This is a genomic window from Streptococcus rifensis, assembly GCF_053203525.1.
Genome location: NZ_JBRUCW010000005.1, coordinates 57672 through 115342, shown reverse-complemented (window position 1 = coordinate 115342; position 57671 = coordinate 57672). Strand labels below are relative to the sequence as shown.

At 41.3% G+C, this 57671-nt stretch carries 54 protein-coding genes and 1 pseudogene (2 of these 55 cut by a window edge); 5 read left to right on the top strand and 50 right to left on the bottom strand.

The features are described from left to right. From ACVRYP_RS04685 to ACVRYP_RS04535, 31 genes and pseudogenes are all read right to left on the bottom strand, one after another. On the bottom strand, positions 1-230 hold the 5' end (the start) of the coding sequence (locus tag ACVRYP_RS04685; protein WP_447467596.1) for an ABC-F family ATP-binding cassette domain-containing protein. It extends 1690 nt beyond the left edge of the window; 230 of the gene's 1920 nt are visible here — the first part of the coding sequence; it begins with the start codon at positions 228-230; its stop codon lies off the left edge, out of view. Between the two features lie 363 nt (positions 231-593). Beyond that, on the bottom strand, positions 594-944 hold the full coding sequence (locus ACVRYP_RS04680) for a hypothetical protein (RefSeq protein ID WP_447467595.1): 351 nt from the start codon (positions 942-944) through the stop codon (positions 594-596). A gap of 12 nt (positions 945-956) precedes the next feature. Further along, complete coding sequence (locus ACVRYP_RS04675) at positions 957-1664, bottom strand: M57 family metalloprotease (RefSeq protein WP_447467594.1); 708 nt, start codon at positions 1662-1664, stop codon at positions 957-959. A 128-nt stretch (positions 1665-1792) separates the two neighbouring features. Further along, entirely contained in the window at positions 1793-2566 is a 774-nt protein-coding gene (locus ACVRYP_RS04670; protein WP_447467593.1) for an alpha/beta hydrolase, read from the bottom strand. Positions 2567-2631: 65 nt separating this feature from the next. Continuing rightward, positions 2632-4293 (bottom strand): ribonuclease J, encoded by a 1662-nt coding sequence (locus ACVRYP_RS04665; RefSeq protein ID WP_447467592.1) that lies wholly within the window; start codon positions 4291-4293, stop codon positions 2632-2634. A 266-nt stretch (positions 4294-4559) separates the two neighbouring features. Beyond that, positions 4560-5906: a PTS cellobiose transporter subunit IIC gene (gene celB, locus ACVRYP_RS04660; RefSeq protein ID WP_447467591.1), complete on the bottom strand. Its 1347-nt coding sequence runs from the start codon at positions 5904-5906 to the stop codon at positions 4560-4562. Positions 5907-5936: 30 nt separating this feature from the next. Further along, positions 5937-6443: a hypothetical protein gene (locus tag ACVRYP_RS04655; RefSeq protein WP_447467590.1), complete on the bottom strand. Its 507-nt coding sequence runs from the start codon at positions 6441-6443 to the stop codon at positions 5937-5939. Positions 6444-6468: 25 nt separating this feature from the next. After that, positions 6469-6783 carry a PTS cellobiose transporter subunit IIA gene (locus tag ACVRYP_RS04650; RefSeq protein ID WP_447467589.1) on the bottom strand — a complete coding sequence of 105 codons (315 nt, stop codon included), beginning with the start codon at positions 6781-6783 and terminating at the stop codon, positions 6469-6471. Then, complete coding sequence (locus ACVRYP_RS04645; protein WP_447467588.1) at positions 6780-8792, bottom strand: BglG family transcription antiterminator; 2013 nt, start codon at positions 8790-8792, stop codon at positions 6780-6782. Before ACVRYP_RS04645 ends, ACVRYP_RS04650 begins: the two co-directional genes overlap by 4 nt. 55 nt (positions 8793-8847) lie before the next feature. Beyond that, positions 8848-9162 (bottom strand): PTS cellobiose transporter subunit IIB, encoded by a 315-nt coding sequence (locus tag ACVRYP_RS04640; protein ID WP_447467587.1) that lies wholly within the window; start codon positions 9160-9162, stop codon positions 8848-8850. 96 nt (positions 9163-9258) lie between these two features. Next, positions 9259-9597, bottom strand: a complete 339-nt coding sequence (locus ACVRYP_RS04635; RefSeq protein WP_447467586.1) for a PTS cellobiose transporter subunit IIB — start codon at positions 9595-9597, stop codon at positions 9259-9261. A gap of 46 nt (positions 9598-9643) precedes the next feature. Further along, entirely contained in the window at positions 9644-11074 is a 1431-nt protein-coding gene (locus ACVRYP_RS04630; protein WP_447467585.1) for a 6-phospho-beta-glucosidase, read from the bottom strand. A gap of 185 nt (positions 11075-11259) precedes the next feature. Beyond that, on the bottom strand, positions 11260-12018 hold the full coding sequence (locus ACVRYP_RS04625; protein WP_447467584.1) for an ABC transporter ATP-binding protein: 759 nt from the start codon (positions 12016-12018) through the stop codon (positions 11260-11262). Next, positions 12015-12878, bottom strand: coding sequence for an ABC transporter permease (locus ACVRYP_RS04620; RefSeq protein WP_447467583.1), 864 nt, complete (start codon positions 12876-12878; stop codon positions 12015-12017). Before ACVRYP_RS04620 ends, ACVRYP_RS04625 begins: the two co-directional genes overlap by 4 nt. A 36-nt stretch (positions 12879-12914) precedes the next feature. After that, positions 12915-13925 carry a tryptophan ABC transporter substrate-binding protein gene (gene trpX, locus ACVRYP_RS04615; protein WP_447467582.1) on the bottom strand — a complete coding sequence of 337 codons (1011 nt, stop codon included), beginning with the start codon at positions 13923-13925 and terminating at the stop codon, positions 12915-12917. A 374-nt stretch (positions 13926-14299) separates the two neighbouring features. Continuing rightward, positions 14300-16276, bottom strand: coding sequence for a DUF2207 family protein (locus tag ACVRYP_RS04610; RefSeq protein ID WP_447467581.1), 1977 nt, complete (start codon positions 16274-16276; stop codon positions 14300-14302). Positions 16277-16641: 365 nt separating this feature from the next. Beyond that, entirely contained in the window at positions 16642-17058 is a 417-nt protein-coding gene (locus ACVRYP_RS04605; protein ID WP_447467580.1) for a F0F1 ATP synthase subunit epsilon, read from the bottom strand. Positions 17059-17068: 10 nt separating this feature from the next. After that, on the bottom strand, positions 17069-18475 hold the full coding sequence (gene atpD / locus ACVRYP_RS04600; RefSeq protein WP_447467579.1) for a F0F1 ATP synthase subunit beta: 1407 nt from the start codon (positions 18473-18475) through the stop codon (positions 17069-17071). 19 nt (positions 18476-18494) lie between these two features. Beyond that, positions 18495-19370, bottom strand: coding sequence for a F0F1 ATP synthase subunit gamma (locus ACVRYP_RS04595; protein ID WP_447467578.1), 876 nt, complete (start codon positions 19368-19370; stop codon positions 18495-18497). 24 nt (positions 19371-19394) lie between these two features. Further along, entirely contained in the window at positions 19395-20900 is a 1506-nt protein-coding gene (gene atpA, locus ACVRYP_RS04590; protein WP_447467577.1) for a F0F1 ATP synthase subunit alpha, read from the bottom strand. A gap of 14 nt (positions 20901-20914) precedes the next feature. Then, positions 20915-21451 carry a F0F1 ATP synthase subunit delta gene (locus ACVRYP_RS04585; protein WP_447467576.1) on the bottom strand — a complete coding sequence of 179 codons (537 nt, stop codon included), beginning with the start codon at positions 21449-21451 and terminating at the stop codon, positions 20915-20917. A 1-nt stretch (position 21452) separates the two neighbouring features. Continuing rightward, on the bottom strand, positions 21453-21953 hold the full coding sequence (atpF, locus tag ACVRYP_RS04580; RefSeq protein WP_447467575.1) for a F0F1 ATP synthase subunit B: 501 nt from the start codon (positions 21951-21953) through the stop codon (positions 21453-21455). 24 nt (positions 21954-21977) lie between these two features. Next, entirely contained in the window at positions 21978-22691 is a 714-nt protein-coding gene (gene atpB, locus ACVRYP_RS04575; protein WP_447467574.1) for a F0F1 ATP synthase subunit A, read from the bottom strand. Between the two features lie 38 nt (positions 22692-22729). Then, positions 22730-22930, bottom strand: a complete 201-nt coding sequence (gene atpE / locus ACVRYP_RS04570; protein ID WP_307121120.1) for an ATP synthase F0 subunit C — start codon at positions 22928-22930, stop codon at positions 22730-22732. A 302-nt stretch (positions 22931-23232) separates the two neighbouring features. Further along, entirely contained in the window at positions 23233-23925 is a 693-nt protein-coding gene (serB, locus tag ACVRYP_RS04565) for a phosphoserine phosphatase SerB (RefSeq protein WP_447467608.1), read from the bottom strand. A 75-nt stretch (positions 23926-24000) separates the two neighbouring features. After that, positions 24001-24819: pseudogene (locus ACVRYP_RS04560) on the bottom strand (YihY/virulence factor BrkB family protein); the annotation flags it as partial. A 9-nt stretch (positions 24820-24828) separates the two neighbouring features. After that, complete coding sequence (locus ACVRYP_RS04555; RefSeq protein WP_447467573.1) at positions 24829-25689, bottom strand: methionyl aminopeptidase; 861 nt, start codon at positions 25687-25689, stop codon at positions 24829-24831. Next, positions 25676-26251: a GNAT family N-acetyltransferase gene (locus ACVRYP_RS04550; protein ID WP_447467572.1), complete on the bottom strand. Its 576-nt coding sequence runs from the start codon at positions 26249-26251 to the stop codon at positions 25676-25678. The genes ACVRYP_RS04555 and ACVRYP_RS04550 overlap by 14 nt, the downstream gene beginning before the upstream one ends. A 115-nt stretch (positions 26252-26366) precedes the next feature. Then, entirely contained in the window at positions 26367-27629 is a 1263-nt protein-coding gene (gene murA / locus ACVRYP_RS04545) for a UDP-N-acetylglucosamine 1-carboxyvinyltransferase (RefSeq protein WP_447467571.1), read from the bottom strand. A 119-nt stretch (positions 27630-27748) separates the two neighbouring features. Next, positions 27749-28195: a SprT family protein gene (locus ACVRYP_RS04540; protein WP_447467570.1), complete on the bottom strand. Its 447-nt coding sequence runs from the start codon at positions 28193-28195 to the stop codon at positions 27749-27751. Then, on the bottom strand, positions 28182-30341 hold the full coding sequence (locus ACVRYP_RS04535) for a Tex family protein (RefSeq protein WP_447467569.1): 2160 nt from the start codon (positions 30339-30341) through the stop codon (positions 28182-28184). Before ACVRYP_RS04535 ends, ACVRYP_RS04540 begins: the two co-directional genes overlap by 14 nt. A 147-nt stretch (positions 30342-30488) precedes the next feature. Between ACVRYP_RS04535 and ACVRYP_RS04530 the strand changes: the two genes are divergently transcribed. Genes ACVRYP_RS04530 through ACVRYP_RS04520 form a run of 3 tightly spaced genes read left to right on the top strand, consistent with a single transcriptional unit; the run spans position 30489 to position 32337 of the window. Next, entirely contained in the window at positions 30489-30623 is a 135-nt protein-coding gene (locus ACVRYP_RS04530) for an SPJ_0845 family protein (RefSeq protein WP_447467568.1), read from the top strand. Between the two features lie 2 nt (positions 30624-30625). Continuing rightward, a complete protein-coding gene (locus tag ACVRYP_RS04525) occupies positions 30626-31522 on the top strand; it encodes a permease (protein ID WP_447467567.1) in 897 nt (298 codons plus the stop codon). Next, positions 31522-32337 (top strand): TIGR03943 family putative permease subunit, encoded by an 816-nt coding sequence (locus ACVRYP_RS04520; protein WP_447467566.1) that lies wholly within the window; start codon positions 31522-31524, stop codon positions 32335-32337. The genes ACVRYP_RS04525 and ACVRYP_RS04520 overlap by 1 nt, the downstream gene beginning before the upstream one ends. A 52-nt stretch (positions 32338-32389) precedes the next feature. On the opposite strand, the gene ACVRYP_RS04515 is transcribed toward ACVRYP_RS04520, so the two are convergent. The 5 genes from ACVRYP_RS04515 to ACVRYP_RS04495 all read right to left on the bottom strand — a co-directional run bounded on the left by ACVRYP_RS04515 (position 32390) and on the right by ACVRYP_RS04495 (position 37843). After that, a complete protein-coding gene (locus tag ACVRYP_RS04515; RefSeq protein ID WP_447467565.1) occupies positions 32390-32713 on the bottom strand; it encodes a DUF2500 domain-containing protein in 324 nt (107 codons plus the stop codon). A 94-nt stretch (positions 32714-32807) separates the two neighbouring features. Continuing rightward, positions 32808-34754 (bottom strand): threonine--tRNA ligase, encoded by a 1947-nt coding sequence (gene thrS, locus ACVRYP_RS04510; protein ID WP_447467564.1) that lies wholly within the window; start codon positions 34752-34754, stop codon positions 32808-32810. A 371-nt stretch (positions 34755-35125) separates the two neighbouring features. Then, a complete protein-coding gene (locus tag ACVRYP_RS04505; protein WP_447467563.1) occupies positions 35126-35500 on the bottom strand; it encodes a hypothetical protein in 375 nt (124 codons plus the stop codon). Positions 35501-35515: 15 nt separating this feature from the next. Further along, positions 35516-36844, bottom strand: a complete 1329-nt coding sequence (locus tag ACVRYP_RS04500; protein WP_447467562.1) for a glycosyltransferase family 4 protein — start codon at positions 36842-36844, stop codon at positions 35516-35518. A gap of 3 nt (positions 36845-36847) precedes the next feature. Continuing rightward, positions 36848-37843 (bottom strand): LTA glycolipid anchor biosynthesis glycosyltransferase, IagA/BgsA family, encoded by a 996-nt coding sequence (locus ACVRYP_RS04495; RefSeq protein WP_447467607.1) that lies wholly within the window; start codon positions 37841-37843, stop codon positions 36848-36850. Positions 37844-38039: 196 nt separating this feature from the next. On the opposite strand from ACVRYP_RS04495, the gene ACVRYP_RS04490 reads away from it, so the two are divergent. After that, positions 38040-39911 (top strand): family 20 glycosylhydrolase, encoded by a 1872-nt coding sequence (locus ACVRYP_RS04490; RefSeq protein WP_447467561.1) that lies wholly within the window; start codon positions 38040-38042, stop codon positions 39909-39911. Between the two features lie 350 nt (positions 39912-40261). Here the strand turns inward: ACVRYP_RS04490 and ccpA are convergent, their stop codons facing one another. Further along, a complete protein-coding gene (ccpA, locus tag ACVRYP_RS04485) occupies positions 40262-41266 on the bottom strand; it encodes a catabolite control protein A (protein ID WP_447467560.1) in 1005 nt (334 codons plus the stop codon). Positions 41267-41435: 169 nt separating this feature from the next. On the opposite strand from ccpA, the gene ACVRYP_RS04480 reads away from it, so the two are divergent. After that, positions 41436-42515: a M24 family metallopeptidase gene (locus ACVRYP_RS04480; protein ID WP_447467559.1), complete on the top strand. Its 1080-nt coding sequence runs from the start codon at positions 41436-41438 to the stop codon at positions 42513-42515. Positions 42516-42630: 115 nt separating this feature from the next. Here ACVRYP_RS04480 and glpK read toward each other — a convergent pair whose 3' ends face one another. The 13 genes from glpK to ACVRYP_RS04415 all read right to left on the bottom strand — a co-directional run. Further along, positions 42631-44139 (bottom strand): glycerol kinase GlpK, encoded by a 1509-nt coding sequence (gene glpK, locus ACVRYP_RS04475; RefSeq protein WP_447467558.1) that lies wholly within the window; start codon positions 44137-44139, stop codon positions 42631-42633. A 384-nt stretch (positions 44140-44523) separates the two neighbouring features. Further along, positions 44524-45873 (bottom strand): ISLre2 family transposase, encoded by a 1350-nt coding sequence (locus ACVRYP_RS04470; protein ID WP_447467557.1) that lies wholly within the window; start codon positions 45871-45873, stop codon positions 44524-44526. Positions 45874-46047: 174 nt separating this feature from the next. Beyond that, positions 46048-46263 (bottom strand): ribbon-helix-helix domain-containing protein, encoded by a 216-nt coding sequence (locus ACVRYP_RS04465; RefSeq protein WP_447467556.1) that lies wholly within the window; start codon positions 46261-46263, stop codon positions 46048-46050. A 58-nt stretch (positions 46264-46321) separates the two neighbouring features. After that, complete coding sequence (locus tag ACVRYP_RS04460; protein ID WP_447467555.1) at positions 46322-47119, bottom strand: ParA family protein; 798 nt, start codon at positions 47117-47119, stop codon at positions 46322-46324. An 86-nt stretch (positions 47120-47205) separates the two neighbouring features. Further along, positions 47206-47790 carry a recombinase family protein gene (locus ACVRYP_RS04455; RefSeq protein ID WP_447467554.1) on the bottom strand — a complete coding sequence of 195 codons (585 nt, stop codon included), beginning with the start codon at positions 47788-47790 and terminating at the stop codon, positions 47206-47208. A 158-nt stretch (positions 47791-47948) separates the two neighbouring features. Further along, positions 47949-48269, bottom strand: a complete 321-nt coding sequence (locus ACVRYP_RS04450; protein ID WP_447467553.1) for a hypothetical protein — start codon at positions 48267-48269, stop codon at positions 47949-47951. A 70-nt stretch (positions 48270-48339) separates the two neighbouring features. Further along, a complete protein-coding gene (locus ACVRYP_RS04445; RefSeq protein ID WP_447467552.1) occupies positions 48340-49983 on the bottom strand; it encodes a helical hairpin domain-containing protein in 1644 nt (547 codons plus the stop codon). Positions 49984-49989: 6 nt separating this feature from the next. After that, a complete protein-coding gene (locus ACVRYP_RS04440) occupies positions 49990-50361 on the bottom strand; it encodes a plasmid mobilization protein (RefSeq protein WP_111679708.1) in 372 nt (123 codons plus the stop codon). Between the two features lie 203 nt (positions 50362-50564). Beyond that, entirely contained in the window at positions 50565-50825 is a 261-nt protein-coding gene (locus ACVRYP_RS04435; RefSeq protein ID WP_447467551.1) for a transcriptional regulator, read from the bottom strand. Between the two features lie 66 nt (positions 50826-50891). Beyond that, positions 50892-54134 (bottom strand): PBECR4 domain-containing protein, encoded by a 3243-nt coding sequence (locus ACVRYP_RS04430; RefSeq protein ID WP_447467550.1) that lies wholly within the window; start codon positions 54132-54134, stop codon positions 50892-50894. Further along, entirely contained in the window at positions 54135-55862 is a 1728-nt protein-coding gene (locus ACVRYP_RS04425; protein ID WP_447467549.1) for a DNA topoisomerase, read from the bottom strand. Between the two features lies 1 nt (position 55863). After that, positions 55864-56199 carry a hypothetical protein gene (locus ACVRYP_RS04420; protein WP_447467548.1) on the bottom strand — a complete coding sequence of 112 codons (336 nt, stop codon included), beginning with the start codon at positions 56197-56199 and terminating at the stop codon, positions 55864-55866. Between the two features lie 59 nt (positions 56200-56258). Then, on the bottom strand, positions 56259-57671 hold the 3' portion of the coding sequence (locus tag ACVRYP_RS04415; RefSeq protein ID WP_447467547.1) for a VirD4-like conjugal transfer protein, CD1115 family. 429 nt of this gene lie beyond the right edge of the window; only the last 1413 of its 1842 coding nucleotides appear in the window; its start codon lies beyond the right edge, outside the window — the gene reads right to left on this strand; its stop codon occupies positions 56259-56261.

The following is a 57671-nucleotide window of genomic DNA, read 5'->3' as shown; positions in this document are numbered from 1 at the left end:
AACCGGCTATCCTGAGCCAAGTAGGAGTGGGAAATGTCCCGTTTTTTATTGATCGTTCCTGTACTAGGCGCTTCTTCGCCCACTAATATTTTTAACAGGGTCGATTTGCCAGCGCCGTTGCGGCCAACTAGGGCAATTCGGTCCCGTTCATCAATCTGAAGATCAATGTTTTCAAAGAGGACGTCGCCCGCAAAGCTCCGTCCAATATTATTGGCATGTAAGATAATCATGTTCTTATTATAGCAGATTTTAGAAGGTTTATCCTAGAAATATTTGCTGGACTAAGAGAAAAACAGGCCAAAGCCTGATTGAGAGCGTAGACAAACCCTGTTTTCTGTGTTGATGATCTTCAAAAGTTTGCCTAATGCTTTAAAATAATGGATTTTTAGCGAGCGAGGCAAGCAAAAACGGAAACTTTCTGCCGTGATAAAAGAGCCTGAAACGCAGTAGTTTCAGGCTCTCGGAAGTTTTGAGACCTTAGGCTCAAAACTTAGGTTTGGAACCCCGAAGGGAGTCGCTACCGTCCGTTATCACCTGAGGAAAGTTTCAAAAGAGACTTAGTCTTCAATCTGAAACAGGCCAAGGCCTGTTTTTTATGCGATAATTTGCAGTTTCCAGATCAGCCATCCAGCAAGAACTAAAAGAGCCAACATCAAAATCGTCCGCAGGAGCTTGGACAACCAACGCCAGAGGATGAGTAGGATCAGACTGGCCACTAACCAGGCCCAAGAAGAATTTTGCAAAAAAGTTTGGAATCTGTCCAGACTGCCTGCGGTCATATTTTGCAGCCACAAGGGTGCATAGTTGTTATAAAAATCAGCCAAGCCCGTGGTTTGCGCGAGGTTAGCCATTTGCAATCGAAAGGTTAAAAACAGACCAGTATTAAGGAAAAAAAGCAGGGCCTGCTGAGGATAGACAAAGATTAATTGTTTAAGATATTTCACCGATTCTCCTTTTTATGGTGTGCTGTAAAGGGCCTGAACAGCTAGAATATCCGTTTCTTGAATGCCATTGAAAGAGCCTGCTGAAGCCATAACAGATGTCTTGCTGTCTTCGTGACCTAGACCAATCGCATGCCCTAGTTCATGCTCTGCTGTGTGGACAATCCGGTCCATTTCATACCCATATTGAGGATCTAGTAAATAGTGGCTATTAAGCTTGACCGTCGCAGTAACCAAGCGTTTGGTTACAGGATTTACCGTTGTTTCTGCTAGTCCCGCTGCTGGCGTTTCTGGATCAGCGTAGTCAGTTGCAATGATATCTGCTTCGTCACTGGAGTCCACTATAGTAAAGGTGAAACTTCCTGTTGCATTCCAGTTGGCGATGGCCTGTTGGTATGCTTCATGAAAGGTGGAATCTACCGAAGCGATATAAATAGTGGCTTGATTGCTTTCCCATCGTGCCCCTTCAGTTGTCTGAACCACATCTGTCGTTAAATGGGACAGATCCTGACTAATGCTTTGATCTTGAAAGGTTTGGACCACTTGAGCCAAACCTGCATTAATCGACTGAGTCAAGGCAGAGTCAGCAAAAGTATCGGTGTTTAACACATAGATAAGGCTCAAAAAGGCAAGACTTGCAACAACAATTGTCGTTATCAGAGTTACACAAAATCGTAAGATAAATCCAACCACACGAAAAGGAAACAGTAAGATACGTTTCATAAAAGCCTCCTTGGTATTCAGGTCAACTGTTATCAGGTCATTGCTCTCTAAAAGCTAATACTGTTTTAACGCTAACCTTATGGACTGACCAGTTTACCATGCCTTCCTAAAGAATTTCTTAAATCCATTTAAGATAAGCGTTCCTCTGGCTTATAGTCTACTGGTAGCCATTTAAGAACCGTTTCGATTTCTTTTTCCCAATAATACCAATCATGTGTTCCTGGACTAGTCGAATAGTCAATATCAAGCCCTTTTTGGGCCAATTTTTCAGTAGCAAGATTATTTTGATGGAAGAGATAATCTTGCTCGCCACACCATGCCAAGAACTTAGTTTTCTTGTCCGACAGCTCAGCTGAATCAAGGAGAGGTGTTGCTTGCTCTTGAAACTGATCAATGGGCCCGAAAATACCTTCCCAATAAGCGAGGTTATCTAAGGACTCAGTCAGCATACCATCAAAACTCAAGGCGCCTGAAAGGCTTGCTGCATGGCTAAAGCGATTGGTTTCAAGCGCTATTTTAAAGGCACCGTATCCTCCCATGGATAGCCCTGCAATAAAGGTTTTCTCACGCTTTTTAGTCATATTCGGGAAAAAGCGCTGGAGAACTTTTGGCAATTCTTCTGTCAGCGCATCAAAGTAACGGTAACCGTACTGAGTATTGGTGTACCATGCATTATTGACATTTGGAAGCACAATAATCAGATTAGTTGAGCGAACTAAGCGTTCTAATCGTGTCCGTTTAAGCCAGGAATTATGATTCCCTCCCATGCCGTGCAGCAAATATAAGACCGGTATATCTGTGTCATCAGGATGATCAACTCGAGACAAGTCGGGATAGATCACATTGACAGGGTACTCTAAATCTAAAACTTCAGAGCGGTATTCGATTTGAAAAACAGCCATTCTCGTCTCCTTTTTTAAAAGAGAGGCTTGGGTCGCCCCAGCCTCAAAAAATTACACTATTAAGTCTAACGGACTTCCATCAAAACGGGTAATACTGTTGGACGGCGTTTTGTTTGGTCAAAGAGGTATTTCCCAAGGGCATCACGAACAACGTTTTTCAAGTCCGCCCAGTCAAAATTATCTTGAGCCAGATAGGTTTCAACAGCTGTGTTGACAATGTCTGATGCCTCGCTCAGGATATCCTTGCTCTTTTTAACATAGACAAAACCACGTGTATGAACCTTTGCCTTAGCCACAATTTTTTTCTGTTTACGGTTAATGGTCATAGCGACGATAAAGATCCCTTCCTCTGACAGCAATTTACGGTCTCGAAGAACAACATTACCAACATCACCAATGGCTTGTCCATCCAAAAGAACATCTCCAGAAGCCACGGTGTCTGAATGGAGGAAATTATCTCCTTCATAGACCATGACATTACCTCGTTTCATGATGTGAATGTTTTCTGGTAAAACACCAACCTCTTGAGCTGCCTCAGCATGCGCTGCCAACTGACGGTATTCCCCCTGAATAGGAAAGAGGAATTGAGGGTTGAGTATATTAATCATCAGCTGTAAGTCACGGGAATTCCCATGTCCTGAAACTCTAAGGTTGTTGGTAATGGATTTCACTTCACCACCAGCTCGGTAGATCAAGTTTTCGACACGTGCTACTACAGCTTCTTTAGAAACTGTTGGCGTTGTCGCTACAAAGACTGTGTCACCCTCTTTAATTTGGACATAACGGTGACGACCAATTGCCATCTTTCGAAGTCCTTCAAGCGGTTCTCCGATACGACCTGTTTCTAAAATCACTAGTTCATGATCTTCAAAGCGTGGCAAATCTTTGGGTTTGATAATCAAGCGTTCATTGGAAACCTTGAGTTTCTTGAGTTTCATAGCGGTACGAACAATGTTTTCCACATCATAACCAGTCAACAGTATACGCCGACCAGTAACATCTGCTGCTTCAAAAATTTGCTGAATCCGAGCAAGATTACTTGCTACAGCCGCCACAATGACACGGCCTTCACAATCGGCCATTACATTAGTGACTTCTGAGGCAGCCTCTCGCTCACTAGCAATTTGGATATTACTATCTGCATTAGCAGAAGCACTCAATAACGCTAAGACGCCCTCTCGACCAATTTCTGCAAGACGGGCAAAGTCCGTTTGATAACCAGTTTCTGCAGCCTGATCAAACTTGAAGTCCCCAGTGTATACAATATTGCCCGTCTCAGTTTTCAACACAATACCTAAACTCTCAGGAATGGAATGTGTCGTTTTGAAAAATGAGACTTCAGAGACACCAAAGTCAATTTCCGTCTCAGGATTGATGATATGAAAATCGTTGAATTTCTTAGTAGGGTCATACCCTTTAACCACCAATTTAGCTAATTCAATGGTTAATTCCGAACCAAAGACTGGTACTTTTACCTTAGCCAAGAGGTAAGGAAGAGCGCCGATAGCATCTGCGTGCCCGTGTGTCAAAAAGACGCCCGCAACACGGGCTTTATTTTCTACCAAATAATCCATATTCGGGATGACCAAATCAACTCCGAGCTGGTCGTTTTCTGGATACTTCAATCCCGCATCTAAGACAAAGATGGTGCCTTCGATTTCAGCGACATAAAGGTTTTTCCCGTTTTCACGGACCCCTCCTAGCGCCATGATTTTAATGTTTGCCATTTCTATTTTTACTCCTTTTGCGAATCGAGAGCCACAAGCTCACGTTCGGTGATTTATTTACATACGGTCCTCGGTCGCCAAAAGGTTTGACCAAGTCGATTTACAGCCTATGCCATTTTAAATGACATTATCATTACTTATTATACCGTAATTTATGATGAATGACAAAGATGGAGATGGAGATAATCGCTTGCAAGAAAAAGAACCTTATCGGGTCTTTCGACACGACAAGGTTTTATAAACATTCGATGAGTGGCAAAATGTTTTTAAGATATAACTGTATCAGAGCCTGCTTCACTTGCCAGTTCCTGTTCTTGTTTATAAAGTTGATTATCATAATACTTAATGAATGGGAACCAAATAAGGAAGGCTGCCCCCACGCACACAAGGGCTGTAAGTGCCGCTTTAAAATCTCCTCCTGATCCAACGAAAGCACCAAGACCTGCTGGAGATGGCCACGGGGTTTGAACAATGGCTTTTGCAGCAAATCCATAATCGACTGACAAGAAAGCAATAACAGCAGAGACTATTGGGGCAAGGACAAATGGAATGGCCAGTGTTGGGTTATAAACCACTGGTAAACCAAAGATAATTGGTTCATTGATGTTAAAAATAGCAGGACCAAGTGACGCTTTTCCTAGCATTTTTAATTGTTCTGATTTCGCCAAAAAAGCAATAAATATTGTCATTCCGAGTGTGGCCCCTGAGCCACCTACTGTAACATAGGCATTAGTAAACTCACCCGCATAGGCAAAGAATTCACCATTAACGTTTTGAGCCATATTTGCTAAAAGAATTGGATTGACTAATCCCATAACGATAGTGGCACCATGAATACCAACCAACCAAAGAGCATGAACAAGGAAGTAGATGACAATGATGCCTGGAAGTGAATTGGTAATATTAGCAACAAAGGCAAACGGAATAGCAATTACTTTATAGATGTCTGTTCCCATAAAGATAAAGACACAGTTAATCAACAATACTGTGAAAGCCACTACAAAGGCAGGAATCAATGCTGTGAATGAACGAGAAACTCCTTCTGGGACAGCCTCTGGCATCTTAACAACCCAATTTTTAACTACACAAAGTTTATAAAGTTGAACAGCAAGCACTGTCATAAGGATAGCCGTAAACATCCCAGAACTAGCCAGACGTGCTAAACTATCTCCTCCGACAGTCCAGCCATTAATGGTAGACTCTCCAGTAACCAACTCCATTTGACCATTTGACCATATTAATTCTGGAATTGTCATAAAGAAGGCAAATACGGAGAGTAGACCCCCATTTGTAGGCGTAATATTTACCCCTTCTTCTTCTTGATAAATTTTAGTATACTCATAACCCATGACAAAGGCAAAATAGAGTGAGAAAATTCCCATAGAACACTTGTATGCCAATAAAGTCAGAGCGGCGAATTTATCAAAAGTTGCCGCCCAAACACCTGCCAAAATGGGAAAGGCTTGTGGAATTACCCCGAGAACGAGGAAGGCTGACCCGACAATTGTCAATGGAATAGATGCCATACCTGCAGCAACAATTGCTCGAACAGGTCTATACGAAGAAATCTTCGTCATAGGACCCATAAGGTACTTTTCTAAAAACTGAAACATGATTTTCCTCCTTATTTGTGTTTCATTGTTTTACAATTTAATAGATGCTAAATAGTGCTTAACTCTTTTATATTGCTTATCTTTTTTGAGATTTATTTTTTTAAGTTTTACAAGTACTAATGATGAAAGTAACAGACCAATGAGTTGGATTGAAATAACAGTGATTGTCCCTGCTAAAGACATCTTAATGAAAGGAAAAAGCGACTGATGCTGCTGAAATATGACTAGGATGATGATTACTAAGTTGATAACCATACTTGTCCAATGAAAATATTTGGTATAGCGCGCTTTCTTTTGCTCCTTGGTATACATTGTATACTGTTCCCACATAGCTCGAATTGCAAAAACAAGAAGCAAGCAAGGAATCAACATCATAGTGGGAGAATCCATCAGATAGAGGATGGCCGCCCAATTTAGATTAATAACTAAAAAGAATACTGTCACATATCTAATCATAAAATAACGATTATAATACATTGTTTTAATCGCAGCATCCTGTTTCCTTTTCTCCAAGACTTTTTTTTCATGTTCTTGCATCGTCAGTCCTCCTTCCTTAATACTTTTAATTGACTTTTCTATATAACTCTAACATCTCAAGAGCAACTTCCCTCAAGGTCATGGTTGTCATCAGGTGATCCTGAGCATGAACCATGATGATTTCTATTTTAATTTCGGTCCCACCTGCATATTCTTGCAGAAGATGGGTCTGTGCCTGATGGGCTAGCAAAAGCTCCTCATTGGCATCTTCTAATTTTTGGGCAGCGTCCTCATAACGCCCTTCTCTCATTGCAGCAAAGGCTTCATGGACAACGGTCCGAGCATTGCCGCTATTTAAAATAATTTCAAAGGCAGCAACCTGTACATCTTCAGGGTTCATCTCTCTCCTCCTAATTCTTCTACAAATAATCGTTTAAATGTCTCAAAATCTTGAGATTGGCTGATTTTTTCGATCAAATCAGGCTGGTCTACAAGATCGACAATGACATTGGTAATTGTTTTTAGTCCGTCATTGCTCCCTATGCTGAGGGAGGGTAGAAAGACTAGTTTGATGCCATCTGCTTCATCCTCCCAACGCAGTCCTGACGGAATGAGAGCAACTGCGATTTTTAAGGTTTCTGATACTGGCTTGATGGGGTGCGGCACAGCGATTGTTTCGCTAAAGAGAATCGAACTGAGCCGTTCCCGCTGAGTCATCAATTCCAGCATCCGTTCCTTATAAGGGGATTGTTCATGACGACTGAGACTATCTACCAGTTCTTCTAAAATCTGATCCTTTGATGGAATCGATGTGTCATAGCTGATAAAATAGTCGGCTGAAAACATCTGATCAAAGAGTTGGCTTATATCTTGATGATTAACGTCTGCTTTTTGCTTGTTCTGGTGACAAACTTGATCTAATTGCTCAATTTTTTGACGAATATCAGCCAGTTCGTCCTCTTTTAAAAAGACTGATGTTGTGTAAACAGGGACACTAAAAATCAGATTGGAAAGATCGATAGACGAAATGATAAAATCGATACCCTTGAGCTTCTCATCGGTAATCTCGTAGTAGCCAATCACATCGCTAATGGTCACATACTGTCTCAGTTCATTCTCAATTCGACTGCGAAGCATTTGAGCTGAACCGTAGCCGGTGGCACAGATGACCAGAACATTGAATTTGAATTGTTCCTTGTACCGTTCCTGAGCCGCCATAAAGTGAAGAGCTACATAGGCAATCTCATCATCTGACAAGACAAAATCTTGAAAGGATGGCATGATCTCTAGGGTTTCCTTAGCTAGTTCAAAAGCCTGAGGGTAGTTGGTTTTGATGTCCTCTAGCAGAGGATTTTCAAGAACAATCCCGTTGCTGCTCCGCAGGTAGAGCGTTGTTAAATGCGTTAGAAGACCTTCTAACAATTGAAAATCCTGCTGGAGGCCCGCAAAGTGCTGATCACCAATCCCTTCTAAGGCCTGATTCAGTTCCTGACGGATTCGAGAGACATCGTCTAGATCATGCGAACTGCCATTTTCTATCTTTCCTTTGGAAATGAGGTGGAGGGCAATATAGGCAACTTCCTCCTCAGGAAAATGAAGTTTTGTCGCCAGACTGATACGATCCATGATTTTCCTAGCCACTTCAAATTCTTTTACATATTGATCGCCGATGGCCTCATCAATAGCCGAAATTTGAAAGCCTTCCGCTAAGCGGCGAATGGCAAGGGCAAGGTGGACCACTAAGTTTTGAATGACAAAATCAGATAGTTTGAGTTTTGCCTCTCGGCACTCGTCTAGGACAATAACCGTCAGGGCTTCAAAGTTGATTTTTCCGTAAACCAGCTCTTCGTCCACATACTGGTAAAGAGTCTGGAAAAACCCACTGCTAAAGAAATAATCCATGATAAAACGGCGAATTTGCTGTTCTTCCCCTTCGACATAGACCCCTTTATTCGCTCTGCTTTCAATCTTGAGGTGATAGGGCGCTAAGTCTTTTCTGATCTTTTTAAAATCACTGGAAAGGGTTGAACGGCTGACAAATAGCTCCTCGGCCAAATCATCAAAGAAAAGTTTCTTCTGCTCCAGCAATAGTTTATTTAGAATATAACTATGCCGATCGTTGATGTCAGTCGTTTCAAGGGAACTAAAGGCGACTTCTGCCTGGCCAAATTCTTTGGTCAATTGTTTAAAGGTTTCTTCATCTTGAACCCTCAATTGATAGCCTTGACCTTGTTTAGAAACTAATTCGACACCAGCAACATCTGCCAATTCCTGAGAGATATTGCGAATATAGGTTCGAATGGTTCGATCCGAACAAGACAAAAGTTCACCTAGTTCCATGCTGGTCGTATAATCTTCCCTATGTTTCAGCAAATGCTGAACAAGTGTTTTTTCCTTGTTTGTGAGCATATCACTGCCTCCACCTTAATCAGTCAGATTTACCATACCATACATAAGAAAAAAACTAAAGGCTCTCCAGAATAAGATTTGCCATCTTCTCGATACCCATCGGAATTGGAATATAGGCTTGTGGCGGAATTTGGGCAATCTTACGGCCTGATCGTTCCGCTGCTTCGGAAAATTGTTTAAAGTACATTTTGGTCTGTGGGCTGATTAGATAAAGATCAAAATCTCCCTTATCAATAGCCTTGCCCCCCTCGTTAGCATTGATCGCATCCACTTCAATGTCATGTCCTTTAGACTTGAGAAACTCAGTGGTTTTCTTAGCCATTAAAGACGAAGACATGCCCGCTGCACAAATAATTAATGCTTTTGCCATAATAATAGCTCCTTTTTTATTGATAATTTCAGTATACGTTAAAACGCTTACATTGTGAAGAGAGCTTTTTTCCGCATCAATGCGGAAATCTTAGTATCAATCTAATTGATTTGCGGAAAAGTGGGCTAGAATTAAGTCTGCCATAGCCATAATTCCCTTTGGAATGGGAACATAGGCGGGGGCTGGAACTTGTAAGACTGACTTTTTGGCCTGCTCTGCAAGTTTCTCTATGGTTTCAAAATACATCCTGACCTGAGGACTGACCAGATAGAGGTCATAGGCAGCTGTTTTTTTGAGTTCTTCCTTGCCATAACCTATGCCCCGAGCCACAACTTCTATCGTCTGCCCCTTCTCCTGTAAATAAGCCGTCACCTTTTTAGCCATTAAGGAAGATGACATCCCGCCAGCACACATGAGTAACACTTGCTTAACCACAATTTTCCTCCTCGGTAAAATCAATGTGACCTATCACACAGAAGTCCTAGATTTCTTCGCCATTTGTCGCAATGACCTTTTGATACCAAGCAAAGGATTTCTTAGGTGTCCGTTCGTAAGTTCCCTTACCTTCATCATCTTTGTCAACGTAGATGAAACCATAGCGCTTGCGCATTTCTCCTGTACCTGCAGACACCAAATCAATACAGCCCCAAGGGGTGTAGCCCATCAAATCAACACCATCTTCAACGACCGCTTTTTTCATTTCCTTAATATGGGCACTGAGGTAGTCAATACGGTAATCATCATGGACCATCCCATCTGCTTCGACTTGGTCAATGGCACCAAATCCATTTTCGACAATAAAGAGTGGAAGATGATACATGTCTGTAAACCAGTTTAGCGCATATCTCAGACCTTCAGGATCAATTTGCCAATCCCACTCAGAAGCCTCTACGTATTCATTTTTGACAAGGTCTTCTGTCTCCAAATAATCATAATGTGGGTTATCACGATGGTAAGAGATCGCAAAGGACATATAATAACTGAATCCAATATAATCAACTGTACCTTCTAATAGATCTTGCTTATCTCGGTCAGTTATGTCAATCGTAAAACCTTTACGCTCCCAGTATTTGTAGATATGTTCTGGGTAGAATCCATGAACATGAACATCCGTAAAGTAATAGCGTTTTTGCATAGCCTTTTGGGCCAATAAAATATCTTTCGGATTGCAGGTTGCGGGATAAATCGGACACATAGCAATCATACAGCCAATTTGAAAGTCAGGATTGATGACTTTCCCGATTTTTACGGCTTGGGCAGAAGCTACTAACTCATAGTGAGCGGCTTGATACATGATTTCTTCACGATTTTCACCTTCTTGGTAAACAATTCCAGAATTGGTAAATGGTGCAAAATCTTCTTGGTAGTTAGCCTGGTTATTGATTTCGTTGAAGGTCATCCAGTACTTGACCTTGTCTTTGTAGCGTTTAAAGCAGGTTTCCGCAAAACGAACAAAAAACGCAATGGTCTTACGGTTACGAAAGCCACCGTATTCTGTCACCAGATGATAAGGAAGCTCAAAGTGAGACAGGGTTACGACGGGCTCAATCCCATATTTCAAGCACTCATCAAAAAGGTCATCGTAAAATTGAAGCCCTTCTTCATTAGGTTCTAACTCATCGCCTTTAGGGAAGATACGGGTCCAAGCGATCGATGTACGGAAACATTTGAAACCCATTTCTGCAAACAAAGCAATGTCTTCCTTGTAACGATGGTAAAAATCAATGGCTTCATGGTTAGGGTAGTATTTCCCTTCAAGAACGCCAGCTGTGATTTCGCGCGGAACGCCGTGACGGCCGGATGTCATGACGTCCGCAACGCTAATGCCTTTACCGCCCTCTTGCCAGCCACCTTCTAGTTGATGGGCAGCAACTGCACCACCCCAAAGAAATCCATCTTTAAATGTTGCCATATGGCACCTCCTAGTATTTATTACCTCTAGTATACGCCACTGAAAACGGTATCAAAATAGAGACTTTTTCCACAGTGATGCGGAAAGAATAAGAGAGACACTTTCTAAGCATCTCCCTTTAAAATTCTTTTTTCTAAAGCCATTATATGGTTAGCACCTCAAACTAGCTGGAGGCTGAAATTTGTCTACTCAAAAAACTGGTAGTAATCTGCTAGCGACATGGTCGCTTTTTGGGCTGTATTCAAATCCTTGACAATTTGCCCATCCTTCATCACGATAAGTCGATTCCCATACTGGAGAGCGTCCTCCATGCGGTGGGTGATCATCAGGGCTGTTAATTGTTCTTCTTTGACAAATTGGTCTGTTAGAGCCATTAGCGACTGGCTCGTTTTAGGATCAAGGGCTGCTGTGTGTTCATCTAGAAGAAGCAATTCTGGTTGTTTGAGTGTCGTCATTAAGAGACTTAGCGCTTGACGTTGACCACCTGAGAGGAGTCCTGTCGGTGTCTCCAAATGTTTTTCCAAACCGTTTCCAGTTTTAGCTAGCAAGTCTAGAAAATGGTCACTATGGCTGGCTAATTTCCGAGAAATGAGGCCTCGCTTTTCCCCTCGGTATTTGGCAATAAGGAGGTTCTCTCCCACTGTCATCCGAGGAGCTGTTCCCATCTTAGGGTCTTGAAAGACGCGAGCTAAGTACTTGGCTCGCTTTTCAGCCGGCCAATGGGTCACATTTTCTCCGAGAATACGGACTTGCCCACTGCTGAGCGGCAAGGTTCCTGCAATGGTGTTAAAAAGAGTTGATTTGCCTGCACCATTTCCCCCAAGAATCGTTATAAAGTCTCGTTCATAAATGGTCAAATTAACATGATTTAGAATAACTTTTTCTTCATTAAAGCCATTATTAACCACCTTGGTGGCATCGATCAGTTCTACTACTGCTGTCATCTGCTCACCTTCACTCCCTTAAAGAATTTAGCTTTTAGCTCTGGAACCATCAAGCAAACCGCTAAAATCATAGCTGAATAGATGCGCAAATAGCTGGTATTAAAGCCTAGACTAATGACTGCCAATATCAAGAATTGATAAGCAATGGCACCGATAGCAATGGTTATTAAACGCTCTAACATGGTCAAATTTGAAAACATGACTTCACCTATAATCAAACTAGCCAGACCGATAACGATAACCCCAATTCCTCGAGAGACATCTGCATAGCCTTCCTGTTGAGCAATAAGAGCTCCTGCCAAGGCGACGATACCATTGGAGAGAACCAATCCCATCAGTTCCATCTTATCCGTATTGATGCCAAAGGAGCGTGCCATATCTCTGTTATCACCAGTAGCGATATAAGCCTGTCCCAACCGCGTATCCAAGAAAGCAATCATTAAACCAATGACCAAGGCGACTACGATAAGACCTAACACCAATTGGTTTATCTCGTTAGAAAATGGCAAATAATCTTGGGCAACCGTTTGATTCAGAAGCCCCAGATTAGCCCGCTTCATGACCATGAGAATCACAGAATGACAAGATGTCATGACCAGAATACCGGATAGGAGGGTAGGGATTTTCCCCTTGGTATAGAGAAGTCCTGACACGAAACCTGCTAAGCACCCAGCTAAAATAGCCACAAGGGTCGCTGCAAAAGGATTAATCCCCTTGGTAATTAACGTGACTGCCACTGCTCCTCCCAAAGGAAAGGAGCCTTCAGTCGTCATGTCTGGGAAATTTAAAATCCGAAAGGTCATAAAGATTCCAAGACCTAGTACGGTCCAGAGGAGTCCCTGAGAAATAGTTGAAATCATGTGTTTACTTTCTATATGTCTATCACTAACTGTAAATTAGTCAATCACTGTTGCTGCCTTTTCCAACAAGCTATCTGGAATGGTCAAACCGAGTTCTTCAGCAACTTTTTTATTGACAACAATGGTTCCTTCGCTGAAAATTTCAACTGGAGTCGTAGCTGGATCTGCGCCGTCTAAGATGGCTGCAGCCATTTTACCAGTAGCCACCCCCAGATCGTATTGGCTAAGAGTCACTGAAGCAATACCACCTTGTTCCACCATGGCCTCAACACTGGTGTAAACAGGTTTTTTCGCTTCTTTTGCGGCAGAGACAACGGTTGGAAAAGCTGACGCTATCGTGTTATCAGTTGGAGTCCATACAGCATCTACTTTAGGTAACATGGCATTAACAGTTGCTGCAATTTCATTGGTTGATGGTACTGCATAAGGTACTACTGTATAACCTGCTTTCTCGGCTGCTTCCGTAAAGGCTTCAACCTGTGAAAGAGAGTTATCTTCACTGCTTGAGTAGAGGGCACCGATTGTTTTCACATCAGGAGAAATCTCTTGGATCAACTCAACCGTATCTGCAACAGGTGTCGCATCTGAAACCCCTGTGATATTGCCACCAGGGTTCTTCAAGTCTGATACCAAGTTGGCGCCAACAGGATCTGTCACAGCTCCCATGATGACTGGAATGTCTTTCGTTGCATTGGCAAGACCTTGAGCCGCTGGGGTCGCAATCCCGATCAATGCTGCGTTTTTATCGGCAACTAATTTTTCACTCATTTTTTGAATCTGATTCTGATCTGCCTCAGCATTCATAAAATTAATTGTTAAATTACTATCTTTGTCATAGCCACCTTCAGCAAGCCCAGCTTCAATCCCTTGATAAATCTCATCCAAAGATTCATGGGTTACAAATTGCAAAACACCGATGGACACTGTTTCAGACTTTTCTGATGCAGTTTGCTCACCGTCTTGTCCAGTTAGTCCTGTTATACCTAGATAACCAATAACCAATACCGCTAAAGCAGCTAAAACTGCTACTAATTTTTTACTTTTCATGTAAAGTCTCCTTTTTATTCTAAGTTTCAATACTTTTCTTTAGGAAAAGAAAAAGCCCTCACTCTCCCTTGGGAAAGTGAGGGCGATAGGAATCGCGGTGCCACCTCAATTGATGGAAATGTCTAGAATAATCCATCATCTCGTACTTGTCAACCAACAAGCTGCACGGTAAGGGGTGCCCCCCGAATTCCTATGTATTAGAATTCATTAGTGATATCAGCCCAATTTTCATAAAGAGATGCTACTTGTTCACAATACCCACAAGCTCCCTGAAAACACCTTTAAATTACTTTTCTGATATCGTTATTATAGGCAAGATTTTTCCCTTTGTCAATAGTTTTGGCAAAATTATTTTTAGGGATGTTAGATTCTCCTTAGAAGGAGCCTCCGCCACCTCCGCCGCCTCCGCCAGAGAAACCACCTGATGAAAAGCCACCACCGCTACTACCAGATGAAACACTAAAGTTGCTGGCTTCTTTTGCAGTCTTGATATCCTGGTTAAAGGAACCTGTTCGGGAACTCAAAAATGGGGAATACCCACGGTAAACATAGGCATTAAGCGACGGATTTTCCAGTTGAATGTCGTGCATTTTTAGAACACGGCTGACTTCCTTAGCGTATCCAAAAAGGGTCGCATAGACTAAAATCCTATTCCATAAAACAACCGCTTCGACTTCTGTTTTATCGAATTTTCCAATATCACGAAGCATATTTTTAAAGGATTCCCAAAGATGATACTGCTCTAATCCTTCCTCTGTTAAAATGCCATGACGAGCCAAGTCACTCTTGCTGGCATAAATGAAGACAATACTGCCAAGAAGCACCACCAAAACAAGCAATAAAGTCCAGCTTTGCGTTGAAAATTGAAGGAGCAAATAGAGATAAAAGAGCAAACCTGTAACTGCAACAAGAAGAGAAGCTAAACCTATACTTTTCCATTTTCTTTTCTCTGATTGGTCTAAGTCGCGATAATAGGCTGGTAGTCTTAGCTGGCTATGGTCGTCTTCAACCGCCTGTCTCAACTCTTTAAATGCTTTGTTATATCGCTGTATAAGGCTCTCACCACTTCGACGAATAGCCGTTTGTTGACTTTTAGTTCTTGCCTTCAGCACATGATTCTCAGCTGAAAAATCAGAAAACAACTGATCCATCTCTAAAGTCATGTGACCAGCAAAGGCCATATCAAGAAAGATAGCTTCTGACTCAGTAAGTCCTTTATCGGTTAGCTGAGTCAGCACAGGTTGCTTAGATTTTTCTTCAATGGCTAGATTTCCCCTATCAATCAGATCCAGAATAGTCGCCTGAGCAACATGGTCAAAATCAATGAGAGTCGTACCCCCTTTAGCAGGGTTTATCTTATCAAAATCGATATTGTAAATGCTTCTAGCTACTTGCATGGGATTCAAATCACTTGGGCTTTCGTATAGCCTTCCATTTTTTAGCATCTTGGTCCGCAAATCAATATGCCCTTTAAAGTAATACCAGCGTAGACCATCAAAAAGGATAACAACGCCTGATACTAGAGGGAAGATAAAATAGGTTATCCGTTCTACCCATTGGGAATATTTCTGGATATTAGCTTCGGTTGCTTGATAATGAGACAGTTGGTTTTGAGGTAATATTTGGTCTTTGGAAACAGCAGATAAAATATCACTGTTCCAATAGCCATGCAATTCTAGATTTTTGCCTCGCTCTAAATAATCCAGTTTGAGGACATAATCAGATCCTTTTTTATCAATCTTAGCGGCTTCTCTAAGATAGCCTGTGTGAACCGCAAGTTGGCTCTCTTGATACTCTGGTGCTGTGACTTGAATGTCAACATTATACAGGGCAACATCCCAGTCACTAATTGGAACCCAATTGAGCTCGGCAATATCCTGATAAGGAAAAAGGATGTTTTGAAGAGGCCAGTCCACTTCAATCCGGACTTTGTCCCCCTCTGCTACGGGATTATATATTTTTAGTCGGTATCCATCCCCCATATTTTCAGTCTCAACCCTACCCGAATGGCTTAATTCTCCTGGATGGCTGGAGCTAACTAGAATATCATTGCGATAAACCCTGTACTGAATGTCATCTGACTGAATTTTAAATCCTTGAGGCATATTCCCTGCTGTACCAAGGCTCACATACTGACCATTGAAGGAATCATTGTACTGGTAAGACAGAATTTGTCTAAAAATGGCGCTATTGTCCTCATGAATAGTCAAATGCCCCTTATACTGTGTGATCCCATAGGCACCTATCGCTTGCCTCCTGCTGGATTGCGCTAGGATACCAATAGCAGCACTAAGGATGGCAATAATAGCAACGACTATTAAAACAAATCTTTTTCTTTTCTGAGCTGGCATTGAAACACCTCTTCCTTTCACACATAATAGTGATACAAGTCCTCTGTTTAGGACACATTGTAGATGAGTCCCAAACTCATTCTAGACTTATGATATAATCCTTACCCATAGTATATCATTTTTTTAGAGGACTCTTTCATTTTTTCTAAAAAAGGAACTGGATGAGGTCACAAAACGGTTACGATTGTTAATCCCGTCGACAATCCCATTAACTGTTGTTGTTTTGATGTGATAACTTTCCACTGTATCCCATCAGTTTCTACTCTAATGCTTATTACTGACTGGCAACGTTACTATTCTCCACATTTAACAGAGCCAAAAAAGAAGCAGGACACTCGTCCTACTTTCCTTTTTAATTATTTCTATTAGTGCTTGCTGACATGGATACGGTTGATCGCCCGTTGCATGGCTACTCGAGCGCGCCTAGCCTGGTCAATAGAATGCGTTTCCTCTGCTTCTTGAAGTTCTTGTTCAGCCAGTATTTTAGCACGCTCTGCTCGACTGACATCAATATCTCTATCCCGTTCTGCAGCATCTGAAACAATAGTAATGATATCATTTGAGATTTCCATGACTCCACCATTGACCGCAATCCAATCCACATGATTGACATCATCAATGCGACGGACCTTAATTTCTGCGATATCCAATGGAGCAATAAGATTGGAATGACCTGGGCATATTCCCATCTCACCGACAGTTGTCTTGCATTGAACATAGGCTGCATGGTGATCATATTTAATCCCATCAGGCGTTACAATTTGGACAGTCATCTGCTTCATAAATCACCTCTTAAAGTTGCATTTGTCTGGCTTTTTTGATGGCATCATCTATCGTTCCAACATTACGGAAAGCATCTTCTGGCAAACCGTCATGTTTCCCTTCAAGGATCTCCTTAAAGCCCCGAACGGTTTCCTTGACAGGAACATAAGACCCTGGAATACCTGTAAACTGCTCAGCGACATTGAAGTTTTGAGAAAGGAAGAATTGAACCCGACGTGCTCGAGCAACCAAGGTTTTTTCTTCTTCGGAGAGTTCATCCATCCCTAGAATGGCAATGATGTCTTGAAGCTCATGGTAGCGCTGCAAGATATGCTGAACCTCTGTTGCTACCTCATAATGCTCTTCACCGACAACTTCAGGAGCAAGGGCACGTGAGCTGGACGCTAGAGGATCAACCGCAGGGTAAATCCCTAACTGAGTCAGCTTACGTTCCAAATTGGTCGTTGAATCCAAGTGGGCAAAGGCTGTTGCTGGAGCCGGATCTGTGTAGTCATCAGCAGGGACATAGATAGCCTGAATGGATGTTACAGAGCCCTTGTTGGTCGAGGTAATCCGCTCTTGCAATTGCCCCATTTCTGTTGCTAAGGTTGGTTGATAGCCAACAGCCGAAGGCATACGTCCCATGAGGGCAGATACTTCAGACCCTGCTTGTGTGAAACGGAAAATATTGTCAATAAAGAGAAGGACATCCTGTCCTTCGACATCACGGAAATATTCTGCCAAGGTCAGTCCTGTTAAGGCAACACGCATACGTGCTCCTGGCGGTTCATTCATCTGTCCAAAGACCATGGCGGTTTTTTCAATAACGCCTGACTCTTTCATTTCCCAATAAAGGTCATTTCCTTCACGAGTCCGCTCACCAACACCCGTAAAGACTGAGATCCCACCGTGTTCTTGGGCAATGTTATGAATCAATTCTTGGATAAGAACCGTTTTTCCAACTCCAGCTCCTCCGAAGAGACCAACTTTCCCCCCTTTAAGGTACGGAGCTAAGAGGTCAATGACCTTAATACCTGTTTCTAAAATTTCAGTTGACGTTGATAATTGGTCAAAGGTCGGTGCTTTTTTATGGATTGGCTCACGCTTAGCATCTTCTGCCATCTCAGGTTCCAAATCAATGGTATCCCCAAGGACATTGAAAACACGTCCCAAGGTCTCTTTTCCAACAGGAACTGAAATAGGACGCCCCGTATCCATAACCTCTAGTCCTCTGGTCAGCCCTTCTGTCGCTGTCATAGCAATGGTTCTTACAATGCCATCACCTAGTTCAATCGCTACTTCTAGGACAACTTTTTGTTTCGAGCCATCATTCTTGTAAACCACTAGGGCATTATTAATTTCAGGGATTTTGGCGTCTGGCTCAAAACGGACATCCACGACCGGTCCAATGACCTGCGTAATTTTTCCTGAACTCATTTTCTTCCTCTTTTCAAACTTATGAAATAGCGTTGGCACCACCAACAATTTCGGTAATCTCTTGTGTAATTCCTGCTTGACGAGCACGATTATATTGGATGGTTAAGTCCGATATAATTTGCATGGCATTGTCAGTTGCTGCCTGCATAGCTGTCATACTCGCTGCACTCTCCGCCGTCTTGGCATCTATAATCGCCCCATAGATCATCGATTCCGCATATTGGGGCAAGAGTTGTTCCAAAATAGCATCTCTATCAGGTTCAAAATCAAAGGTTTTCGTATAGCCATCTGCTTCATTAGGATCCAGATGAGAGATCGGAAGCATCTGTTCCACCCGAACCTGACTGGTCAAACTATTAATATGGTGCGTATAACAGACATAAAGAGCATCAAACAGCTCGTTTTGATACATTCCCAATGCCTTTGAAATAATCTGACGGACATCTTCAAAACTAGGATGATCTGACAGACCTCGCATTTCAAAGATGGGTGTAATCCCACGAGCTTTTAAGAAATCAGCTCCAATCCCACCTAGACATAAGACCACGTACTCATCTTCAGAATCATGGTCCTGATCAATCATGTCCATAATAGATCTTAGAATCGTCGAATTATAGGAACCAACCAACCCCTTATCAGAAGTAATCACAAGATAAGCTGTTTTTTTGATATCCCGCTCAATGAGCATGGGATTGGTCGATCCTTTAACCAATTCTGCCTGCATCAAGTCCGTCGTAATCTGACGAATTTTTTGGGTATAGATTTGAAAGGATTTAGCGTGGGACTCAGATCGGGCTAAACGAGAGACAGCCACCATGTGCATGGCTCCTGTGATATGACTGGTTTTTTTTGTTGATGCAATTCGCGTCTTGATTTCATTGAGAGAATTCCCCATGGCTAATCCTCCTTTCTTACTGAATTATTTATAAGACCCTTCTTCTTTGAAGGTTCGAATAGCCGCGTCTAATAGCGCCTCTTCTGGCAAATCTTTGGTCTCTCTAATATGGGCGAGGAGGTCTTGATGTCGCAGGTCAAAATAGTCATACAAGGAGCGTTCAAACTCAGGAATGTCCTGAACAGGAACCGTGTCTAAAAAGCCGTGTGTTAAACAGTAGAGAATCAAGACCTGTTTTTCGACAGGAATGGGAGCATGCAAGGGCTGTTTCAAGACCTCGATGGTCCGACGTCCGCGGTTAAGTTTGGCTTGGGTTGCAGCATCTAGATCTGAGCCAAATTGTGTAAAGGCTTCTAACTCTCTGTATGAGGCTAAATCAATCCGCAAGGTTCCCGCTACTTTTTTCATCGCCTTGATTTGGGCTGAACCCCCGACACGAGAGACAGAGGAGCCCGCATCGACTGCTGGTCGAATGCCTGAGTGAAAGAGATTGTCTTTAAGGAAAATCTGTCCATCTGTAATGGAAATCACATTCGTAGCGATATAGGCAGAGATGTCTCCAGCCTGAGTTTCGATGAACGGTAAAGCTGTAATAGAACCGCCGCCCAAGTCATCAGATACTTTAGCAGACCGCTCAAGAAGACGGCTATGAAGATAGAAAACATCTCCAGGATAGGCTTCACGACCTGGTGGGCGACGCAGTAAAAGTGATAATTCCCGATAGGCGACCGCTTGTTTGGATAAATCATCGTAGACGATTAACACATGCTTGCCCTGATACATAAATTCTTCCGCCATGGCAACTCCTGCATAAGGAGCAAGGAAAAGCAAGGGAGATGGTTGAGAAGCTGAAGCAGTCACGACAATGGTGTAATCAAGAGCACCATATCGCCGTAGCGTTTCCACCTGTGTTCGAACGGTTGATTCCTTTTGACCGATAGCCACGTAAATACATATCATGTCCTGGTCTTTTTGGTTCAAAATGGCATCAATGGCAATAGATGTTTTTCCTGTCTGACGGTCCCCAATAATGAGTTCCCGTTGCCCACGACCGATTGGCACTAAGGCATCGATTGCCTTAATACCTGTTTGAAGAGGTTCCTTAACCGATTTACGGTCCATTACTCCTGGAGCTGGAGCCTCAATGGGACGTGTCTTTTGGTATTTGATGGCACCAAGCCCATCGACCGGCTGACCAAGAGGATTAACAACCCGGCCAATCAGTCCTTCCCCAACAGGGACTTCCATGATTTTCCCAGTTCTAGAGACGACATCTCCTTCACGAATGCCCGAAAAATCACCCAGAATGATAATCCCGACATCTTGGGTTTCTAAGTTTTGAGCCATTCCAAAGGACCCATTGCTAAAGTGAAGCAATTCTCCACTCATGGCATTATCAAGGCCCTGTGCTCTTGCGATACCATCACCAACATAGGTCACGACGCCCGTTTCGGTGACATTAAAACTTGGTGTATATTGATCCAGTTGTTGCTTAATGAGAGCAGAAATTTCTTGTGTGTTAATAGACAAAACGACACCACTTCCTATTTCATCTGATTTTGGACATTTTGTAACTGATGACGAACACTTGCGTCAATAATTTTATGGTTGACTTCAATGATAAAGCTCCCTATAATTCCTGGGTTAATCTCTTCTATCACTTGTCGAACCTTTAAGCCCAGGAGTTTTTCGGCTTTAGCAATCATCTGTAATTTTTGACTCGAGGTTAATGGCACAACAGTAGTTACTCTCATGTCATATTGGCCCATCGCTGTTTGCGAATGATGAATCACTTCTGCCAAACTTGCATATAAAATGTCGTATTCTGAATTTAAAATAATTTGGTCAAAAAATGTAGCTAAAATCGGCGAAATCTCCTGCTGAAATAAATGCAGGATATTGGCCTTATCTTTTTCTGGGATGGTATTGTTAGCGAAAAACTTCTCTAAGTTTTGTTGGTCAAAAACGCTTAAAACCTCTTCAATCTCCTTGAATAAGTCAGACAGATTGCCTTCAGATCTCGCTTGACGAACCAACCGTTGGGAGTATGTTATGGCTAACTCATATTTATTCGTTTCCATCTTATTCTCCTAATTTTGCCAGATAGCGATCAATGAGGTCACTTTGTCCCTCAGGGTCCAGTTCTTTCATCAGGATTTGTTGGGCTAAGTCGAGCGACATGGCTGAAACCTCATCGCGCATTGAAGCCATGGCTTCTGCGCGGTTACGTTCAATATCACGTTCAGCTTTTGCTTTCATGTCATCAACCTGTTTTTCAGCGTCAGCAACCATGCGTTTTTTCATGGATTCACCGGTTTGCTTGGCTTCCAATAATATGCTATCCGCTACTTTACGAACTTCTGCTAACGCTTCTTGGCGTTGGTTGACTAAATCTGTTGCCTCAGCGTTAGCCTTTTCAGCCCGATCGATTTCACTTGAGATATGACTGGCACGTTTTTCAAAGATACCTGTTATTTTAGACCAAGCAAAAAGACGTAACAAGATAAAGAGCAAAATAAAGGCGCCTGTTACAATAATAAAATGACCTAGCATAGAGCTTAATGCAGATGCTGCAATAATCATAATTTCAATTCCCTTTCAATAAGCTTATTCACCATGGTGTTTGATTTTCTTACCTAAATACATAGACGCCAAGAGAACAAAAACGTAAGCTTGGAGGCACGAAATAAAGACCGAAAACGCAATCCATAACAAACTGAGGACAAAACTAAGCGGTCCTGTGAAAACATTAACTTTTGACATTTGGATAATCAAATCAATGACCACTTCACCCGCATAGATATTCCCGAATAACCGTAATCCCAAAGACAAAAAATTGGTGAATTCTTCTAAGACATTAAAAAAGGTCATAGCTGGTGGGGTAATAAATTCTTTGAAATAGCCCTTCACCCCATTGATTTTGAGGGACTGATAATTATTAAAAAGGGTAATCATCAAGGACAAGCCTAGGGCATAGTACATATTGGCTGTCGGTGACATCCAGTAGCTCAGTTCATGATGTCCTTCAATTTTGGCAACCAAACCTAGATTGTTAGCAACAATAAGAAAGGTAAACAAGGTAAAGTAAAAAAGCGAGTACTTTCTTGCCAATGTCTGTCCCAAATTTGGAGCAGTCACACCAATGACAAAATCATAAACCCACTCTAGGACATTTTGCTTGCCCTTAGGTTTTAGTTGCATGTCACGACTAGCCCAGAGCACCAATAAAAAAACCAGTAAAACCGTTAATAGCGTCATGGCTAAGATTGTTAAATCAAAGGTAATTGGACCAACTGTTAGTTGGGGAGTATGGGATTCCACTGTAGACCTCCTTCTCGTTTAAATAAGACTTGATGAACTTACTTAAGAACAAAGGCCATGGCCAAAGTGATAAAGTAGGATCCTTCAATAAAGGCGACCCCGACAAAGAGTGTTGTAAATAATTTGTCGTACATCTCAGGCTGACGTGCCGCTGCTGTAAAGAATCGACTCACCATGGTACCAACACCGATACCGACACCAAGTGTTGCTATACCAAGTGCGAGAATTCCTAAGTTCATGATGTTTTCCTCCAATATGTTGAATTAAAAATGTAGTTTCCTTCATTAGTGTAGTCCTATTTTTTTTCAATGTCAACCAAAAGCAGAAACGAAAACGCTTTACTTTTGATTCATTAATATTCTGAATATTGCTGACACTAAACGGGGCTATAGCCCAGGGCTGTATGGGCTCAGGCACATATAAGAAACTATCGGACTTGTTTTTTTAAAAAAAGATTGTTGTCTCCATATGATTCTGGGTCACTTGTGAGACAACAATCTTTTATGTAAGTTACAGCTACTGATACCTTCGCCAGATGAGCTTAATCATCTTCTAAAGTTTTAGCCTTGACCTCTTCTAATATCGGAATGACTTGATAAAGGTCATAATCATTAATCTGGTAGGGTGCTAAAGCTCTGACAATAGGTTTCGCATTAAACGCAATGCCAATCCCTGCTGTTTCAATCATTGGAAGGTCGTTGGCTCCATCTCCCATAGCGATTGTATCAGATAAGTCTAAACCATTTTCATCCGCCCAGGCCCTTAACATAGCTACTTTAGTGGCTTTGGTGACAATTTCTCCTTCTGTCCGACCTGTTAACACACCTTCACGGACTTCTAAACGATTGGCTTTGACATAATCAATTCCTAGTTCTTTAGCGATTGGGTCGACATTCTCATGAAAACCACCTGAAACAAGACCAATTTTATAGCCTCTGGAATGCAATTCATCAACCAACTCTTTAGCCCCTTTTGTCAGAGTAATTTGATTGACCACCAGGTCAAAGATTGTTTCAGGTAGGCCTTTTAGAAGGGCTACACGCTCTTCTAAAGCTTCTTCAAAATCAAGTTTTCCTTGCATAGCCAGCTCTGTAATCGCAGCAACCTGACTACCTACACCTGCCAGTTCTCCAAGAATATCAATAGCTTCTTCCCGAATCAGAGTGCTATCCACATCCATAACTAGAAGTCCCTTAACACCTCTTACCTTATTCTCACGTTTTCGTCTGAACATAAGCCACTTTTCCTTTACTCCTACGATTGTACCCCTTCTTGGTGTAAAATTGGGCTCATCCAATTTTTGGAAGGAGGCGTTTAAGATGGCACCAATAATTAAGACCTGTGCAATCAGGATAAACCAAACCATGACCAAGAGCAAGACAACGTAGGAAACCAGTTGAAAGTTTTCAAACTTGTTCATGTATTGGCTAAGATAGAAGGACACGAGATTAGTAGTTGCAGTTAATACCGTGATCACAAAAATCGTTCCAGGGATGACATATCGCTTTTTCTTAATGCGAACATTGGGTAAAATGTAGTACAAAAGAAAGATGACAAAGATAAAGCCACCATAGATGACCGGCTGTGTCCATGACAGGACGGTCTGGAAGAATTCCAAATCAATATCAATGAAACGGTGAATGAAATTAATAATCGTTTCACCAAACACCCCAACGGACAGGACTAAGAAGATCGTCACTTGTAGGATAAGACCAATTAAGATACCTACCAATCGGCCAACAATCATATCCCTGTGCTGCTCAGCACCATATGCTTTATTGAAAGCCTTTTGCAAAATAATCATAGATTGTGAAAAGGTCCATAAGGCGGTCGCTATAGAAATTCCCAACCAACCAGAGGATGGATTGGTTAAAATGCTCTCTACGATACCGCTGACATTTTCAAAGACTTCTGCTGGCAGGGTTGTTTTTAGAAATCCTAGAACATCTGCCACATTGATTTGCAAAAATGGTAAGGCTGAACTCATCATAAAGAGGATTGGAAAAACAGCCACCAAAAAATAATAAGCTACCGCAATACTGGACAAATCAATGTCGGACCCCTGATAGAGTTTTATAAAATACTGCACAAAAGGGTGGTTAACAACTTTCTGAACGAATGCTTTCATACTTTATACCTAGTAAGTTCCTTCTTCGCCTTGACTGGTTAAAATAACAGGACCATCTTTTGTAATCACGAATTGATGTTCGTATTGACAGGAAAGGCCGCCATCAAGGGTCTTGTGAGCCCATCCTGTCTCCATATCTGTGTCAATTTCCCAAGTTCCCGTATTGATCATCGGCTCAATCGTGAGGACCATCCCCTCTCTAAGGCGCAACCCTCGGCCAGCTTTACCATAATGGGGAACCATAGGTTCTTCGTGCATGGTCGGCCCAACACCGTGACCAACCAAATCACGGACAACCCCGTAACCGTTTTTTTCGGCATGTTCTTGAATGGCGGCCCCGATATCCCCGATACGATTTCCCACAACAGCCTTTTCAATTCCAAGGTAGAGGCATTCTTTGGTAACATCCATCAGCTGCTTGACATCATCTGAGACCTGCCCTACCGCATAAGCCCAACAAGAATCCGCCAAGCCACCACTATAGGACTGGGTATGTTTTTTCATCACTGCTACGTTATTAAAATCGAGTTTAGCAACATCAAGAATGGACTTATCTAGAGGTTCTGAAAGAACCATATCAACCTTAAGAAGATCCCCTTTTTTCAAGGTATAATGCCTTGGAAAGGCGTGGGCCACCTCATCATTGAGACCACAACAGGTCGCATAAGGATAATCCATGACATGCCCATCCACTCCAATCTGTAGGGGCAAGACATTCTCCTCTTTACAGCGGCGACGGACATATTCTTCTACTTCCCACATGTCTAATCCTGGCTTGATAAGATCACGCAGGCCGATGTGGATACTGGCCAAAAAATCACCAGCTCTATCCATAGCTTCAATTTCTCGTGCCGATTTAATTGTTATCATACTTATCTCCTCTTTTTCCATTAATCCAAGTCCTATTGTCAAGACAGTAATCCTTAAAGGCCCTCATCTTATGAGAATAGCGATCGCTCCCTTTATACTCCTTCACCAAGCGAAATCCCAGTTTTTGGGCCAAGGACTGACTGGCTCTATTTTCAGCGTGCGTTTTGATGATCAGTTGACCGAGACCCAGCTGTGTAAAGGATAAAAAAACAATACTTTCAAGGGACTCTGCTCCATATCCTTTTCTCCAAAAGTCTCGATGCAAGAAATAGCCAATTTCAGCTTTTTTTTGGCGCCCTTGAATATTTTCCAAGCGAATAGAGCCAATCATCCGCTTTGTTTCTTTCTCTTCAATCGCCCAGATACCTAAAGGCTGACGCATGAAGCCTTCTACTAGTAATTGCTGACAGAGCTCCTTGCTTTCGATTGGCGGGTGAAGAAAGGTCGTGTTCTCTTTGTTAGACATGATAGCATATAAGTCAGCCTTATCTTGGTAACAAAAAGGTCTTAAAATCAAGCGTTCTGTCTCAAATTGGGCCCACTCAGCTAATTTTTCCCACATCTTTTTCTCCTAAAAAACACACCCAGCCTTTCAGCCGAGTGTGTTTCCTCAGATGTTAGACCTTTAAAACGACAAGACAGGTATTTTAGTTTCCCTAACGTTTAAAGTCTTTCCATCAGTTTTCTTCTATCAACTGAATATTGGCACCCAAGGCACTTAATTTTCCAATAATATTAGAGTAACCACGGAGAATAAACTCAACATTGGAGATCACCGTCTCACCAGTTGCCATCAATCCTGCGATAACTAGAGCAGCTCCAGCCCGTAGATCCGTTGCCTTAACCTCTGCTCCTTCTAAGGGATTGCCACCCTGATAAACAATACGGTTCCCCTTGACCTCTATATCAGCTGACATGCGTGCCAACTCTGCTACATGACCCACACGCTTTTCGTAAATGGTATCTTTAATCGTCGCTTGACCTTGTGTTTTGAGCAACAAAGGAGTTAGAGGTTGTTGCAAATCTGTTGCAAAACCTGGATAAGGTGACGTCTGAATCGTAACTGCCTTTAAGTTTTCCTGAGGCTCTACATAAATACTATCTTCAGAAATGGTCATGCGAACACCCATTTCTTCTAATTTTGCAATAAAAGATTCCAAGTGTTCATAAAGAACATTGTTGATTTGAATGCCTTGCCCAACAGCTGCCGCCAAAGCAATATAGGTTCCAGCTTCGATACGGTCCGGAATGACTTGATGTCTGGTACCAGATAGTTTCTCAACACCTTCAATCGTTATGACATCCGTTCCTGCGCCACGAATATGTGCTCCCATATTGTTGAGCAATGTCGCTACATCAATGATTTCTGGTTCACGAGCAGCATTCTCTATAACAGTCTTACCTTTAGCCTTAACAGCAGCCAAGATGGTATTAATCGTTGCTCCAACAGAGACGGTATCCATATAGATGGTTGCCCCGTGCAATTGTCCTTCAATCGCTTTAAGGGTCATTGCTTCCCCTTCATAGCGTATTTCAGCTCCCATGGCTTCGAAAGCCTTTAGATGGAGATCGATCGGACGAGGCCCCAAATCACATCCTCCAGGTAAGCCAACCGTAGCTATCCCAAATCGTCCCAATAAAGAGCCATAAAAATAATAAGAGGCACGCAGACTATTAATTTTACCATAAGGCATAGGCATTGATTTGAGACCACTTGGGTCAATGGTTAAGGTCTCGCCATCTATGGTGACCTTAACACCCATAATGTCTAAAATACTAATTAAACTATCAACATCAGAGATGTTAGGAACACCGTCTAGAGTCACAATTCCATCCGCCAAAATAGCAGCCGGAATAAGCGCAACAACTGAATTTTTAGCTCCTGAAATGGTTATCTCACCACTTAAGGGACGGTTTCCATTTATCTTGATTTTCTTCATACGAACAATTCACTTTCACTTCTATCTTAAAAATAACAGCAATTTTAATTATACCATAATTTTAAAATATATCCACCGACGGTCTCCAAAAGGACTTTTGTCAACTACTTTTAACATCCCTAATCTCTTGTTACCATTCCGTCAAATAGCAGTAATCCGTGACATTTTCCACAGTGGTATTTCTTCGTATCAATTTGACGTTTGCGATGATAGACTTGCCCGCAAGATTGACAAAGATAAACCTTGTATTGTTGAGGCGTCGCAATCTTAGGGGCATAGCGCAACCCATCCACAGCCTGAAGTAAAGCTTTAAAGTCTGCATCTGCATGGCGGTAGCCCTTCTTTTCAAAATAGAGATGGTAGTGGCAAAGCTCATGTCGGACAATCTGACGAAAAACAGCTAGACCGTGCTCTTCATAAATTTGGGGATTGAAATCTAAATGACCATCCTTTGGAAAAAAGCGACCGCCCGTCGACCGAAGACGTTTGTTCCAATGGGCTCTATGCTTAAAGGGCTTTCCAAAGTCTTCCAGAGAGACCTTTTTCACATAATCAGTCAAGTTCACGCGGTTTCACCAGACTAAGGCCGATACGACTGCGTTTGACATCTACCTCTGTTACCCAAACCGTCACAATGTCCCCTACCGCTAGAAGGGTGCTCGGATGTGGTAATTGGGGGAGACGTCCTGTTTTCTTATCGCGTTTTCGTTCAACCATACGAGAGATGTGAATCAGACCATCCTCGTGGACACCGATATCCACAAAGGCACCGAAATCAACAATATTACGAACCACACCTTCTAATTCTTGACCAATTTTCAAATCCTTCATGTCAAGGACGTCTTGACGAAGGACAGGTGCTGCAAAATCGTCGCGCAAATCACGACCTGGTTTTAAGAGGTCAGCCACAATATCTTTCAAAGTCGCTTGGCCAATGCCTAGATCCTCTGCTGTTCTAGCAATATCCAAAGCTTGAAGTTTAGCATGGGCTTCCTCATCCAGCTGACTAATATTTAGCTGTTTCAGAAGGGCCTCGACTGCTGGATAGGACTCCGGGTGAACCCCGGTGTTGTCCAAAACGTTTGCGGCATTAGGCAATCGAAGGAAACCTGCCGCCTGCTCGAAGGCTTTATCACCCAAGCGAGGCACTTTTTTCAACTCCTGACGGCTCTTAAGCTCGCCATTTTCCTCACGGTAGGCCACAATATTTTCAGAAATGGTCTTATTGAGGCCAGCCACATGAGCTAGAAGCGCTGGACTGGCTGTGTTGACATTGACACCGACTTGGTTAACCACTGTGTCGACCACGAAGTCCAATTGATCACTAAGTTTTTTCTGGCTAACGTCATGCTGGTACTGACCAACGCCGATCGATTTCGGATCGATTTTAACAAGTTCTGCCAGCGGATCCTGAAGACGGCGGGCGATGGAAATAGCAGAGCGTTTTTCCACGGTCAACTCTGGAAATTCATGGCGAGCGAGTTCAGATGCCGAGTAGACAGAAGCCCCACTCTCATTGACAATGACATAGGAAACCCCTGGGTGATTCGGTAAAATCTCTGCCACAAAGGCTTCACTTTCCCGGCTGGCTGTCCCGTTACCGATAGCAACAATCTCCACGCCATATTGGTCAATCAAGAGAGAAAGCTCTTTTTTAGCTTCCTCAATCTGGCGGGCAGAAGCCGGCTTAACCGGATGAATAACCTGCGTGGTCAAGAGCTTCCCTGTCACGTCAACAACCGCGAGCTTGGCACCCGTCCGAAAGGCCGGATCAAAGCCAAGCACCGTTTTCCCCTTAAGCGGTGGAACCAAGAGGAGGTTGCGTAGGTTGGTTGAGAAGAGCTGAATGGCACCATCTTCGGCACTTTCTGTTAACTCCGCCCGCACCCGACGCTCCATAGCTGGCACAATCTTTTTCTTAATGGCATCTACGATGGCCGCCTCAATATAAGGATTCATGGCCTTAAAGCGAGCTTGGTAAAAACGGGTCATCTTGTCAAAGTTGTGGCTAAAACCAACTTTTAAAATACCGAGATTTTCCCCGCGGTTAATGGCAAGCGTTCGATAGCCCTGGAGTTTCGCTACAGGTTCTGAGAAATCATAATAAAGCTGGAAGACTTGTTTGTCATCGGCGTCCTCATCTTTGACCTGTGAGGTCAAGCTAGAGTTAGTCCAAATTTCATTATAGGTCCAAGCACGGAGCTTAGTATCTTCTGCTAAGCTTTCTGCTAAGATATCTACCGCTCCAGCCAAGGCTTTGTCGGTTGTTGGAAAAGCTTCTGACACAAACTTTTCTGCCTGACTCTCAAGATCAGAGACATTTTGCAGGATTAGTCTAGTCAAGTCTAAGAGACCTGCCTCACGGGCAATGGTTGCCTTGGTGCGGCGTTTTTCCTTATAGGGAAGGTAGAGTTCTTCCACGTCAGCTAGCTTTTCAGCAGCCTCAATCTCTGCCCGCAATTGCTCGGTCAGCTTGCCCAAAGAATCGATCTTGGCTAGCACGGTTTCCTTACGGTCCGCAAGGGCCGTTAGGCTCTTATCCATATCGATAATGGCCTTAATCGCCACCTCATCTAGGTCACCAGTGGCTTCTTTACGGTAACGAGCAATAAAGGGAATGGTGTTGCCTTCAGCCGTCAAATTCAAAACCGTGTCAATCTGTTTTAGGGTCAATTGGAGCGCTTCGCTCATCTGTAAATATTTCTTATCCATAATCCTTATTATATCATGATTCCTAGTAAATGGAGAAAGCTAATCCGCTTCAAACTTAGATTTAGAGCGAAATTCCTCTCAATTCCCCTTTTTTACGTTTTTGAGGTATAATAGAGACACAAATGAAGTCTAGAAATGGAGATAACCATGCCTGTAACTTTTAAAAAACAAGATGATTGGGATAAACTGTTAGAGCAGTTTGCATCATTTGACGACCTTGAAAAGGTTGAATTTCCTGATCCCAACGCTAAAGAATCTTCTGAGAACACTGAGGACGCTTAACCATGTTTCAAAACCTTCCCACTAGTGTCCTTCAAGCTGGGGCTATCTTTATGTCTATCATAATTGAAGCTCTTCCCTTTGTCTTTATCGGAACCTTGATCTCAGGTGTCATCGAGGTCTATGTCACACCAGACCGTGTCCATAAGTACCTGCCCAAGAACCGTGTCTTGCAGATTATTTTTGGAACCTTTATCGGATTTTTCTTTCCATCCTGTGAATGTGGGATTGTGCCAATCGTCAATCGCTTCTTGGAGAAAAATGTGCCCACTTACACAGCCATCCCTTTCTTGGCAACGGCCCCGGTTATCAATCCAATTGTTCTTTTTGCGACCTTCACAGCTTTTGGCAATAGCTGGCGCATGACCTTGCTAAGGGCTCTGGGTTCTGCTCTCATTGCCTTTACGCTTGGTATCTTACTAGGTTTTGTCAAGCAAGACAGCATTCTAAAGCCTGACCGCGAAGCTGCTCACGTTCATGATTTTTCTGATTTGACCGGCTGGCGAAAACTCTTTCAAGCCTTAATTCAGGCTATTGATGAGTTCTTTAACACAGGGCGCTACCTGGTCTTTGGCTGCCTTTTTGCCAGCATTGTCCAAGTCTACGTGCCCACTCGTATCCTGCTTAGTATCTCAACAACGCCTCTTGCCGGAATTCTCCTCATGATGCTTCTGGCTTTCTTGCTATCGCTTTGTAGCGAGGCGGATGCCTTTATCGGTGCCTCCCTTCTCTCAAGTTTTGGCATGGCTCCTGTCCTTGCCTTCCTCATCATTGGGCCTATCATTGATGTTAAAAACCTTTTGATGATGACGAGTTATTTTAACAGCAAGGCTATCGTCCAATTTATTACTGTTTCCTGTGTCATTGCGACCCTTTATACGCTTTTGATTGGAGTTCTCTAATGATTCGTTTTCTTATTTTATTGGGCTACTTTGAACTTACGCTCTATCTCTATCTATCTGGGAAACTTGACCAATACATCAATATGCGCTATTCTTACTTGGCCTATATTTCAATGGTTATTGCTCTCATTCTTGCTATTGTACAATTAATCATTTGGATGAAAAAAATGACACCCCATAGCCATTTAACCAAATGGACAGACAAGGTAGAAAGCTATGGACTTCTCTTAATACCGCTAGTAGTTGGTCTTCTTTTTCCAACAGTCAGTCTTGATGCTACCACCGTTTCAGCTAAAGGATACACCTTTCCTCTTTCTGCTGACAATGACCTTGAGACGCAAGTTCAAGAAGGCACCAGTACTCAATATTTGAGGCCAGATACTTCATCCTTCTTTACCAAGTCTGCCTATTCTGAGGAAATGCAGAAATCGATGGATATTTATGCTAGCCAAGACCATATAGAAGTCACCAAAGAAAATTACATGGAAGTCATGGAAATTATTTACGACTATCCTACCCGGTTCGTTGGTAAAAAAATAACCTTTACAGGTTTCGTTTACCAAGACCCTGATAATCCAGGGGACCTCTTTCTCTTCCGGTTTGGTGTCATCCACTGTATTGCTGACTCCGGTGTTTTTGGGCTCTTAGTCACTGGTAGCCCTACAGAATTTGACAATGATACCTGGGTTTCAGCTACAGGTACCATTGAAATCACCTATCACCAAAGCCTTAATCAATCCATCCCATCTGTCGAACTGGAAAGTATCACACCAGTCGAAAAACCAGATAACCCTTATGTTTATCGCGTTTTTTAAGAAATATATAGAAAAAACTAGGAAAAACAGTTCCCTAGTTTTTTAAATACTTCTACTTAAATGCAAGGAATCGATTCCCTTGAAAGGTCAACTCTCCTTCATCACCCTCTAACAATTGATCAAAGTCCTCACCTCTAACCCTTAGTTCAAGACGTTGTTGGCCGGGTGTTTGAAAAATAACCTTATGAAGTGTTCGTTTAGCATCACCACTGTGCAATAAATTGGGGTGTTTACTAATTACTGTAGCTTTAAGCGATTGCTCACTGACCTGATTGTTGCGGCTCCAGTCCAACACATTTCGCCCGATTTGAAAAATCACATAGCCCAACACCAAAGCCATCCCAACTTGTATAAATACCAAAATCAGTTGTCCCATCACGCCCACCATATCTTCTTTTTTAAAATTATTATACTAAAAGAAGAGGGATAAAACAAGCAAAACCGAAACCCTCGGGCTTCGGTTTTAGTGTTTATTCAGCGTCTTCTGCTGGACGGGATTTACGAGCGATATCGGATAAGATAGCGTCGATAAAGTTTTCCAGTGATTCAGTATGGGTCGCCTTGCTACCGTAGCGGCGGACGTTGACCGCACGGTCAGCCATTTCCTTGTCACCCACGATAAGCTGATAAGGGATCTTGCTGGTTTGCGAAGCACGGATCTTATACTGCATCTTCTCGTTGCGCTCATCAACCTCTGCACGAATACCGCGATCTTTGAGGGCTTTGGCCACTTCCCAAGCATAGTCCACATGAGCTTCGTTAGAGATTGGGATAACCGTTACTTGTTGTGGTGCCAACCATGTTGGGAAGGCGCCTTTATAGGTTTCAATCAGGATAGCGGTGAAGCGTTCCATGGTCGAGATTACCCCACGGTGAATCATGACCGGACGGTGCTCTTCCCCATCTGCTCCGATATAGGTCAAGTCAAAGCGTTCTGGCAAGAGGAAGTCCAACTGAATGGTTGAGAGAGTCTCTTCGTTTCCAAGAGCCGTCTTCACTTGGATATCCAGTTTAGGACCGTAGAAGGCTGCTTCGCCTTCTGCTTCGTAGTAGTCTACACCCATTTCATCAAGGGCAGCTTTCAGCATGCCTTGGGCATTTTCCCACATCTCATCGTTGTCGTAGTATTTTTCCTTGTCTTCTGGATCACGGTATGACAGGCGGAAACGGTAATCGGTCAAGTTAAAGTCCGCATAGACATCGATAATGAGCTGGAGGGCACGTTGGAATTCTTCCTGGATTTGCTCTGGAGCCACAAAGATGTGGCCATCGTTAAGGGTCATCTCACGCACACGCTGAAGACCTGTCAGAGCACCTGATTTTTCATAGCGGTGCATCATGCCGAGCTCGGCGATACGAATTGGCAACTCGCGGTAAGAATGCACATGGTTCTTGTAGACTTGGATATGGTGTGGGCAGTTCATTGGACGAAGAACGAATTCTTCCCCGTCTCCCATATCCATGGTCGGGAACATATCTTCTTGGTAATGCTCCCAGTGACCTGAGGTCTTGTAGAGTTCCACTGAAGCAAGCGGTGGTGTGTAGACGTGTTGGTAGCCTGACGCTAATTCTTTGTCAGTGATGTAGCGTTCCAAGGTACGACGAATGGTCGCGCCATTTGGCAACCAGAAGGGCAGACCTTGACCAACTTCTTGGGAAATCATGAAGAGATCCAGCTCTTTACCGAGTTTGCGGTGGTCACGTTCTTTGGCTTCTTCACGCATTTGGATATAGGCCTTAAGGTCTTTTTTGTCAAACCAAGCTGTTCCATAAACACGTTGCATCATGGCATTGTCGCTGTTTCCACGCCAGTAAGCACCAGCTACATTAAGCAGTTGGAAAACTTGGATACGACCCGTTGACGGTACGTGTGGGCCACGGCAAAGGTCCACAAACTCACCCTGGCGGTAAACTGTCAAGCCAGCCCCCGCATGCTCTTGGATCAACTCAACTTTGTAAGGATCATCGGCAAAGAGCTCAAGGGCTTCTTCTTTGGTGATTTCTTCACGGATAGACGGATGATTTTCCTTAACGATTTTACGCATCTCATCTTCGATTTTAGCCAAATCTTCATTGGAAATTTGCCCTGCCTCATTGTCGGTATCGTAATAGAAACCATGCTCAATGGCTGGACCAACCCCAAGGCGAAGATTTGGGAAATGGCGGCGGGCCGCTTGGGCAAACAAGTGAGCTGCTGAGTGACGCAAGATGTCCAAGGCATCTTCGTGATCTGGGGTCACGATTTCAAGGCTACCATCTTCGTCAATGGCACGTGTCGTGTCGATCAAGTTGCCATTAAACTTACCAGCCAAGGCTTTTTTAGCCAAACCTGGGCTGATAGAGTGGGCAATGTCATAAGTTGTGCTGCCAGCTTCGTAATCACGAACGGCACCATCTGGGAAAGTAATATGGATCATTTTCATGTTCTCCTTTTGTTATCTATTGATGTCAATATGAAACGTAATCTTTTGACGACTTTCATTATCCTCAAAGTATGATTGCTTGCTGATAGTAACTTCTTCAAATTTAGAAACAACATACTATCTAAAAACAAAAACGACGCCCTCAAAAAGGACGTCGCAACGTGGTTCCACCTTCATTCACACAGGCTAAAAATAGGCTGTGCCTCGAAATGGTTCTAAGGTGACCACCCTTTTATGTTTGCATAAAATCCTACCGAGGAGTACCAAATCAATCACTGGGTGCGACTTGCAGCAACCGCGCACTCTCTAAAACCAGCTGTTATCCATTTGACATGTCTCTGAGGATTAGTATAGCACATCTCCAACTATTTTTGCAAGTGGGCAAGGCCTTTTTTTACAAGACTACCGAGACCTAAAAAGACAAGTGAAATCAGAGTATAGGGGAACAAATAAACTTCTATCCCTGCCGCATTGTAAAAGAGGGGGATATAGAAAATATAGGGCAACCAAGACAAGCCAATAAGAACAGGCAATTTCCAAGAGAAGCCATACTTGACACCAAAAATAAGAGAAGATAGAGCAATAATTACTGGATTATAGATAATCAGGCCATTGACCACTAATGCTTTATGAAGCATTTCGTCAAAACGAAGCATTCCCAAATGAGCTAAATGGTAATAGATGGCCTCTGTCCAGTATATCAAAAATGGAATCAAAACAAACGGAAGATACTTTTTCACCGCATGCTCCTTCTTTTAGGACTCCCGATTTTTTCGGATGTCCCTGATAAAGCGTCTTGATCTTACAGTTGATTTCACTAGGATCCGTTTTGGAAGATAAATGCTCTTTCGAGCCACTAATACACCCGTCTTTGTCGCCTTTCTAGCAATAACAACAGGGATTGGAGCTAGTTCGCCATTGGCTTTACGAACCTCATGATCCATAATGGTGTCTAGGTAAAAAGATGCTACTTGACGACCAAAGTTCTCTGCTGAAATTTCAAATAATTTGTCTTCCAAAGCTTGGGGCGTCATTTCAGGCGTTGCAATAATCGCATCAACAATAGCATCTGCCAAATCTTGAGGATAAGTGTAAAGCGTTCCAAACATGCGGTCTGATATCAGGGCTTTTAAATAGGGGTTAGCGTGAGCGATAACAGGAGTTCCTGTCGCCAAGGCCTCTAGGTAGGTTAATCCTTGGGTCTCAGAGGTTGAAGCTGAGACGAAGAAATCAGCCGCCTTATAAAAGAGAGCTGTCTCACTGGGTGCAATCATTCCAGTAAATTGAACAGTGTCTTCAAGGCCAAGCTCTGTCACCAAGGCCTTTAAATCAGATAAATACGGGCCATCGCCTGCTACCACTAGTTTGGTTTTCATGCCTTGAGCAAGCACTGCGGGCATCGCCTGAATGACAGCTTGAATGTTTTTTTCATAGGAGACGCGGGAAAGGCTGAGCAAGAAGGTCTCATTATCAGAAATTCCCAGCTGGTCTCGAATCCCCTGGACATCCTCAGCTGTCAATTCAGGACGACAAAATTTTTCTAAGGCTATCCCTGTTGGAATCACCCGCTTAGGAGATTTGATTTTATAGTCTGTCAGCATCCCTTCGACTATCTCACTGGGACAGATGACACCATCCAGATGCGTACAGTAAGACCGAACAATATATTTTACCATCCCAGGTCGAATGATTTTGCCCTTGGCCAGGTAATGGACATAGTCCTCATAATTGGTATGATAGGTATGAATGACAGGGATTTTTAGCTCTCGAGCAATCATTTTTCCTAAAATTCCAAGACTAAATTCCGTTTGAGTATGGATAATATCCAAATGATAGCGTTTGGCAATTTTAACCGCATCGGTAAAACCAGCATAAGCAATTTGGCGTTCTTTAAAAGCAAAAAAAGGGACACTTGGAATACGGACAACCTGCCAATCTTCATAACGATTGACATTTTTATCCGTTGTTGTAAAGATAAATACCGTATGTCCTAATTTCTCTAACTCTGTCTTTAGGGTTTTGATGGATGTTGCTACCCCTGAAACTTGCGGGAAATAGGTGTCCGTAAAAATTCCGATACGCATAATCTACTCCATAACCTTACGATATACATTGGCAAGCTGACGGGATACTACTTCAATCGATCGTCCCTTGGCTACCTGGTATCCAGCTTGTCGACGATCGATTTGACCTCCTAAAATATCATCTAGGGCTGCCACAAATTCCTCATTGTTGCGTCCCATGGTCACGTTCGTTCTATCCAGCCATCCCCGATAGACAGGGATGTCTCTCACCAAAACATGCTGGTAACTGGCTAAAGCCTCAAGCACCACAATACCTTCTGTTTCTTCGTAAGATGGGAAGAAAAAGGCATCCGCACCACTCATAGCTCCTTCAAAAACTGGACCCTTGATATAGCCAGGGAAGCTAACATTTGCTGGGTGATTTTTCTCAACAATTTCGGCAATATCATTCGGGATTAAAAGCTTGTTAATCTGACCAAACCATATAAAGCGCACATGTGGCATTTGCTCAGCTACCTTGACGAAATCATTAATCCCCTTGCGCTTAAAGTAAAGCCCCGCACTAATCACGACCTTTTGGTCAGGTTCGATATCAAAATAGTCCCTAAAATGCGCTTCTTTTTCAGGGTTCGACACATATTTGGTCAAGTCTATCCCGTTCGAAATCGCTGAGATGGGACGCGTGATTCCATAGCTTCTCAAAAGGCTTTCTGAATAAGGGGTTGGGGTGATAATGTGATCTGCCTGCTGATAAAAATAAGTCAGGTAATTCTTAACCATTGGTGCCAAGAGATTAGACCCTTTAAAAGAGTTTTCAAAATCTTCCTTGGTGGAATGGGCATGAACAATCACGCGTTTCCCCTGTCTTTTGGCCTGACGAAGAAGCCTTAAACTCCTAAAGCCATAGGTATTGATGTGAACAATGTCGTAATCCTCTTTAAGATTGGTGGTGTAATCAATCCCGGCTAAAGTCAAGGCTCTTTCTTGATGCTTAATGGCTCGGCCGATGCCTGATTTGGAGATAAGTTTTTCTCCTTCTAAATACAGCAAAATCTTCATGGTTTTATTATAGCCTTTTCCCTTCAAAAAGACAATGTCCTTTGGATAGCATACAAGAGTCACTCCAATAGCTAATTGCCAAAGCTCTCACTCTTTTTAGCTCTAAAATGCTTTCATCAGTATTTCTAATGGATAACCCTTAATAAAAACTCTTTTGTCTTGAATTAAACTGATAATTAATATATACTATAAATGCATGAAAAAGAAAATATATACTAAATTGATAACTTTATCCGTTTTAATGTTTCAACTGAACCTTTCATCCTTGAATGTTTTAGCGCTCGAAACTCCTCTAAACAAGACTGGTGTTAATACGTCTTCAGAAAATCAGAAGATATCTATAATGGACTCAGGTTTATTATTAGATGTCGCTAGACGTTACTATTCTATTGGCAGCATTCGCAACTATATTGATCACATTGCTGAGAATGGAGGTCATTTTCTTCACCTTCATTTAACAGATGATAACTACGGTATTGAAAGCCACCTCCTCAATCAGAAAGCTGAGGATGCTCTATATATAGAAGAAACAGAAACCTTCATTAACCCTAATACAAACAAGCCTTTCTTAACTTTTAATCAATTATCAGCTTTAAACAACTATGCTTTATCAAAAGGAGTTTATCTCGTTCCTGAAATTGATATGCCTAGTCACTCAAAAGGTATTAAAGAACTATTATCTTATGCGGATCCAACCATTGCAAAGCAAGTAAAATGGTTCCAAATTGGTGATGCAACAGGTCATCTAACCGATAGTGATCAACTAGACATCGAAAACGAGGCCACAATGGCTTTCGCCCTCTCTTTGCAAGCAGAATTTGTTTCACAAGTACCAAATTTAGGCTATTTTCATATTGGTGGCGATGAATTTGCTGGGGGAATAGAATACAATCTAGCATTTATTGATTATGTCAATCGTTCTGCTAGTCAACTCCTTCAAAATGGCATCGTTACTAGAGTTTGGAATGATGGCTTTAAGCACATAGATGGTGTCACACATCCAAAAATCGATAAATCAGTCCAGATCACCTATTGGAACCCTCAACTAGAAAAAGATTCCAGTAGAATGACTGCTGATGACCTCATAAATGCAGGTTACAAACTCTTAAATTACAACGGCTATTTTCTAGCCATGCTTCCAAAATCTCCAATAGATCAATTTATTTCAGATGCTATTTATAATGCTAATAGTATCCAAAAAAGTGATCAATCTAATTCACAGATGTGGTCGTTAGAACAGTTTAACATGAACACAGGGGATCTCCTAACGAATGCGTATCAAGGAAATGTTATTGGTTCTGCATTCTCGGTTTGGAGTGAAGAAGCTGGTGACTTAAATGATCAAGAAATATATAATGGTATCTCAATTCCCTTAAAAGCGTTTTTAAATCGTATGAATACAGAGTATGCTGTTTCAAATAAGAAACCTGAGTCTCCTTACACAACTGTATCAGAAAAGACCACAACAGGCACCGTTACATCAGCTGTCACAATGAAGCAAACGACTTCTCAAGTCCCTGTGACTACGCCTGTAACTACAGAAGAAATTTCTTTAACAACTCAAAGCGAGATAACTTCCTCCCCTCAAAGCCAAACGGTATCTGAAATCCCTGTGACTACTGAGGACATTGTCTTAACAACTCAAAGCGAGATAACCCCTACCTCCCTTCAAAGTCAAACGTCTTCTCTTCAACAAACGATTTCTATGCCAACTTCTATGGTAACTTTAAGTGAAGTCTCTCAAACAGTTCCTCAAGAACAGTCAACCTCTCAATCACAAACGACTTCTGCTTCTTCCATCACTACTGAAGCTAAATACCCACAAAGTAATGGAGAACACACAAAACAACAACCATCGCTAGATTCTGATACATCTGAAACTACTCTTAAACCAAACAATTCGTTCTCTGATCAGACGCAACCAGCAACATCAGACGTAACACAATCTAAAGTTGCTAGTCACAGAACGTTACCATCGACAGGTGATTCCTTCAATTTAATAGCGATAGTCGGTGTTGCTCTAATACACTTATTAGCAAAATATCGTGTACTATCCAAAAAACGATAAAACTTGTTTCTTTGCCCTAAACAACGATTAGCTAGAGCATAAAAATCAATTAGGATAGTGATTTTCTAAATTATTTCAATAAATCGTTCCAGTGAGTTATTCTAATAGGTTTTTATGGCAGTTTTTTCGTACAATAGCACTCATGAATCACAACACGGTAACCTTCCCTCCTAGTGAGGAAAGGTTGCTTTTGTTTTCCTAACGAAATTAAAAGCATTGAAAACTCAGACAAAAATATAATGACCTTGTTCCTCTCAGAAAGAGGAGCAAGGTCATTAATTAATCTCTTATTGTTTCAAGTACTTCACATCGTACTTTGATCACTTAAAATAAGTTTATTACATAGTCATTTACTTGGTTGATTTACGTTCCGCAATCGAATGGTTTAGAATCACTTCACGGTCTTCTAAATCTTCTTTGAGCATGATTTTCGTCAACATCCGCATAGCAATGGCACCAATATCATAGATTGGTTGGCTGATAGACGTCAAGTTTGGACGAGCAAACTTAGTCACTGTCGAATCATTACTTGTGATAATTTCAAAGTCTTCCGGAACCTTCACGCCAGCATCTTCAATACCATTTAAAAGACCAACTGCAATTTCATCTTCTGCTACGATAGCAGCAGTTGCCCCTGATTTGAGCACGCGCTCTGCAAGTGCATAACCTTCTTGGTACTTGTACTTAGCTTCAAAGACAAGGCCTTCGTTAAAGGATAACTTACTTGACTTCAAACCATCCTTGTAGCCTTTAAGACGGAGTTTGCCATTAATCTCATCCAACAAAGGACCAGAGACAAAAGCAATCTTTTTATTGTGTTTGGCTAAAATCTTAACCGCATCAGCAGTTGATTGCTTGTAGTCAATATTAACACTTGGCAACTGGTGCTCTAAGTCAACTGTACCTGCTAAAACGATCGGCTTACGAGAGCGTGAAAACTCAGCCCGCACCTTATCGGTCAGGTGATAGCCCATAAAGATAATCCCGTCAACCTGCTTAGAAAAAAGCGTATTGACAACATTAACTTCTTTATCGTCATTTTCGTCACTGTTGGCAATAATGATATTGTATTTGTACATTTCGGCAATATCATCAATCCCCTGCGCCAATGTAGCAAAATAAGCATTAGCAATATTCGGAATAACGACACCTACAGTTGTCGTTTTTTTACTTGCTAAGCCACGAGCAACTGCGTTAGGGCGATAATCCAGACGCTCGATTACTTCGAGAACTTTCTTACGTGTATTTTCCTTGACGTTTTTGTTACCGTTAACGACACGACTAACGGTCGCCATAGAAACACCAGCTTCTCTGGCAACATCGTATATAGTTACTGTTTCATCAGTATTTAACATAACTGAATGTCCTTTCTATTTTTTGAAAATTTCGCTTACATTCCAATCCTAGTTTATCACTTTATGGAAACTCTTTCAAGTGAAAACGCTCTTTTTTCTTGATTTTTCACAGCTTTTTTGGAAAAATGGGAGTACATTTATTATGTTTGTTTAGAAAGTTGGTCTTATCATGGAAAAAATCCAGCAAATTGTCAGCTATCTCGATCACCAAGAAGCGAGTCTAGCTATCTTTTCAGATCCTGTCTCCATCAATTATTTGACAGGATTTTATAGCGATCCCCACGAGCGCCATCTCTTTCTCTTTGTTTTTAGAGATCGCGAGCCTCTTCTTTTCTTACCTGCTATGGAGATGGCTGGTGCTCGAAAAATCGTTCCTTTTAACGTCGTTGGCTATCAAGACTCCGAAAATCCTTGGCAAAAGATCGCTACCACTATCGGAAACTTGCCCAATGACATTATCCTAGCTGAGTTTGACAGCCTTAATCTGACCAGATACCACGGTCTTCGACAGGTCTTTGAAACAGACTTCACTGACCTAACTCCCTACATCAACCGTATGAAATTGATCAAATCAGCCGACGAAGTCGCAAAACTCATGTACGCTGGGACCTTTGCGGACAAGGCCATGCAGATTGGTTTTGAGGCAATCTCTCTTGAAAAAACAGAGACAGACATCATCACAGAAATCGAATTTGGCATGAAAAAAGCCGGTGTATCTAAAATGAGTTTTGAGACCATGGTTTTAACAGCTGATAATGCTGCCAACCCTCACGGCCATCCTGGTGCCAATCTGATCCAAAACGATGCCCTCCTGCTCTTTGACCTTGGAACCGAAAATAACGGTTATATGTCTGATATGACACGCACAGTTGCTGTTGGCCAACCAGATTCCTTTAAAAAAGACATCTACAATCTCTGTTTACAAGCTCAATTGACTGCGCTAGACTTTATCAAACCAGGCGTAACCGCCGCAGAAGTCGACGCCGCTGCTCGCAATGTCATTGCCAAGGCAGGTTATGGGGAATACTTTAATCACAGACTTGGCCATGGAATTGGGATGAGTGTGCATGAGTTCCCGTCGATCATGGAAGGCAATGATTTGGTGCTTGAAGAAGGTATGGCCTTCTCCGTAGAACCAGGCATTTATATCCCTGGAAAAGTTGGTGTGCGTATCGAAGACTGTGGTGTCGTGACCAAGGACGGCTTTGACCTCTTCACCAAGACACCAAAAGAACTACTTTATTTTTAAGCAAAGACTATATAAAAACTAGGACTCCAAAAAAGTCCTAGTTTTTATTCGCATCGGATTAGTAGCCCTCAAATTGTCCTGCACATCAATAATGATAGCAAATTATTCCAAAGCATTATTCTTCTGCTGCAAAAGCTTGGGTAGCCTTGACAGCTTTCTTCCACCCCTTATACAAGAAGTCTCGACGTTCTGCTGCCATCTCAGGCTGAAACAATTGCCCAGTATGGTCTAGAGTTTTCAATTCTTCAATATCTGACCAGTAACCTACAGATAAACCCGCTAAAAAGGCAACTCCAAGAGCTGTGGTTTCTAAATTCTTGACCCGCTCAATGGTTATGTTTAAGATATCGGCTTGAAACTGCATGAGCAGATTATTCATAGCAGCACCACCATCAACTCGAAGTTTAGGAATACTTATTCCTGAATCCACTTGCATAGTGTCTATGACATCGCGAACTTGGTAGGCGATGGATTGAAGGGTTGCCTTCACAAAATCTTCTTTACTGGTAGCGCGGGTTAGCCCAAAAACAGCGCCTCTCGCATCCGAATTCCAATAAGGTGCCCCTAAGCCTGTAAATGCCGGAACAACATAAATGTCATCCTCACTGGTAGAGGCTACTGCCAAACTCTCTGACTCTGGGGAGGTTTCTATCATACGAAGACCATCACGAAGCCACTGTACGGCACTTCCTGCGATAAAAATTGAACCTTCTAGAGCATAGGTGATTTTTCCATTTATACCGTAGCCGATAGTTGTTAACAGATTATTTTTAGAAAATTGCAGGTCTTCTCCTGTATTCATAATGATAAAAGAACCTGTTCCGTAGGTGTTTTTGACCATTCCTGGCTCCAAAGCTAACTGTCCAAAGAGGGCTGCTTGCTGATCTCCCGCCATCCCAGAGATGGGAACCTCTCCTCCATAAAAATGAAAACTTGTGGTATAGCCATAGATTTCAGAATTTGACTTAACTTCTGGCAACATGATTTTTGGAATATTGAGAAGTTCTAAAATGTCATCATCCCATTTCAGTTCCTTGATATTGAAAAGCATGGTCCGAGCAGCATTCGAATAATCTGTCACGTGAACTGCACCATCGGTCAGCTTCCAAACTAGCCAAGTATCAATCGTTCCAAAAAGCAATTCGCCCTTTTCAGCACGCTCCTGCGCCCCTGGAACTTGGTCTAAAATCCATCTGACTTTTGTGGCAGAGAAATAGGCGTCAATGACTAGCCCTGTTTTTTGATGGAAAAAATCCACATAGCCTTCTTTTTTTAAACGTTCTACAAGAGGTGTCGTTTGTCGCGATTGCCAAACAATGGCATTATATATCGGAAGTCCCGTTTCTTTATCCCAAACAACCGTGGTTTCGCGTTGATTAGCAATCCCTATTCCTTGGATTTGATTGGGCTTTAAATGGCCTTCGATAAAAACCTCTGCAATCACGGATTGCACCGAGTTCCAAATCTGATTCGCGTTATGTTCTACCCATCCCGGTTGCGGGAAAAGTTGGGGAAACTCTTTCTGACTACTTGCTACTTTTTCACCTTTTCTATTAAAGACAATAGCACGTGAACTAGTTGTCCCTTGATCAATTGCTAAGATGTATTTTTCTTCTGATACCATACTGATCTCCTCATCACCAGTTGAAAACGATTTCTATATATTTTCTATTATATCTTAATTCTCACAAGCTAGCTATCGATAACCGTTCAAAGAATGTGTCTGTTTTTGGGAGAAAATGAAAAATCATCAATCGAACGCAAACAAAGACCGAAACTTTCAACTTTTCCCTGTCCCAGTCTTGATTTATCGTCGTGATGATGATACAATACTATTAAACTGATTGAACAAGTACCATTTGTTTAATCGGTAGGCGGATAGGTGTTGTCGCACCTTCCGTCTTTTCTTCGTGTTTTTATATACCTCTATTATACCATACAAAGAGCCAAATGCAAGTGTTTTCTGAATTTTTTTACATTAAACTTTGTCATTTCAGGTTTTTTTCTTTTAGTCACGTTCCTCTATAAAATGTTCTCCCCATTTTTTCTTAACGTTTGTCCGTTTCAGCTGTGGCAGGGAATAGTTTTTTTGCTCATCATAACAAGATAGACCAGGAGAGTTTCTCTCTTGGTCTTTCATTGTGTCAAAGTGACTTCTCCACTCACCGAAAAAGAGGTCTCTCAACTCTCCTGTGTGGCTTAAAAGAATAGTCTGACTCATGGCGTTAGCCCCCTTCTTACTCCAATACATCCCCCTGTTTTTCATCCTATACGTGATTTTTCGGTGTTGCGATTCCATTATACCTATACCATTTGAACTCAATCCAAAAGACTCAGGTTTGTCCGTAAACCTGAAATTTTTCATCAGTTGCCTGCTGAAGCGTTGAAAGGCTTCTAATCTCTCATCCGACTCAATCAATGATTCTGCGGTATCAAGCACCGTCTTCAACCCTGACTTGTCTCGGTTTTTGACCGCTTTAAAGGCTTGATTGACCAAACCTGAAGGAAAAGGACTCAGGTTCTTTTTCAAGGCTTGATTCACGTGAAAAGCATCCCAAAAATGAAAGTGCTTTTTGGGATTGAAAGCATCTGCAAGCTCCTTAAATACTTTGGGAGAATAGCCCTTGCCACCATCTGAATTAGTAACAATCATGGTATTAGAATCAATATCATAATGCTGATAAATAAGGTCTAGGAGTTTATCTTTTGCACGTTGATAGTGTGTTGATACTACTTCTAGTTTATCCATCAGGATATTTCTTTTGCCTTTTTTACTTCCTGAATGGACGACAAAGTGAGCCAGTTCAAGGGATTTTTTCTTCTTGTCCGTTGACTGTTTGACCCAAACCCCATCCCCTTCAACATACAAGATTTTGGGTTTGACCCTCTCTTTTTCTTCCTCAGCCCAACTTTGAACAGATAGAGAGTCATATTCTTCTTTCTCGTTAATCAGTTGCCCTGCCACCTCTAAGGCGTGCTGAACGGTGTTTTTAGTAATATAGATTTTCTTCAGCAACTCCATCACAGCAACTACTTTCCGATAAGGCATATAATTTGATAGCTCAGTAATCTGATAAAGAAGCTCCTGGGAGAAGCGTTGACGTGGTTCTAAACCTAACTTTTCATCAACAGGGATTCTAACCGTATCTCCCTTCTTCCATCTGCTACGTGTAAAGGTCATTTCACCAAAGGAGAAAATCACAGTACGTTCTTTTTGGTTAATTCTTTTATATCCCTGCGCTCTCATGCTAGGCGCAATCTTTTTCTCATAGGCTTCAATCATCTTCAGAAAAGAACGCTGATTGTTTTGATTCAACTGTTTTGAAAACTCTCTTTCGTCAAGAATGGCTACATCCATCTACTTCACCCCATTTTTTGAAATAATAAAGCCTATTATAGCGATAACTCAGAATTTTGGGTATTAAAAAACGACCTCTCCATCAGGAAAGGTCTATATATTTTGGTCATCAATCGGGGTCACATCTAAAGGGAAAGGTCATCCTTCACATTATAATTATAAACATATTTATGTTTATAATTTTTTGAAATAGTCGTTAATAAATGAAGATGCTGAACGATAGCCTTTCTCTTTTGCCAGGCTGTCTATTTTTTCACGGACTGATGGCTGAAGAGTAAACTGATATTGTTTGGTCCGTTCAAACGTCTCAACTGCTGAAGGTGTCTTAACCTCTTTCAAGGTTTCCTGAAGGGATTTGCTGATTTGCTTTTTCTTAGATTCAAATGCCATGGTATCTCCTTTATCAATATATTCATAACTATATTTATAACTATGTTTATGTTTATATTTATAATGATATTCTATCAGTTATTTTCTGAAAAGTAAAGTCAATATCCTTGAAAAATGACTTATTTCCCCTGGTCAGCTCTTTATCCCTCATCATATCTGAAAGAGATACTTTATCAAGCGTTGACCTATTAAAGAGTTCTTTTTGAGGAATCATTGCAAGGACATTTTCCTCATTCTTAAGAGATGCTACCAATTCTTTGGATGATTTGGTATTGTGCTTAATCATATTTCCTAAAAAGAAAAGTTCTGCTGTCACATAGCTTTCACGGGTTTTAAAATCGAACGCTTCAGCTTTAAATTCTTCTAGTCGCTCCTGAAGGTTAAATTTTGCCTGGTAACCATGCTCTGACGGAATCACAGGACTTAACACTGCATGGCTAACAATGATAGCGTTACGAGTTGCCGTTGAAAAATCAGGATGGCAATCTATGATGACATAATCGTACTTCTCAATTCCTTTATCATCATAGTTATCCTCTAGCCACATATAAAGTAACATATCTTTATAGGCTTTGGTCTCAAGTTCTTTTTCTAACCTATCAAGACGGAGATAGCCTGGAATTAAGTCAATGTTCTCCTTAACATTCAAAAGAGCAACATCACCTTTCCCTCTAAAAATATTAGCGACTGTTCCCTCGTTATTAAAAACATCATAAGTTTGGGTTAAGTTGCATTGATGGTCAAGGTCAATAAACAAGACCTGCTTTCCTTTACTAGCTAACCACTCACCATAATTATAGGCAAGAGTTGTCTTCCCAACCCCACCCTTGATAGCTGAAAATGTAATAATCTTCATCAGAAATCCCTCCTGTTTTCTATGCTTCTATTATACCACTATAATTATATTTGTCAACATAATTATGTTTATAATTATAATTATATTTATCTTTTTATCTTATGCTTTTCACGATACCGCCTAAAAGTACGTTCGTTGATACCTGTTAGCTTGGCAACGTCTTTATCTGATAGACCTTCAAGGTAAAGGTCAAAGGCATGAAGAAGCCTGCTGTCATCTTCTGAAAAAATGGCTTTTCTGCCTTTGTACTTTCCTTGAGTCTTGGCAATAGCTATCCCTTGGCGTTGCCGTTCCTTTATGCGTTCCCTTTCAGCTTGTGCCTGGTACTTGTAGAGTTCCAGGATAAGATTGTTCAAGAGCCGTCTCAGGTTGTCATCCTCAATCCCTCGAAGAGTGGGAAGATTTAAGACTTCCAAGGTTGCCCCCTTTGCTTGAATATCATTCATGACCTCAGTTAGCTCCTTGTTATTTCTTCCCAGGCGTTCTAATTCTGTTACAACCACTATATCACCTTCACGGATATAAGCAAGCATGGCTTGCAACTGAGGGCGGTCTTTGTTAGCTCCGCTGATAGCTTCTTGAAAAAGTTTATCTACCTGGTTAAGCTGTTCTAATTGCCTTGCCATGTTTTGGTCAGATGAACTGATACGTGCATAACCAATTCTTGTCATTTATAGCCTCCTTTTTTGCCTAACTCTATTGTCCACCTTCTCAGACCTGGTAAATCAATAAATGAATAATAGGTCAATAAGGCATACTTTATTGTCCTCATCATTTAATAAAATATATAGAAAATGACCACATCTAATAGACATGACCATTTTTCTATTTACAAATTGAAATACATATCCCATTTGGGAATTTTTATTGCAAATGATGGAGCATTGCTATACTCATTCTCCCAAGCATCATACTCAATCGATTGATAGAGAGGAAAACTTGACACTGGAATCTCACCAAGTTCCAATTCTAATTTGATTTCATTATCCCATCTAATCAACAGACTATCTTGATATTTAATGAGTCTAGCTCTACCAGACCTAGTTAGAGGTAATTTTTCTGGTCTATGATATGTCACCATGTAAGTGCAGGGCCAGTCATTTCCATCTAACTGGCTAAGAAACTCTTCTAACGTTGTTGTTTTCTTCATAGTATATCCTCAAAGAACCTTTCTAAATATTTATAGTTTTATTATACTCCTATATATATTATTTTGTCTATCATCTCTCAACCTCTTCTCTATCTTTTTTAAGAGTGTGTTTAAAATCATCTTGACGTGCTTTAGAATTTCTTTCTATGCTTTCATATTTTGTAAAGTCTTTAACAATACTATCAAATTTTTCCTTCAGTGCTTTCCGTTCGATTGAAACCTCAACAACCTGTTTTTCAATCTCTTTTGGATTGACTGAAGGTGAAATATTGAGTTCTTCCAAAACTTGATAAGCTACTTTTGCATCAATCGGACTTTCCGAATGAATATCTTCAAGCGCTGAAGCAATTTTGTTCAAGCGTTCCACTTTGTCATCAAGATTATTTAATGAATCTTGTGTTTCTTCAATTTGAGCAATGAAGCGGTCACGTAGTTCATGAAACTGGTCAGAATCAGATACATTATGACTGACTAGGTAATTATATTCCTTGACCAGTAAATCCAACTTGGAAATATTAGGGTTCTTGGTCAAGATATATTCTCCACTCTCATAAGCAAGCTGATTGATAAGGGTTGACCCTTTCATAAATTTGTTACTTGCTGAATTGTCAGGATTGATGAAATAGAAAAAATCAGATTTCTTGATAAAGACATCAAAGCTCCCGTCATCCTGCTTATCAATTAAGCGACTTGGAATTTTAACTGTTCCTTGATTGGCTATCCCATACTGCATTTGAAGATAAATCCCTGTGTCTGTTTCATGCTCGACCTGCCACGGTTCAATCTTGACCCTGATTTCAAAATCTTCAGCTTTCTCGGCTTGTAATTTGTCATACTCGCTTTTAATTGACTCTAGCGGATGCACGATTTCATTTTTAGCTATTCGCTCTTGAATTTGTTCCAAAGAGTAACGCCCCTTTTTTGACAAGGTGCTGTCACGGGTATTTCTCTTTTGGTCTTTATCAAGTAATTTATATTTGGCATATTTGCCTGAAAAGTCTACTGCAAGATTAAGCGCCTTTGCCTTCTCTTGAAAGTCCCCTAGACTGGTTGAGTGTTTCAAAAGAAATTCAAGACGGGACTTGATTTCTAATTTGAAGACATTTTCTTTCTGATATGCTGAGTATTCTTTGTGACCAAATTGATTTTTATTTTCAAGGATTTTTGCTCCTGCTAAATCAGCATACTTATCAGAAATTTGCTCCAGGGCTTTTTTTGTTCCCTTCTGCCATCTGAATTTATTAAGAGTTACTGAGTTAGTGGAATTGATATAAATGTGATTGTGTAGATGCCCCTTGTCCATGTGAGTGGCAATCACAAATTGATGACTTCCACCTGTCAACTCAAGTGCCGTCTTTCGTCCAATTTCATGTACCTCTTCAGGTGTCAGATTATCTTCAGGGGAAAATGATTGAATAACATGGTGGGCTAAAACGTCATTTTTGACCAACTCCTCATTATTGATTGGTCTGCCTTTTTCTAAATTGGCAAGTTGCTTCAGTTGCATCATTTCTGAATAAGCAGACTCAACATCAATTATCAGATTTCCTGAGACCAACTGAGAGACAGGTTGACCATTTACAAACTTGATAGGAAAGTTTAAATCTGAATCAAGTAATTCAGCTCCAATGGTTTTAGCACCATCTTCAATATACTTGATACCATCAGATAATTTATTGACTGATTTTATCTGTTTGACTTTTGTTACTACCAAATCAATTTACTCCTTTCTTTCCTTCAAGACTTTTTCAATATGGGCAATTTCTCGGTTAAAATTTTCATCAACCAAGCGTTTAACCTCTGCTAACGATTCCTGCAAAGTTCGATAATTTTCAAGACTAACTTCTTCATTCGTGTTGATATATTTTACAAGTTGGTTGATATTTGTACCAATTCTATTTATCTCTGTTCTCAATTTTATCAACTCAGAATAATCAACTGTTACCACCTCACCAGTCAAAAGCATATAACGAGCATAAGTGTTAAAATTTTTAAATCCATGAAGTGCCATTCTTTCTTTTATCAGGTCATTTTCTCTTGGAGTCACTCTCATTTTTCGCTGAATCTCTCTATATCGTTTCTCGTTTGTCATTGAAATTATCCTTTCATTTTTCTTGACAAGTACACTCTTATCCCCTATACTTTTCAAACTGGCAAGCATAGCATTTGGGTACCCAAATGCAATATTTAAAAGATTTTCCCAAAACTCAAAACTGGCAAAGTGCCAATTTTGAGCGGGTCAATCTTTCAAAGTTTTGGGGAATATCCCCAAGCCCCTAAGTCGTCCTTCAGACCTTAATTGACTTCAACTTGTTGAAGCAATTCTTCTTTTTTGGTTTGATACTCTTCATCAGAAAGAGTTTCAAGATAGCTGATTGTCTCAGCATATTCTTGAGCTAAATCAGGGTCAATGTCTTTTAGCTCGTCCGCATCTTCATCTAAAAGAGCAATCGCTTTTCTGCGCTTGGCTTCGATAAAATTTTCATTCTTTGTATATGTGCCATTCTCAAAATAGAATAGGTTCAAAAGTAATGTTGCTTCGATTGTTTCATTCATGGTTTTATTCCTCCGATTGTTTTCTTCGACTCATAAAGCCTGCTGATAATTGAGCGACAAGGTCTTTTACAGGCTCATCTCGTTGTCGCTCTTTTGTGCTTTTTTTGGCGAATCTTTCGCCTGCTCTTTCTCTTTTGGCTCAACTGTCTTTTCTTTATCTTTGTTTTTCAGTCGGTCAATTTTTTCCTGAAAAGCATCTTTTTTTAGTTCCTTACTTTGATACTTTTCAAGCGATTTATCAATTCTTGAAATCAAACTATCTGCTTCTTTTTGGACAATTTTGATTTGTGCTTCTAGGTCTGAAAGTCCTTCAGGGTCTTGTGACCATGTTGCCAAATAACCAAAACTGTAATCACTTGTGTCTAACCCATAGTGACTAGCAACAACAAAAGCGACTGACTCCGCTTGTAGTTCTGCGGTACTTCGTTTCAATGGTGCTTCTTGCAACTTTTCTAAATTGTGTAAATCTGAATGTGCCATTTCATGGAAGATTGTTTTTAAAGTTTGTTGCTCAGACATCCCTTGCTTAATCACAATATGATTTTCTTTTGGAGAGTAATAACCATTGGAAGTTCCTGTGTCATTGCTGAAAGAAAGAGGTACGCCATTAGCTTCTGAAACCTCTTTTGCTGACTTATAAAGATTGCCATAATCTTCATAAGTCCCTTCGAGTTCATAGATGGGTTTTGCTAATTCTTTTCCGCTTGTTTGCGAAATATCAAAGACAGGTACTAATTTGAATGAAGTGTAAGTTTGTTCATTGCCATTTTCGTCAAGTAATGGTTCTTTGGTTTTTGGGTCTTTTCTTTTTAGTGTGATTGGAGCAAAAATCCGTAGCGCCTTCTCACCTTTATTGACACTTCTTTCAAAGTCATCCTTCCACTTTTTGAAAGATGCCACGTGTGAAGCTTCAGGATTTTGCATTACAATCAACTGAATATTTCTTGGGAAATAGCTGTGAAACTTGCTCATAGTTTCAAGGTATTGTTTATACGTATCTGATTCAAAATAATCATTGACACCGTCCTTCAATAATTGCGAAAGCCCTTTACTGTCTTTTGCTTCAATCAGTTCAGCAACAGTTTTTGTTGGTTCTGAAGAAGGGGTATTTTGAGAATTTGGATGCTCAGCATCAACTGGATTTGACCCATATCCAATTTCTTCATTATCCGATTTCCCGTCTCCATCTGTATCTGCATTGTAAGGACTTGTCCCTTGATTTTTCTCTTGTTCATCAGAAAGACCGTCACCATCTGAATCCCGTTCCAGTTCTTCTTGTTGATGTTGTTCAATCTTTTTTTGCTCTTCTTCTCTAAGAGTTTGGTCAAGCTGATTTCTTAAATTTTGGTCTTGATTTGTTGACATTATATGCCCTCCATCTTGTAAATTTATTTCTTCTTTAAGCGGTGTAACTTCTTTATTTTTCTGTAAAGTCTCAAGCATTTCTTTTCCATTATCCGTGATAAATTCATTATTAAGAGATAGAATTTTTATTTGATTATTCTTTTCAGCAAATACACCTAAGATAATTTTTTCTTGATTCAATGCATCTAGTTCAATGTTTAAGGCTGTATTTGGTTTTAAAAGCGTTGCAGGGAAAGATGAATTGTCATCAGTCCTAAAAGCTAATAATATATCCTTATCATCAGAACGAATAGAGCTTGAGACATCGAGTCGTCCCATTTTTTCAACTGAGGATAAATCATCAAAAACAAATGAATCTGTTTCAAATATTTCAGGTAGTAAAGGTAATAATTTTGCTTTATCTCTAAACCCTGTTCCAACGGATAAGTTAGCAAAGTTTCCGTTTCCTGAAGCTATATCTTCGATAAACTGCTCTGATAGATTGTCCGCCCATTCCTGGTAAACAGGAGCTAGTCCTGTTAAGTGCATCCAATTTTTCTTCTCAAAGTCAATCTGAAGCATTTTAATTTCGTCAAGGTCTTGATAGAAATAAGTGACCTTGCTATCAGCAAGCTCATTCAAATACCAGGATGCTGACTTTTGAAACTCTTCAGCATATCTATTAAGAAAACGAATATCTTTGTCTGTTGCATAATGATAGCCATTTCTAAGCCCAACACTTGACTCTTTAGACCTATCAATGTTAAAATATAAGTAAACATTGGCAGGAAAATCAGGTTGAGTCATTGACTCTTCGGGTTGCAGTGCTATCCCTGAAACTTCGGTTTCTAAAGAACTGAAATTGCGATTAAAAAGTTCGCCCCCAATGTTAGATGGCTCTTGACTTCGGTCAGGAGCTTTTTCTTGTGTCTTAACTGTTGGGGACTTAGATTCTTTCAAGTAATCATTCCAGTCCATTTTGTCCTGGTCTTCTGCTATTGGTGGAAGGTCAAGGGTAAGTCCAATTTGTTTAGCAGTCAGGCGCTCAATAAAGGTATGACCTGCTTCATCATTATCAACGGCAAGGGTAATTAAATCCTGGTGTTTTCCATCTTCAAAGAAAGTGGTTACTCTAGCCATATCAGCCAGGAAGGAGGATTTTTTCTCCTGGTCAACCTCGCCATTAAGTTCACCAACTTCAGATAAGAGTTCCGCCACGTGACGACTCACAGTTGATTCTTTTAAGCCATCCATAGCAACTAAACGGACATCCTTCAGGGTGTCCTTTTTGAGTTCATAGTAACTCATCAGGTCTATTGGGGCTTCTGCAAAAACTAGACGGGATGGTGTCCCAATATCAACGTGCATCCCTGTCAAGCCATCTGAAGCCCTCATTATTTGTTTTAAGCGCCCTCTTTCGTACAAGTCTAAGTTTTCCCTTATCCCTTGCAAAGAAGCTCCTATAACCTCATTTTGAGTGTCCAGACTCTTAAAAACTAGGACAGGTTCAAAGTAGTCACCTGTCTTTTTAGTGGCTTGTGATAAGACGCCTTTTTCTGCGAAAAAATCGATCGTCTCATCAGACAAGCCCCTGACGTCCTTCAGGTATTCTCTCCCCTCTTTAAACTCTGTTTCATAGGGTTCAAGATAATAATGAAAAGGTTCTTTTTCAGGGATAATAGTTGCATCCACTACATCAAAGCTCCCCTCTTCCAGGAAATGTTTAGCTTGCTTAAAAGAGACAGATTCTCCTGTCATTTCTTCTTGGACTATCTGAACCATTTTTATCACGTCACCACCAATAGAACGGGCAAACCAATTGAAATAATTATCCCTGGTATTGATAGTAAAGGAATCATGCTCCTGCCAGGAGTAAGTATGACTTCCTGTTCGGTTTAATTGCATTCCTAGACTTTCAGCTATCTCTAAAATAGATAACTGCTTCAGTTCCTCAATACTTGCCATTTATCCCTCTCCTTTCTCTATTTGAGCTCTTATGGCTTTTTTAGTTTGCTCAATGAACCAGTCTTTAGACTTTTGACCTTGACCAACCAACTGAAGGGCAGTCTCCCACTTTCCAGTTGTTTCAGGATTGGTGTACATCACTTCAAGATTATCCAAGAAAAGGACTAACATCTTTCCCCTTTCTGTCGGAAAAAGTTGCCCTGTCTTCTTGTCACGTGTAATATAGTCACGGTCAATAATTGTCTTGATGATGCCTGCTCGTGTTGCAGGTGTCCCTAGATTGTACCTTGGAAGCACTTCATCAAGGAGACTACTTTCTGTCAGTCTTGTAGGTGGTTTTGTCTTGTCTTCTTTGATTTGAGCTTCAGTGGCTATCCTTGCCCCTTCCTGGTAAATTGGTAAGACTGAATCTTTGTTTTCTTTTTCAGCAAGTTTTGTCCATCCCTCACTAGTCATCACATTTCCTTTGGCGCTGAAGGTGTTTCCGTTATTATCAAGTGTCACTTGTGTTGCTTGATAACGGTAATCAGGAGCAAACATCAAGAGCGTTCTCTTGAGGATTTCCGTATAGATGATTTTTTCATCTCCTTCAAGTGAACTCACGTCTGACGTGTTTTCCGTTGGGATGATGGCGTAGTGTTCCATCTGTTTATCTTGCACATACTTCTTCCGTGGCTTAACGTTAGGTAAATCAGCTTCAATACCCAGGATAGCTTTATAATCATCAAGGTATTTAATCAGGTATTCAAATTCATTAGGGGTAATCAATTTGTGGTCAGTACGTGGATAAGACGTAACCCCTTTTTGATAGAGGTTTTGAGCTATTTCAAGGGTATAAGCTGAATCAAAGTGATATTTCTTACTCATTTCTGATTGAAGACTTGTCAAATGGTATAAATTTGGCGCAGAAACCGCCTTATTTTCGCTTTGAATAGATTGGACGACCGAATATCCCCCAAGAGCCTTTAGAGCCTCCTGTGCGCTCTCTAGGGTCTCAAATTTGGTGTTGTTTTTGAAGATTGTCCCTGCATCATCAATCAGTTCTACCTTCCAAAACGGTTTAGGCTCAAAAGAATCAATAGCCAGGTCATTTTCAACGATTAGAGAAACAATCGGTGTCTGTACTCGACCAACTGAAAACTTCTTCTCCTTCTCCCCTAAATAACCTAACTCCTGGAGCTTCAATGATGTCCAAGGACTGAAATTAAAGCCGACCAACCAATCTGATTTGGCACGTGCTTCAGCTTCTTCAGCATATTGTCGGGTTTCTTCAGCAGGTCTCAGACTTTTGAAGGCTTTGACAATTCCTGAATCCGTCAGAGAGTTGACCCATAATCTATATTTGACCTTTTTCAGAGCATTTGGAATCAATCTCAAAATCAAATAAGCGATAGACTCACCCTCACGATCTGCATCTGTCCCTATGATGATGCAATCTGCTTGATTGACCTCACGTTTTATCAGGTTAAATTGCTTTTTCTTATCCGCCTTAACCTCATACTCGAAGGTCTCAGGAAAAGCGGGTAAGTTTGCTAAGTCCCAATTTTCATAGTTCTGATAAGGATTCTTTATCTCGACCAAGTGACCAACGGCTGAAACCACCGTCACTTGACCGTCTATCAAGTTTGTTGTGACTTTCCAAGCCCCTTTTTCATTCTTAGCTTGTCCCAGGGCATGAGCATATTTCTTGGCTTGGTCAGGCTTTTCAGCCAGTACCAGGTATTTCATTTCACATCACCTCTATTTCCTCCTGAAGAAGTCTGTCTATGTTGTCCTTCAGATAACTCAGGTCTTCTTTTGAAGCCCCAATCGATTCTACCTCCAGGCTTCCTTCATAGTATCTAGGGTAGCTGAAGAGTTGCGGAGCAACTGCCTGAAATTCTTCTAGCTCTAAAGTCTTTATCAGCGTACCGATAAAGACCTTCAAAACTTCACCCTCATTACTTTTTTCAGTCACCTGGTGTCCCAGGGCAAATTGTTTGAGTGCTTCAGCCATAGTCTCCATTTCAACGGCTGAAAAGAGGGTTTCAAAGTATCCTATTCCTCTTGTTTCTTGTCTTGTCATTGTATTTCCTCCAAAATAACAAAACCTGCTAGGCTTTCCTAACAGGTTTTCTCATTTGCTTAAGAAGCTAGACTAAAAGGCAAATCAGCTTCTAAGACTTGTTTTTCTGTGGTGTTAATCACCCTATCATGGTTCACGTTAGCATCCCAATCATCCATATCTGACATAGTGCGAATGTAACGATACCAATTTTCATCACTTGGGCTATTTGCCAGTTCTTTTGCACGTGGATGCTGAAGCACGTTTGTCTTTTTATCCCTGAAGACATTCTGTTTTGAGATAAAGATAAGGGCTTCATCAACTCCGATACGTGCCACCTCGTCAGGTGTCAGTAGGTCACGTTGGATAGTCTGAATAGACTCACTGCTTGACCCTTGTGTTGAACGTGTTTTAGATTGATTTTTGACATTGATAGTCTGCTTACCACTCCGCATAGAGAAGTAATTCATTGTTTCTTTGTCATTTGTTCCCAGGTAAACCAGAGTTGCGCAGTTATTGAAGATGGTTTCCCATTGGTCTTTATAGAGCGCCTTCAGTTGGCTAATAGCCTGAATGATAATATCAATAGAGATTTCACGTGAACGGACTGAAGAGAGCGTTTCTGTGAAATTTGGGAAACGTCCGAAGTTAGCAAACTCATCTAAGATAAGTCTGATATGGAGTAAGTTTTCAGGTTTACAGGTTGGATGCAACCCTTGAATAATCTCATCAGCCGTTTTAGGAAGTTGTCTAAACATCATGGTAAACATGGTTGTAGCAATGAAATTAAAGGATTTATCTGTTTCAGGGATTGCAATGAAGACCGCTGTTTTCTCCGTCTGCCATTTTTCCATTTCCATTGAATCACGTGCGGTCAGATTTCTAACTGCATCATGGTCAAAGACGGCAAATCGTGAAGATGCCACTGATAAGACCGAGGTCATGGTTTTTCCTTCAAAGTTCCCGTTGAAGAGTTCCCATTGTCTGTTTGCATAATTCCCTGGGAGTTCTTCTTCAAGCTCTTCAAACATTCTTTCAACTACGCTAGGCGTGTCCTCATCCTCACGCCTGATATTCCTTAAAAGGTCAGCAACCTGGGCAATGTTTGGCTCATATTTCTTTAAAACCTTACCGTCAAAATAGAGATACCCTATTAAAGCACGCATCAGGAGCATTTCAGCTTGATTCCAAAAGTCCTCCCCTGAGTTATCTGAGCGTTTTGTCCCTGCAATAATCGCTTCAGCAACCCTATCTATATCTAGTTCATCATGCATATAATGAAAGACATTGAATTGATTAGAATTGGTCAGGTTTACCAGGTCAAAGACTTTAATTTTGTACCCATTCTCCTCAAGCATTTTCCCTGTTTCACGGACTAGAAGCCCTTTAGGGTCTGTGATAACAAATGAACTGTTCATCTGCATCAAGTTTGGTTTTACGAAAGTAAAGGTTTTACCATCACCAGGGAGACCAACCGTCAATGTGTTTTTATT

Coding starts and splice junctions, on each gene's coding strand:
- ACVRYP_RS04675 (WP_447467594.1), bottom strand. CDS start 1,664: ATGAAACGTATCTTACTGTTTCCTTTTCGTGTGGTTGGATTTATCTTA.
- ACVRYP_RS04670 (WP_447467593.1), bottom strand. CDS start 2,566: ATGGCTGTTTTTCAAATCGAATACCGCTCTGAAGTTTTAGATTTAGAG.
- ACVRYP_RS04665 (WP_447467592.1), bottom strand. CDS start 4,293: ATGGCAAACATTAAAATCATGGCGCTAGGAGGGGTCCGTGAAAACGGG.
- celB (WP_447467591.1), bottom strand. CDS start 5,906: ATGTTTCAGTTTTTAGAAAAGTACCTTATGGGTCCTATGACGAAGATT.
- ACVRYP_RS04655 (WP_447467590.1), bottom strand. CDS start 6,443: ATGCAAGAACATGAAAAAAAAGTCTTGGAGAAAAGGAAACAGGATGCT.
- ACVRYP_RS04650 (WP_447467589.1), bottom strand. CDS start 6,783: ATGAACCCTGAAGATGTACAGGTTGCTGCCTTTGAAATTATTTTAAAT.
- ACVRYP_RS04645 (WP_447467588.1), bottom strand. CDS start 8,792: ATGCTCACAAACAAGGAAAAAACACTTGTTCAGCATTTGCTGAAACAT.
- ACVRYP_RS04640 (WP_447467587.1), bottom strand. CDS start 9,162: ATGGCAAAAGCATTAATTATTTGTGCAGCGGGCATGTCTTCGTCTTTA.
- ACVRYP_RS04630 (WP_447467585.1), bottom strand. CDS start 11,074: ATGGCAACATTTAAAGATGGATTTCTTTGGGGTGGTGCAGTTGCTGCC.
- ACVRYP_RS04625 (WP_447467584.1), bottom strand. CDS start 12,018: ATGACAGCAGTAGTAGAACTGATCGATGCCACCAAGGTGGTTAATAAT.
- ACVRYP_RS04620 (WP_447467583.1), bottom strand. CDS start 12,878: ATGATTTCAACTATTTCTCAGGGACTCCTCTGGACCGTACTAGGTCTT.
- trpX (WP_447467582.1), bottom strand. CDS start 13,925: ATGAAAAGTAAAAAATTAGTAGCAGTTTTAGCTGCTTTAGCGGTATTG.
- ACVRYP_RS04610 (WP_447467581.1), bottom strand. CDS start 16,276: ATGCCAGCTCAGAAAAGAAAAAGATTTGTTTTAATAGTCGTTGCTATT.
- ACVRYP_RS04605 (WP_447467580.1), bottom strand. CDS start 17,058: ATGAAGCAGATGACTGTCCAAATTGTAACGCCTGATGGGATTAAATAT.
- atpD (WP_447467579.1), bottom strand. CDS start 18,475: ATGAGTTCAGGAAAAATTACGCAGGTCATTGGACCGGTCGTGGATGTC.
- ACVRYP_RS04595 (WP_447467578.1), bottom strand. CDS start 19,370: ATGGGGAATTCTCTCAATGAAATCAAGACGCGAATTGCATCAACAAAA.
- ACVRYP_RS04585 (WP_447467576.1), bottom strand. CDS start 21,451: ATGGAAACGAATAAATATGAGTTAGCCATAACATACTCCCAACGGTTG.
- atpF (WP_447467575.1), bottom strand. CDS start 21,953: ATGATTATTGCAGCATCTGCATTAAGCTCTATGCTAGGTCATTTTATT.
- atpE (WP_307121120.1), bottom strand. CDS start 22,930: ATGAACTTAGGAATTCTCGCACTTGGTATAGCAACACTTGGTGTCGGT.
- serB (WP_447467608.1), bottom strand. CDS start 23,925: ATGTTCAGACGAAAACGTGAGAATAAGGTAAGAGGTGTTAAGGGACTT.
- ACVRYP_RS04555 (WP_447467573.1), bottom strand. CDS start 25,689: ATGATAACAATTAAATCGGCACGAGAAATTGAAGCTATGGATAGAGCT.
- ACVRYP_RS04550 (WP_447467572.1), bottom strand. CDS start 26,251: ATGTGGGAAAAATTAGCTGAGTGGGCCCAATTTGAGACAGAACGCTTG.
- murA (WP_447467571.1), bottom strand. CDS start 27,629: ATGAAGAAAATCAAGATAAATGGAAACCGTCCCTTAAGTGGTGAGATA.
- ACVRYP_RS04535 (WP_447467569.1), bottom strand. CDS start 30,341: ATGGATAAGAAATATTTACAGATGAGCGAAGCGCTCCAATTGACCCTA.
- ACVRYP_RS04530 (WP_447467568.1), top strand. CDS start 30,489: ATGCCTGTAACTTTTAAAAAACAAGATGATTGGGATAAACTGTTAGAG.
- ACVRYP_RS04525 (WP_447467567.1), top strand. CDS start 30,626: ATGTTTCAAAACCTTCCCACTAGTGTCCTTCAAGCTGGGGCTATCTTT.
- ACVRYP_RS04520 (WP_447467566.1), top strand. CDS start 31,522: ATGATTCGTTTTCTTATTTTATTGGGCTACTTTGAACTTACGCTCTAT.
- ACVRYP_RS04515 (WP_447467565.1), bottom strand. CDS start 32,713: ATGGGACAACTGATTTTGGTATTTATACAAGTTGGGATGGCTTTGGTG.
- thrS (WP_447467564.1), bottom strand. CDS start 34,754: ATGATCCATATTACTTTCCCAGATGGTGCCGTTCGTGATTACGAAGCT.
- ACVRYP_RS04500 (WP_447467562.1), bottom strand. CDS start 36,844: ATGCGTATCGGAATTTTTACGGACACCTATTTCCCGCAAGTTTCAGGG.
- ACVRYP_RS04495 (WP_447467607.1), bottom strand. CDS start 37,843: ATGAAGATTTTGCTGTATTTAGAAGGAGAAAAACTTATCTCCAAATCA.
- ACVRYP_RS04490 (WP_447467561.1), top strand. CDS start 38,040: ATGAAAAAGAAAATATATACTAAATTGATAACTTTATCCGTTTTAATG.
- ccpA (WP_447467560.1), bottom strand. CDS start 41,266: ATGTTAAATACTGATGAAACAGTAACTATATACGATGTTGCCAGAGAA.
- ACVRYP_RS04480 (WP_447467559.1), top strand. CDS start 41,436: ATGGAAAAAATCCAGCAAATTGTCAGCTATCTCGATCACCAAGAAGCG.
- glpK (WP_447467558.1), bottom strand. CDS start 44,139: ATGGTATCAGAAGAAAAATACATCTTAGCAATTGATCAAGGGACAACT.
- ACVRYP_RS04470 (WP_447467557.1), bottom strand. CDS start 45,873: ATGGATGTAGCCATTCTTGACGAAAGAGAGTTTTCAAAACAGTTGAAT.
- ACVRYP_RS04465 (WP_447467556.1), bottom strand. CDS start 46,263: ATGGCATTTGAATCTAAGAAAAAGCAAATCAGCAAATCCCTTCAGGAA.
- ACVRYP_RS04460 (WP_447467555.1), bottom strand. CDS start 47,119: ATGAAGATTATTACATTTTCAGCTATCAAGGGTGGGGTTGGGAAGACA.
- ACVRYP_RS04455 (WP_447467554.1), bottom strand. CDS start 47,790: ATGACAAGAATTGGTTATGCACGTATCAGTTCATCTGACCAAAACATG.
- ACVRYP_RS04450 (WP_447467553.1), bottom strand. CDS start 48,269: ATGAAGAAAACAACAACGTTAGAAGAGTTTCTTAGCCAGTTAGATGGA.
- ACVRYP_RS04440 (WP_111679708.1), bottom strand. CDS start 50,361: ATGACAAACGAGAAACGATATAGAGAGATTCAGCGAAAAATGAGAGTG.
- ACVRYP_RS04435 (WP_447467551.1), bottom strand. CDS start 50,825: ATGAATGAAACAATCGAAGCAACATTACTTTTGAACCTATTCTATTTT.
- ACVRYP_RS04430 (WP_447467550.1), bottom strand. CDS start 54,134: ATGGCAAGTATTGAGGAACTGAAGCAGTTATCTATTTTAGAGATAGCT.
- ACVRYP_RS04425 (WP_447467549.1), bottom strand. CDS start 55,862: ATGAAATACCTGGTACTGGCTGAAAAGCCTGACCAAGCCAAGAAATAT.
- ACVRYP_RS04420 (WP_447467548.1), bottom strand. CDS start 56,199: ATGACAAGACAAGAAACAAGAGGAATAGGATACTTTGAAACCCTCTTT.